General features: G+C 43.9%; 48 protein-coding genes (2 of these 48 only partly in view). 22 read left to right on the plus strand and 26 right to left on the minus strand.

Annotation, left to right across the window (positions count from 1 at the left end; translation table 11 throughout):
* Window positions 1-1415, plus strand: partial view of a tetratricopeptide repeat-containing sensor histidine kinase gene (locus DN068_RS01380; RefSeq protein ID WP_110997082.1) — the 3' portion only. 688 nt of this gene lie to the left of the window's left edge; 1415 of the gene's 2103 nt are visible here — the last part of the coding sequence; its start codon lies beyond the left edge, outside the window; it ends in the stop codon at window positions 1413-1415.
* A gap of 77 nt (window positions 1416-1492) precedes the next feature.
* On the opposite strand, the gene DN068_RS01385 is transcribed toward DN068_RS01380, so the two are convergent.
* The gene (locus tag DN068_RS01385) at window positions 1493-2131 is read right to left on the minus strand and encodes a response regulator transcription factor (protein WP_110997083.1); all 639 of its coding nucleotides are present in this window, start codon (window positions 2129-2131) and stop codon (window positions 1493-1495) included.
* A gap of 257 nt (window positions 2132-2388) precedes the next feature.
* On the opposite strand from DN068_RS01385, the gene DN068_RS01390 reads away from it, so the two are divergent.
* The 4 genes from DN068_RS01390 (at window position 2389) to DN068_RS01405 (ending at window position 12270) form a co-directional block, all read left to right on the plus strand.
* Window positions 2389-2733, plus strand: a complete 345-nt coding sequence (locus tag DN068_RS01390; protein ID WP_110997084.1) for a hypothetical protein — start codon at window positions 2389-2391, stop codon at window positions 2731-2733.
* Between the two features lie 135 nt (window positions 2734-2868).
* Window positions 2869-10107 (plus strand): immunoglobulin domain-containing protein, encoded by a 7239-nt coding sequence (locus DN068_RS01395; protein ID WP_165836246.1) that lies wholly within the window; start codon window positions 2869-2871, stop codon window positions 10105-10107.
* Between the two features lie 318 nt (window positions 10108-10425).
* Complete coding sequence (locus DN068_RS01400) at window positions 10426-11514, plus strand: mechanosensitive ion channel family protein (protein WP_110997086.1); 1089 nt, start codon at window positions 10426-10428, stop codon at window positions 11512-11514.
* 264 nt (window positions 11515-11778) lie between these two features.
* Entirely contained in the window at window positions 11779-12270 is a 492-nt protein-coding gene (locus DN068_RS01405) for a nuclear transport factor 2 family protein (protein ID WP_110997087.1), read from the plus strand.
* Window positions 12271-12335: 65 nt separating this feature from the next.
* Here the strand turns inward: DN068_RS01405 and tamL are convergent, their stop codons facing one another.
* Complete coding sequence (gene tamL, locus DN068_RS01410; protein ID WP_165836247.1) at window positions 12336-14705, minus strand: translocation and assembly module lipoprotein TamL; 2370 nt, start codon at window positions 14703-14705, stop codon at window positions 12336-12338.
* Window positions 14706-14798: 93 nt separating this feature from the next.
* Between tamL and DN068_RS01415 the strand changes: the two genes are divergently transcribed.
* The 3 genes from DN068_RS01415 (at window position 14799) to DN068_RS01425 (ending at window position 18350) form a co-directional block, all read left to right on the plus strand.
* Window positions 14799-15539, plus strand: a complete 741-nt coding sequence (locus DN068_RS01415; RefSeq protein ID WP_110997089.1) for a TrmH family RNA methyltransferase — start codon at window positions 14799-14801, stop codon at window positions 15537-15539.
* A 304-nt stretch (window positions 15540-15843) separates the two neighbouring features.
* Window positions 15844-16605 carry a DUF4476 domain-containing protein gene (locus DN068_RS01420; protein ID WP_165836249.1) on the plus strand — a complete coding sequence of 254 codons (762 nt, stop codon included), beginning with the start codon at window positions 15844-15846 and terminating at the stop codon, window positions 16603-16605.
* Between the two features lie 197 nt (window positions 16606-16802).
* The gene (locus DN068_RS01425; RefSeq protein ID WP_110997091.1) at window positions 16803-18350 is read left to right on the plus strand and encodes a T9SS type A sorting domain-containing protein; all 1548 of its coding nucleotides are present in this window, start codon (window positions 16803-16805) and stop codon (window positions 18348-18350) included.
* 184 nt (window positions 18351-18534) lie between these two features.
* On the opposite strand, the gene DN068_RS01430 is transcribed toward DN068_RS01425, so the two are convergent.
* The 9 genes from DN068_RS01430 to DN068_RS01465 form a co-directional block, all read right to left on the minus strand.
* Entirely contained in the window at window positions 18535-19449 is a 915-nt protein-coding gene (locus DN068_RS01430; protein ID WP_110997092.1) for a bestrophin family protein, read from the minus strand.
* 299 nt (window positions 19450-19748) lie between these two features.
* Window positions 19749-21329, minus strand: coding sequence for a DHA2 family efflux MFS transporter permease subunit (locus tag DN068_RS01435; RefSeq protein WP_110997093.1), 1581 nt, complete (start codon window positions 21327-21329; stop codon window positions 19749-19751).
* A 162-nt stretch (window positions 21330-21491) separates the two neighbouring features.
* Complete coding sequence (locus DN068_RS01440; RefSeq protein ID WP_243630028.1) at window positions 21492-22637, minus strand: HlyD family secretion protein; 1146 nt, start codon at window positions 22635-22637, stop codon at window positions 21492-21494.
* A gap of 45 nt (window positions 22638-22682) precedes the next feature.
* Window positions 22683-24065: a TolC family protein gene (locus DN068_RS01445; RefSeq protein ID WP_110997094.1), complete on the minus strand. Its 1383-nt coding sequence runs from the start codon at window positions 24063-24065 to the stop codon at window positions 22683-22685.
* Window positions 24055-24690, minus strand: coding sequence for a TetR family transcriptional regulator (locus DN068_RS01450; RefSeq protein ID WP_110997095.1), 636 nt, complete (start codon window positions 24688-24690; stop codon window positions 24055-24057). Before DN068_RS01450 ends, DN068_RS01445 begins: the two co-directional genes overlap by 11 nt.
* 292 nt (window positions 24691-24982) lie before the next feature.
* A complete protein-coding gene (locus tag DN068_RS21920) occupies window positions 24983-25162 on the minus strand; it encodes a hypothetical protein (protein WP_123985194.1) in 180 nt (59 codons plus the stop codon).
* Between the two features lie 174 nt (window positions 25163-25336).
* Window positions 25337-27436 carry an ATP-dependent DNA helicase RecG gene (gene recG / locus DN068_RS01455; RefSeq protein ID WP_110997176.1) on the minus strand — a complete coding sequence of 700 codons (2100 nt, stop codon included), beginning with the start codon at window positions 27434-27436 and terminating at the stop codon, window positions 25337-25339.
* Between the two features lie 163 nt (window positions 27437-27599).
* Entirely contained in the window at window positions 27600-28004 is a 405-nt protein-coding gene (locus DN068_RS01460) for an ExbD/TolR family protein (protein ID WP_110997096.1), read from the minus strand.
* Between the two features lie 179 nt (window positions 28005-28183).
* Window positions 28184-28879: a MotA/TolQ/ExbB proton channel family protein gene (locus tag DN068_RS01465; RefSeq protein WP_110997097.1), complete on the minus strand. Its 696-nt coding sequence runs from the start codon at window positions 28877-28879 to the stop codon at window positions 28184-28186.
* 191 nt (window positions 28880-29070) lie between these two features.
* On the opposite strand from DN068_RS01465, the gene DN068_RS01470 reads away from it, so the two are divergent.
* Entirely contained in the window at window positions 29071-29487 is a 417-nt protein-coding gene (locus DN068_RS01470) for a nucleoside-diphosphate kinase (RefSeq protein ID WP_110997098.1), read from the plus strand.
* An 82-nt stretch (window positions 29488-29569) separates the two neighbouring features.
* Here the strand turns inward: DN068_RS01470 and DN068_RS01475 are convergent, their stop codons facing one another.
* From DN068_RS01475 to DN068_RS01485, 3 genes are all read right to left on the minus strand, one after another.
* Complete coding sequence (locus DN068_RS01475) at window positions 29570-30067, minus strand: general stress protein (RefSeq protein ID WP_110997099.1); 498 nt, start codon at window positions 30065-30067, stop codon at window positions 29570-29572.
* A gap of 183 nt (window positions 30068-30250) precedes the next feature.
* Window positions 30251-31936, minus strand: a complete 1686-nt coding sequence (locus DN068_RS01480; protein WP_110997100.1) for a glycosyltransferase family 39 protein — start codon at window positions 31934-31936, stop codon at window positions 30251-30253.
* A gap of 352 nt (window positions 31937-32288) precedes the next feature.
* The gene (locus DN068_RS01485) at window positions 32289-32912 is read right to left on the minus strand and encodes a hypothetical protein (protein WP_123985195.1); all 624 of its coding nucleotides are present in this window, start codon (window positions 32910-32912) and stop codon (window positions 32289-32291) included.
* Between the two features lie 408 nt (window positions 32913-33320).
* Between DN068_RS01485 and DN068_RS01490 the strand changes: the two genes are divergently transcribed.
* The 3 genes from DN068_RS01490 (at window position 33321) to DN068_RS01500 (ending at window position 37912) form a co-directional block, all read left to right on the plus strand.
* A complete protein-coding gene (locus DN068_RS01490) occupies window positions 33321-33797 on the plus strand; it encodes an RNA polymerase sigma factor (protein ID WP_262508823.1) in 477 nt (158 codons plus the stop codon).
* A 13-nt stretch (window positions 33798-33810) separates the two neighbouring features.
* Complete coding sequence (locus DN068_RS01495; RefSeq protein ID WP_110997103.1) at window positions 33811-35943, plus strand: porin family protein; 2133 nt, start codon at window positions 33811-33813, stop codon at window positions 35941-35943.
* A gap of 667 nt (window positions 35944-36610) precedes the next feature.
* Entirely contained in the window at window positions 36611-37912 is a 1302-nt protein-coding gene (locus DN068_RS01500) for an MATE family efflux transporter (RefSeq protein ID WP_243630036.1), read from the plus strand.
* Between the two features lie 204 nt (window positions 37913-38116).
* Here DN068_RS01500 and DN068_RS01505 read toward each other — a convergent pair whose 3' ends face one another.
* The 3 genes from DN068_RS01505 to DN068_RS01515 all read right to left on the minus strand — a co-directional run bounded on the left by DN068_RS01505 (window position 38117) and on the right by DN068_RS01515 (window position 40572).
* A complete protein-coding gene (locus DN068_RS01505; RefSeq protein WP_110997105.1) occupies window positions 38117-38647 on the minus strand; it encodes a TetR/AcrR family transcriptional regulator in 531 nt (176 codons plus the stop codon).
* A 21-nt stretch (window positions 38648-38668) separates the two neighbouring features.
* Window positions 38669-40090: a pyruvate kinase gene (gene pyk / locus DN068_RS01510; RefSeq protein ID WP_110997106.1), complete on the minus strand. Its 1422-nt coding sequence runs from the start codon at window positions 40088-40090 to the stop codon at window positions 38669-38671.
* Between the two features lie 137 nt (window positions 40091-40227).
* The gene (locus DN068_RS01515) at window positions 40228-40572 is read right to left on the minus strand and encodes a TfoX/Sxy family protein (protein ID WP_110997107.1); all 345 of its coding nucleotides are present in this window, start codon (window positions 40570-40572) and stop codon (window positions 40228-40230) included.
* A gap of 123 nt (window positions 40573-40695) precedes the next feature.
* Between DN068_RS01515 and DN068_RS01520 the strand changes: the two genes are divergently transcribed.
* A complete protein-coding gene (locus DN068_RS01520; RefSeq protein WP_110997108.1) occupies window positions 40696-41574 on the plus strand; it encodes a hypothetical protein in 879 nt (292 codons plus the stop codon).
* 48 nt (window positions 41575-41622) lie between these two features.
* On the opposite strand, the gene DN068_RS01525 is transcribed toward DN068_RS01520, so the two are convergent.
* The 3 genes from DN068_RS01525 to DN068_RS01535 all read right to left on the minus strand — a co-directional run bounded on the left by DN068_RS01525 (window position 41623) and on the right by DN068_RS01535 (window position 44934).
* Entirely contained in the window at window positions 41623-43053 is a 1431-nt protein-coding gene (locus DN068_RS01525) for an anion permease (protein WP_110997109.1), read from the minus strand.
* Window positions 43054-43065: 12 nt separating this feature from the next.
* Window positions 43066-44229, minus strand: coding sequence for a porin (locus DN068_RS01530; protein ID WP_110997110.1), 1164 nt, complete (start codon window positions 44227-44229; stop codon window positions 43066-43068).
* A 306-nt stretch (window positions 44230-44535) separates the two neighbouring features.
* Window positions 44536-44934, minus strand: coding sequence for a DoxX family protein (locus tag DN068_RS01535; RefSeq protein WP_110997111.1), 399 nt, complete (start codon window positions 44932-44934; stop codon window positions 44536-44538).
* 109 nt (window positions 44935-45043) lie between these two features.
* Between DN068_RS01535 and DN068_RS01540 the strand changes: the two genes are divergently transcribed.
* Window positions 45044-45397 carry a winged helix-turn-helix transcriptional regulator gene (locus DN068_RS01540; RefSeq protein WP_110997112.1) on the plus strand — a complete coding sequence of 118 codons (354 nt, stop codon included), beginning with the start codon at window positions 45044-45046 and terminating at the stop codon, window positions 45395-45397.
* Between the two features lie 80 nt (window positions 45398-45477).
* On the opposite strand, the gene DN068_RS01545 is transcribed toward DN068_RS01540, so the two are convergent.
* Both DN068_RS01545 and DN068_RS01550 read right to left on the minus strand, forming a co-directional pair.
* Window positions 45478-45930, minus strand: coding sequence for an SRPBCC family protein (locus DN068_RS01545; RefSeq protein WP_110997113.1), 453 nt, complete (start codon window positions 45928-45930; stop codon window positions 45478-45480).
* A gap of 219 nt (window positions 45931-46149) precedes the next feature.
* Entirely contained in the window at window positions 46150-46938 is a 789-nt protein-coding gene (locus DN068_RS01550) for a DUF4382 domain-containing protein (protein WP_110997114.1), read from the minus strand.
* Between the two features lie 254 nt (window positions 46939-47192).
* On the opposite strand from DN068_RS01550, the gene DN068_RS01555 reads away from it, so the two are divergent.
* The 4 genes from DN068_RS01555 (at window position 47193) to DN068_RS01570 (ending at window position 50674) form a co-directional block, all read left to right on the plus strand.
* Window positions 47193-48098, plus strand: a complete 906-nt coding sequence (locus DN068_RS01555; protein ID WP_110997115.1) for an ABC transporter ATP-binding protein — start codon at window positions 47193-47195, stop codon at window positions 48096-48098.
* Window positions 48099-48101: 3 nt separating this feature from the next.
* Window positions 48102-48866: an ABC transporter permease gene (locus DN068_RS01560; protein WP_110997116.1), complete on the plus strand. Its 765-nt coding sequence runs from the start codon at window positions 48102-48104 to the stop codon at window positions 48864-48866.
* A gap of 73 nt (window positions 48867-48939) precedes the next feature.
* A complete protein-coding gene (locus DN068_RS01565; RefSeq protein ID WP_110997117.1) occupies window positions 48940-49989 on the plus strand; it encodes a sensor histidine kinase in 1050 nt (349 codons plus the stop codon).
* Window positions 49979-50674, plus strand: a complete 696-nt coding sequence (locus DN068_RS01570; RefSeq protein WP_110997118.1) for a LytR/AlgR family response regulator transcription factor — start codon at window positions 49979-49981, stop codon at window positions 50672-50674. Before DN068_RS01565 ends, DN068_RS01570 begins: the two co-directional genes overlap by 11 nt.
* Window positions 50675-50715: 41 nt before the next feature.
* On the opposite strand, the gene DN068_RS01575 is transcribed toward DN068_RS01570, so the two are convergent.
* Together DN068_RS01575 and DN068_RS01580 are read right to left on the minus strand one after the other, a co-directional pair.
* Window positions 50716-51849 (minus strand): hypothetical protein, encoded by a 1134-nt coding sequence (locus tag DN068_RS01575; protein ID WP_110997119.1) that lies wholly within the window; start codon window positions 51847-51849, stop codon window positions 50716-50718.
* Window positions 51850-51944: 95 nt separating this feature from the next.
* Window positions 51945-52763, minus strand: coding sequence for a helix-turn-helix domain-containing protein (locus tag DN068_RS01580; protein ID WP_110997120.1), 819 nt, complete (start codon window positions 52761-52763; stop codon window positions 51945-51947).
* A 368-nt stretch (window positions 52764-53131) separates the two neighbouring features.
* Here DN068_RS01580 and DN068_RS01585 point away from each other — a divergent pair, with 368 nt between their 5' ends.
* The 3 genes from DN068_RS01585 (at window position 53132) to DN068_RS01595 (ending at window position 55461) form a co-directional block, all read left to right on the plus strand.
* Window positions 53132-54025, plus strand: coding sequence for a helix-turn-helix domain-containing protein (locus DN068_RS01585; RefSeq protein ID WP_110997121.1), 894 nt, complete (start codon window positions 53132-53134; stop codon window positions 54023-54025).
* Window positions 54026-54035: 10 nt separating this feature from the next.
* Window positions 54036-54473, plus strand: coding sequence for a DUF983 domain-containing protein (locus DN068_RS01590; protein WP_110997122.1), 438 nt, complete (start codon window positions 54036-54038; stop codon window positions 54471-54473).
* A 91-nt stretch (window positions 54474-54564) separates the two neighbouring features.
* Entirely contained in the window at window positions 54565-55461 is an 897-nt protein-coding gene (locus DN068_RS01595; protein ID WP_110997123.1) for a pirin family protein, read from the plus strand.
* Between the two features lie 186 nt (window positions 55462-55647).
* Here the strand turns inward: DN068_RS01595 and DN068_RS01600 are convergent, their stop codons facing one another.
* Window positions 55648-56502, minus strand: a complete 855-nt coding sequence (locus tag DN068_RS01600) for a hypothetical protein (RefSeq protein ID WP_123985197.1) — start codon at window positions 56500-56502, stop codon at window positions 55648-55650.
* Between the two features lie 173 nt (window positions 56503-56675).
* Between DN068_RS01600 and DN068_RS01605 the strand changes: the two genes are divergently transcribed.
* On the plus strand, window positions 56676-57425 hold the full coding sequence (locus DN068_RS01605; protein ID WP_110997125.1) for an SDR family NAD(P)-dependent oxidoreductase: 750 nt from the start codon (window positions 56676-56678) through the stop codon (window positions 57423-57425).
* 240 nt (window positions 57426-57665) lie between these two features.
* Here the strand turns inward: DN068_RS01605 and DN068_RS01610 are convergent, their stop codons facing one another.
* Window positions 57666-57671 carry the end of a LamG-like jellyroll fold domain-containing protein gene (locus tag DN068_RS01610; protein ID WP_110997126.1) on the minus strand. Its footprint extends 2580 nt past the window's final position, so 6 of the gene's 2586 nt are visible here — the last part of the coding sequence; the start codon falls outside the window, past its right edge; it ends in the stop codon at window positions 57666-57668.

Raw genomic sequence — 57671 nt, forward strand, 5'->3', positions numbered from 1 at the left:
CTTATACCAAAGCCGGGCAGACAGACAGCGCTTTAAAATATTTTGATGAGGTACTTGCTTTCATTGACGTGCATCAGAAAGAATTTGATTATATGCCCAAGGCGAAGGAAGGTTCGCTGGGCGTGATTTACGGGAATATGGCACAAGCCTGGCGTCAGGTTGGTGATACGGCAAAAGCAATTGCGCTTTTCCGCGAAAGCATTGCCATCAACAGCCGGCCGGGCTATGAAAACAATGATGCTAATATTACGCGGTTGCATCTTGCAAATGTTTACATGGATCTGAAACACTATGATTCCGCGTTGATATTATTGCGTACGGCTGATACATTTCTTATCGCAAGTGGCACGCCTGAAATAAAACTTTACTGGTTACAATTAAAGAGTCGCTATGCAGAATTGACCGGACAGAAAAATGCCGTTGATTATTTACAGCATTATTATCAGCTAAAGGATTCTCTGCAGACATATCGTCAGCAGATGAATATTACCGATATCGAATCTGCGCTGGATAAGGCCGCGCAATTATACAAAACTGATCTGCTGGAGAAGAATAATTACATCCAGAAGTTGTATCTCGTTATTGCTGTTGCTGCTGCAGTTTTGCTGGTGGTACTTATTGTGGCAGTCCTTTTGACTTTACGTCGTTCGCGGAAAATGGTCGGGAAAATGACCAGACTGAACGCAGCTCTTTTTGAACGGGAGAAGCAACTGGAACTGGCTATCACAGAGCTCGATAATAGTAAAGAACAGAAGCGGAAAGAAGATTTGTTGTTGCAAAAACTGAGGCTGGAAACAGAGCATCAGGATAATATAGCAGCGCAGCGAAGACAAATATCAGACGATATGCACGATGATCTGAGCAGCTCGCTGGTAGCTTTACAATACTTTATGGGCGATGTGAAAGAACGCGCAGAAACAGATGCAGACCGTGGTCTTTTGTCGAAAGTAGAAATGGAGATAGCTACAATCTACAGGAATGTAAGAGCATACATGCATAATCTGAATTCCGGAAGTCGCGCGCAGCATGACCTGATTCAGTTCCTGTCAGACATCAGTCATAATATTCTTGAGGAAACTTCCTTAAAAATCAAAACCGATATTGATCGGGAAGGATTTGCTCAGCTATTGAGCACACAGCAAAGAGAGCAACTGTATCATATCATCAACGAATGTCTCACCAATGTAATCAAGCATTCGCAGGCGACTGAAGTCGTTATTCGTATTCAGTTTAGTGGTGGAAAATGTTATTTCACCGTGCATGATAATGGAAAGGGAATGGGTGATGTTGGTCACTCCGGATCAGGTATGGGATTGCGTAATATCCAGAAAAGAGTAGCAGCCATCAACGGCGAAATACAGATGAGAAGCGGTGATACCGGCGCGTTTATCAATGGGAATTTTCCGCTGGGATAAATTGATCGCAGATTTTAAAATCTATTTTTAGGTACCACACAGAAAATCCGGCATCAGCGGTCGGCAAATAAACGTCATCAGGTCCTTGACGGCACGTAGCCATTTTGCACGGCAAGTAATATCAGATCGACAGTCCTGTTTACCTTGAATTTCTTCATGATATTACGATAGTAGGTTTGTACAGTATTAATGCTCAGCTTCATTTCGAAAGCAATTTCCTTCACTGTTTTGCCGGAACAGACCAGTCGCAGCACTTCTTTTTGTTGTGGTGAAAGGTCATAAGTCATCTGCTCCTCTGCAAATGAACTTTTAATGAGGATATCTTTCAGCTCGCTTCCTATGTATTGTTCGCCATAGTAAACGGCTTGTATGGCTTTTGATAATTCGGTAAGCGGCGCTCCTTTGCTTACATAACCGCCAACACCTCTGCGTAAAACATTTTTGATAGTTGGGGCGTCCGTTATGGATGAAAGAAGGATCAGTTTTTGTTGCAGCCCTTTTTGCTCAAGCGCAGAAAACAGGTCTAGCCCGCTCATGCCGGGCATTGCAATATCCGTTACAATAATATCTGTGTTGGTGAGATCCTGATTTTGCAGAAAATCTTTCGCAGAAGCATACACTTTTATGGATGCTATAAATTCATGCTGCCCGAGCACGTGGGACAACGTGTCGGTAAACATCTTATGATCGTCGATCAGGGCAATACTCAGCTGCATAACTAACGCACTGTAAATCTCCGATATTTATTACACACTTCACTACACTAAAATTAATGTAGTCCCCATCTGAAATTTGGGGTAAATCGGGATATGTTGTTTGCGCGATCTTTGGGACCACCGGAAAAATCCTTTGTATCAGGCTTTTGGCCGCTTACAAGTACAGTTTCGCACCAGATTTATAAAGCTTCAAGATTGACCAGTCATAGCTATCAGCACTGCCGTAATTGTTACCCTAAAATTTTCGGTATCCATTTATGAAAAAAGGTTTGTTCTTTTTCAGCCTGCTCTTTAGTCTGCTGCTGATGGCGCCTGTAATACTGTCATCCCGCATGTTTTATGGGCATGAAACGCCGGTAGAACGAAAGCTGGAGGCGCATTTGCTGGTTAATAACCGGGCGTATAAATGTTGGGCTCCATTATCTGGCACAGGTCTACAGCAGGCATTGGTAATGGCTTCTCATCGTCAGCTTAATAATCGTTCTGTTCCGGAAGCGTTACCTGCTACGGATTTCAATCATAAAAAGACATTGCTGCACAATGATTTAAATGGAATATCGCCGCACAAAGTGATGCCTGCACCAATTACGTTGCCGCAGTAGTCAATAATTGATCAGACGTTTTTACTGACCTCCTCTGTTACTTGTTCTGGATTTGCTTTGACCGTTTTGTAAGCCTGCTTTGCCTGATGTACTGAACCTATGTTTTTATTTTTTGCTATACACCTAAAACGAGCGATGTTTAAAAAAATTACACTTTTAAGTTGCCTGCTGTTTCTATGCATAGCGGCGAATGCCGGATATATTCCGGTAGCCCTCACCGGCTTTAATGCAGATATTGTCGCAGACGGTATTGGCTCGGCGTCTGGTTCTACCACTGCCGATGTGGATGGCGCCGGTTACGCGTTTACTGCCCAGGATTTTCAGGCAACTGCTACGACGGCGTTGCCAACTTATTATTTACCCAGCTCATTGTCTGTCACCAGCTTGCTTAGTCCTGGTCTCAACTTTCAGCTGATGCCTTATAGCGGTAATAACTCACTGCGGCTGGCGTCTGGTGGCTCGGGTACGCTGACAGTAACCACACCGGTTGCAGGCGCTGAAATCTGTTTGCTTGGAACCGCCGGGAGTACAGGTGGAACTACCACTCAGTCTACCGCAAATATCACCATTACCTTTACGGATGCCACCACACAGGTATTCTCCAATGTTGGTTATTACGATTGGTATGAACAAGATGCAACGGCAAGTGTTGCGGGAGTTGGTCGTGTTTTAATATCGACCAATGTACTTAGCGGTTCTACAACAGATCCACATCTTTTTGAATTGAAACTGGCGTTGAATAGCAGCAATTATTCCAAACAGATCGCAAGTATTTCCGTTGTGAGATCTTCTACCAACGGCGTGATGCATGTGATGGCTATGGCTGTGAAAACACTCTGTACGGCACCTACAGCGCAGCCTTCGGGTTTGAATCTGACAGCTTCCGCCAGTAGCATTAACTTGTCTTATACGGCCGCTTCACCGGCACCGGATAAATATCTGATTGTTCGTACAAGTGGTGCGCCGCTCAATACAACTCCGGTTGACGGAACTACTTATGCTGCGGGAAATACACTGGGTAACGGAACTGTTGTTTACATCGGTAGTAATACCTCTTTTCTTAATACAGGTCTGACCGGAAGTACTTCCTATACGTACACTGTTTATTCGGTTAATGATGTTTGCGGCGGCGGTCCGCTGTATCTTGCTACAACTCCGTTAACGGGCACAGCGACTACTTTAGCGCCATCGGTTTATACCTGGAACGGTAGTGTCAGTACAGACTATCAGGTAGCCGGCAACTGGACGCCCAACCGGGTATTGCCAGATGTAACGGACATTCTTCAGTTCAATAATGGTGTTATAGACACCGTAAAAAATATTCCGGCGCAAACTATTCGCGGATTATTGTTCACGAATAATACAACCGCTGTGTTTCAGGCACCGGCAGCAGCTACATTGACTTTAGCTTCTGATAATGATGCCACAACTAATGAGTTAAATATCGCAGCAGGATCATCGTTAATCAACAACAGTACTACTGCAGCATTGACCATCGCTTTTAGTGGTACCGGTGCTACTGGTAAAATCGCCGGTACGCTGGAAATTGCAAACACTGCTTCTATTGGCAACGTGATGAACTTTACCAATGCAATAGATACCGTTACAGCTACCGGTACTTTTGCCGCAGGTGGTATTGCCGCGGGAACTATTACCAGTACAACGGCCAATCTGATAATTTTGGGTACTTATCTCCATAAATATTCTTCCGTTGCAGGAATGATTCCGGTAGCAACCTGGGGCGTTGGTTCTACGGTTAAGATTGCCGGACTCACCACCGCAACTACAGCGCCAACGAATACAGCACAGACTTTTTACAATTTTACATATGCCAGTCCCCTACAAACCAACAACACAGTCTGGGCGACCGTTCCCACAGCGATTAATGGTACACTGACGGTAGATACCACAGGTACTGCTGAATGGCAATGGTCGTCCACAGCGAGCCCAACGATTAATAATTTCGTTCAGACCAAAGGTAAATTCAGCATCGGTACCAGCACTGTTGCAAAAACTGTAACGATTCTCGGTAATGTGAATCAGACAAAAGGTATTTTACGCGTAAGCGGTACCGGTGCGGTGACGCTGAATTTTAATGGAACTGGTGGTACACAGAATGCAAGTTTTGTGGACTCAGCAATCAATGGTCCGGTTATTTATCAGGTGTCTAACGGCGGAGGTATCAACCTTACCGGAACGGGTTTGCTGACTACCACACCTAATTTTAAAATCAACAGCAGTGGTGGTGTTCGCATTTCAAATACGAATGCCAATCCGATCAACACTACGCTGGCATTGACTTATGCAGCTACTGGTACTACCTTGACTTATGACACTGCCGGCTCTATAACAGCAACAGCTGCTGTATGGCCAGCTACAAATGGTCCGTTTAACGTAGTACTTAACCTCGGAAATAATTTCCGAAAACTGACCATTCCAACGGCATTTGCCAGTCGTACCATTGGTGGTACGCTGACGATGACTGCCGGCGATATTGACCTCAGCAGCAACACACTTACACTGGGAACCTCAGCAACAGCAGCCGGCGCTTTATCTTATGCAGGAGGAACGATCCGCATTACAACAGGTTCGCTGGTTCGCTGGTATGGCACAACCGGCTTGCCGACAACTGCGGTTGTGACTGGTACTGCAGCTGGTTTTTATCCGATTTCCTACCAGGGTGTCAATCGTTTTGCTTCTATTTATTTTAGCGCTTCAACTGCTCTTTCAACGGGCGGAAGTATTGCTGTAGGGCACAATTCATTGAGTGGTCTCACAACAATTACACCTGTTCTGGATGGTACTTATTCTATCGATAAAAGAACAAATGCATTCTGGACAGTTACTACGCCAAGTGTGCCAGTAGCTACCGGAACGATTAGCATGAGCCTTACAGGTACAGGCTTGTTTAACGCGATCACGCCTGCAAATTTGCGCCTGATGCAAAGCAGTTCTATTGCAGGGAATTATGTTGCGGGTTCCGGCATGACTGTGGTGCGCACTGGTCTTTCTGTGGCGCAGCTTACTAATAGCCATTATATTGGTGCCAACGCTGCTGATATTGAAGGCGTATACATTGCTGTAAATACAGGCAACTGGAGTGCAGGTACTACATGGGATATCGGCATAGCACCAACAAATGCCAATATCGCTTACATCAATCCTGGTGTTACAGTTACAGTGGACGCGGCAACGAATGCTGCAAAATCATTGACTATTCTTAGTGGCGGTACGCTGCAGGCAAATGCAAATACACTGACTATCGATAGTGCAATCACTAATAGCGGCACGTTGAGCCTTGGTGGTACAGGTACTGTAAATCTTGGTCCTGCCGGTGGCAGTAATAAACCATTTACAAGCACCGGTACGCTGAATGTAAACGGTGGTACGCTGAATATAAACGGTAATATGGTGCTCGCCGCGGGATCTGTATTTAATCAGACTGCGGGAAATGTGAATGTAGATGGCAACGCAGGTGGCAATCCTGCAACCAGTGTGCCTTCCGGAACTGTAATAGCGAGCTGGCAAACAAACCAGTTGAATCTCACTGGTGGTACATTTACAGTCGTGGATCCGCATGTTGGCACTGCTGCTACTTTGACGCGAGCGTTTGAATACAACACAACACTTGGTTACACGAATCTTGCTCCTACACATACTTTTGCTTTTGGTAACGGTGTCTCTACAGATACGAGTGCCAATGTTGCCGGCTTCCGTTTTAATCTGGCTCAGGCTTCGACAACCAGTCGCCTGGCGCTCGGTAATCTGGTCATCAATACGGGAAGTGCGAACAATCGCGTTGTCAGCGTCGGCAACGCGATCAGTATGCTTGGCAATATGATCATTACCAGCGGGGAATTCCGCAGTATGTCCACGCCGGCAATCACTTATCTGAATGGTAATCTCACCGTAGCTGCAAATGGTATTTTCACCTGCGATCAGCCATTGTATTTTGCAAGTTATCAGAATGCGACTATCAGTGATGCAACGGGCGGCCAGACTGTAAGTGGTGCGGGTACATTCCGCAACGGGGCAACAAGTCCGACTGCTTTCTTCTCTAGTTTAACGCTGCGCAATGGCACAGGTGTTACGTTCAACATCGGCAATGCTATTACATTCTCCGGTACTACAACTTTTGTGGCCGCAACAGCAATTAATGCGGGTCCTTCCCGGATTTTTATGCCGGCAAATGCGTCGCTGGTGATGATATCTGGTGGCGTAATTACGGGCTATAGTCAGGCGAATGGCTGGGTAGCAGGTCGTTTTCAACGCATCGTTCCTACGGGTACGTTTGCAAGTCTCTTCCCGATCGGTGACTCCAGTTATTATGCACCGGTACAATTTAATTCCGGTACAGTAACAACTGCCGGTGATATGTGGGCGAGTACAACTAAATTGGATCATCCGAATATTAATACTTCTGGTATCAATCCAACGAAGAGCGTGAACCGTTATTATACCGTACAGCCGATTAACGGTACTACTTTCAACGCTACCGGCGCAGCTATGACGCTCAACTGGAATGCTGCGGACGTGGACGCGATTGCCACGCCAGCAAATTTTGTGGCAGGTAATTACCAGCCTTCCACATGGACTTATCCAACGGTTGCTTCACCGGCTGCTACCAGTATTAAAGTTTCAGGCCTCACATTTGCTACTGGCAATGATTTTGCTGTGGGTGAACAATGTGCGCCGATCAATATTACTACGCAACCTTTAACACATACGGCTTGCATTGGTAGCCCGGATACGTTCCGTGTGATCCTTACAGATTCTTCAAGTGCTAATTATCAATGGAAAAAAGCAGGAGTAAATATTCCGGGTGCGACAAATGGAACTTATGTGATTCCTGTTGTTGCTGCGGGTGATGCAGGAGTATACAGTGTGAGCGTGGGCAGCAACTGTCCGACAGTAACGGGCGTTACATCAGCGAATGCAACATTGTCACTCAATCTGCCGGCGACTATTACAACGCAGCCTGTATCTCAGACACTTTGTGAAAATAGTCCTGTAACGTTTTCTGTTGCAGCAACGGGTACAGGTCCGCTGACTTATCAATGGCAGAAGAATGGGGCGAATATCTCGGGTGCCACTGCTACATCTTATACAATGGCGGCTATTTCTGCTGCCGATGCAGGAAACTATACCGTAATCGTAGGTGGCGTGAGCCCTTGCGGTACTACTGTTTCAAATACCGCGACACTTACTGTTCAATCATTACCGCTGAATATTGTCGCTACATCCTCTACAAGTTTTTGCGCTGGGGGCAGCGTATTACTCAAAGCGAGCTCGGTGCCGGGCCTTACTTATGTATGGAAAAACAATGGTACAGCTATGGTACCTCCGGCAACTGACTCTGCTTATACTGCTTCTACTTCAGGAAGCTACACAGTAACAATTACCAATACAGCAAACGGCTGTTCGGGAACATCCAATGCTATTGTAGTAAATGCAAGTGGTGCGCCTACATCTACAATTAATCCAGCCGGCGCTGTCGCGATCTGCTCGGGTAGTGGTGTTGTATTGCATGGACTGAATACTGCGGGTCTTACTTACGAGTGGAGTCTCGGTGGCAATGTTATTACGGGTGCCACAGATTCTGTCTATACCGCCACAACAGCAGGTAATTACACACTTAAAATTTCAATTGGTGCAGGATGTTCTAATACTTCTGTTGCTACAACGGTTAGTATGAATCCATTGCCAAATGCAACAGTTACTCCTGGCGGCGCCACTACATTCTGTCAGGGAGGAAACGTTTCACTTTGTGTTCCGTCAACAGCTGGTTATACTTATCAGTGGAAATTAAACACAAACAATATTGCAGGTGCAACGAATGCTTGTTATACCGCAAATGCTTCTGGCAATTATACGGCGGTCGTTACAAATACGGCTACAGGCTGTGTGGCAACTTCGTCTGGTACCACCACTACCGTAAATCCATTGCCGGTGGTGACCATTATTTCTGGTAGCGCAAATACTTTCTGCGCAGGTGGTAGCGTAGTGCTGAAAGCTAATCCAGCAAGCGGTCTTAGCTATATATGGAAATTAAACGGAACAGCTATTGTTCCTGCAGCTACCGATACGGTTTATACAGCAACTGCAAGTGGTGCTTACACGGTGACTGCAACGAATAGTAATGGTTGTGCCGGAACTTCTGCTGCTACAAATGTGACAGCAAATCCGCTGCCGAATGTTACTATCACTCCATCCAACAGTACTACCATTTGCCAGGGGCAAACAACTAATCTCTGTGTGCCATCAGGTGTTAGTCAGACTTATGTGTGGAAACAAAATGGTACTAACATTGCCGGCGCAACTACCACTTGTTATACAGCATCAGCCGCCGGAATTTATACGGTGACTGTAACCAACACCGCAACCACTTGTACCGCAACATCTGCACAGACGACAATTGTTGTCAATCCGCTGCCGACAGCTACCGCAACATTGTTGAGTGCCACAGCAGGTGGTTGTACCGGCGATACAGTCTGGATGACTGGTAACACGGACCCAACGATTGTGTCTCGCTTATGGAGCAAAAACGGTACCGCAATTAATCCACCGGCAACAGCCGTTGCTTTGGGTGCGACTTCCAGCGGATTGTATACCGTGACAAATACAAATAATCTCGGTTGTAGTGCCGTATCTGCTCCAATAAATGTTTCGATTAATCCGAAACCGGATGCAATGATCTCCTACACAACGCCGGTTACTTTTTGTGAAGGTGGGGCAGTAGTGCTGAATGCGGTAACAGCAACGGGTACTAGCTACCAATGGCAAAATAACGCAACACCTGTTGCCGGTGCTACAGATAATTATTTTGTAGCGGACCACAATGGTAGTTATTCGGTTACAGTGACCAACAGTTTTGGTTGCTCTGAAACCTCTAATCCGCCGGTACTCGTTGTCGTAAATCCGCTGCCGGTGCCTGTTATTACGGTCAGTGGCAATACGCTTACAACGGGCAGTTATGCAAGTTATCAATGGTATCTCAACAGTACACCGATCAACGGCGCGACATCGCAGAGCTACACATTTACGCAGAATGGCGGTTATCTGGTTCGCGTAACTGATGTGTTGAATTGTACCAATTATTCTTTGCTGAGTTTTGTCAATAACGTGGGTGTGAAAAACATTCTTGTTCATGCTTCAGATATTAGTGTATATCCAAATCCTGCACAAAATGTGGTAAATATCGACGCACCTGTCAAAGTCAATATTGTGTTACGTGATTTGCTGGGACAAACATTGCTGTCGCAAAAAGCGGTTACTAGAATATACCTCAGCGATATTCCTGCAGGTTTGTATTTAATGCAGATATCGGATGAAAACGGAATAATTGTGAAGACCGAGAAAATAACGAAACAGTAGTGGTTTCAGCCTCTGAGTAGCAAGCCGGATACATTAGTATCCGGCTTTTTTTATTTTAAATCATTTCCAGTTTCGTCTCCTTTCTCATTTCGGAATTTCAACGCTGGCATAGTTTTCATGCAGGAATAAAAGTTAATTCGCCGACGACTATTTGAAGAACCGGAAGAGATTACACCGGCCTGTGTATTTCTTGCATCGCAGCAATGATCTGGTTATATCATGGGTGAAGTGTTGCCTGTTGTTGATGATTATTCGGGGAATTAAATTCAAAAGCCAAAATCAAAAGGGGACAACTGTCAATTGTCAACTGCGGAAAAAATGTTTAAGCTATACGAGGAAATATTTAAGGAGGGGCGGTATCCCGTGCTGGTACAGAATCTGGCGCTTTTTGTTGTGCCCCTGATAGCAGGCATACTGTTGCGTTATTTGTTGTCATGGCTGGCAAAAAGAAGAGCAAAGAAAACAGCAGCATACTCGTTCTTCAGGTCGATGATCACGTATCTGGCCCGTCCTGTGACGATTTGGCTGCCGTTGCTATTTATTAAAATCTCTTTACCGGAAATGGTTCTGTCACCGAAATGGATGACTAGCCTCGATAAAACCCTGGACATTGCACTCACGGTTACATTTGCGTGGGTGTTGATTAATATCGTTAATGTCGGCGGAACTTATTTATTCAATCGTTATGATCTTTCTAAAAAAGATAATATCCGTGAGCGGAAAGTCAGAACCCAATTGCTCGTTATACAACGAATCGTTTCAGGCGCCATTATTTTTATAACCATTGCGTTTGTGTTGTTGAGTTTTGATGGGGTGAAAAAAATCGGTGCCGGTCTGCTTACCGGGGTTGGTATTGGCGGTATTATTGTTGGTTTTGCAGCGCAGCGTTCTTTGGGGAATCTCTTTGCAGGATTACATATTGCATTCACACAACCTATCCGTATCGACGATGTTTTAATTGTTGAAGGGCAGTATGGCAACGTGGAAGAAATAACATTGAGTTATGTTGTACTGCGTATCTGGGATAGTCGGAGACTCATTCTGCCTATTACTTATTTTCTTGAAAAACCTTTTGAAAACTGGACAAGGACAGGATCTGAATTATTGACCACAGTGTTCATCTTTATGGATTATACCGTGCCGGTAACCGCGGTTCGCGATGAACTTACCAGATTACTAAACGCCAATCAGACCTGGAATAAAAAAGTAAACACGTTGGTCGTTTCTGATGCGCGTGAACATGCCATTCAACTCCGCGCACTGATCAGCGCAGATAATTCGGGAAACGCCGCCGAACTTCAATTCTATGTTCGCGAAGGGCTGATCTCATTTGTTCAAAAGAACTATCCCGATGCATTGCCCAAGACGAGGGTGGTAATGGAAAAAGTTGATACGTCGAGTGGTTAGTTAATTGGTTGGTTGGTTAAATGGGTAATGTGGGAATGTAATAAATATCATGGGAATGTGTAGCGCTCGTTTGAAGAAATGCCAGCTGGTCTAAAAGAAAACAGCCCGCTGGATTTGAGAGCAGCGAGCCATTTGTTGTAGAATTGAGCCGCGAATATATTGCACCGTAAAGCCCGTTTTTATCCCAGTTTTTTGGGAAATTTCTGAGATCAGCTTCTGTCAGATCATCCTTTCAACGCCCGGCACTAATTATCTTTACACATCATGAAACGTTTCTCTACCGCCATCACCGTATTGCTAATGGTTATAGCCGCCAGCTGTAGCTCTTCAAAAAAGCAGGCTTATGACTATACCAGAAATTACAAGCCGGCTGACAAACAACTCTACGATACCATCGTACAGCAGGATAGCATCTTCTTCGACGCCTACAATACCTGCGGCACCAATCTGGACAAGTACGCCAGTTTCTATTCGGAAAACATAGAATTTTATCACGATCAGGGTGGCTTGATGACCTCCAAACAGGATATTGTTGAAGCGACAAAAAGAAATATCTGTGGCAAAGTAACCCGTGAATTAGTCGCCGGCAGCATTGAAGTATATCCTATCAAAGATTACGGTGCAGTAGAGGTAGGACTGCATAAATTTCACAATAATCAGGAGCCGGATGCACCCTCCAAACCGGGCCGTTTTATGATTATGTGGAAACATGAAAACAGTGTCTGGCTAATCACAAGAGTAGTGAGTTTACACTAGTCGGTTTGCGGTGCGATGACAAAAGTTAGGTATAAACGGCCGCTTCCGGATGAGTCCGTGGTGGCTTAAAACGGATAGCCGATCGCGATATTCAGAATCAGATTCTGATCACGCCAGTCGCTGTCATACGGGGAAATTTGTTTTATCACCCAGCCGCCGTTTTCGGCAACATATGGTTTCTTGAGCGGGAAAGCGAGATCAAAACGGATCACAAAGAAGCCGCCGATATCTACACGGGCGCCGGCTCCGGTACTCATCGCAATATCATGACCAAAGGTTTTCCATTCCAGATTGCCATTTGGATATTCACTTGATTTTTGCGCCAGCCAGATGTTACCTGCGTCCGCAAAGAATGCGCCGTTCAACTTCATAGCGCCGGAAAACAGCTGCACAATCGGGAAGCGGTATTCCGCGTTCATCTCCAGTTTTATATCACCCGTACGGTCAATATAGTTGGTCGTAGAATCGGGTGGTGTCGCGCCCGGACCAAGACTGCGCACGCGCCAGCCACGGATACTGTACGCGCCGCCCACAAAGTACTGTTTGATATACGGCAGTGTGCTCGATTTATCATACGGTAAACCGATACCGCCATAAAAACGCACTGCAGCAACCGATTTGCGAACATTGATAAAACGACGAAGGTCAAAATCAAATTTTACGTATTGCGCATACTGATTAATGCTGTATAAATTATTGAGCGCCTGTCCCAGGCCATGCACCGCACTTAAAACCGTACCCGCTTCTTCAAGGCCCAGATTTACGTACGAATAGCCGAATTTCGCGGCACGTGTATTCGGATTGGTGAACGTAAAAGAAACATTCTCACCCTCAATAAAGTTTTCCTTATAACTGTTGCGCAAGAAGTCGTTTTCATCCATTCGTTTCTGGAACGAATCAGCAACGCGCGGTAGCCGCTGTATATTGATAAACGCCGGAGAAATATTCCAGGTTTTGGTTGGCGTTTCCCGCCACGCGTATGAAAGGCTGGCAGCTGTATTGGTTAGTGTAAAATAATCGACACGGTCCAGCAGGTTAAAGCCTGCACCAAAGATCGTACGAGGCAGATTCGCATTGTCGTTTCGTGTCGGGCGGAACGGCACAAGGAATTTTGGCATGTCGAGGCTGGTATTAAAACCAACATTCTTTGACAGCAAATAAAAATGTTCGAAGATATTATCTCCACGGCTTGGGTAGTAGGCACTTTCAATACCGCCATTTATACTCGTGGAAAGCAGGTTGGCTCCGTGAGCCAGGTTATGATCCCGGAAAGACACGATCAGCGCCCCACCCAGTGAATAGGTAGACCCATTGGATACCTCGAAATTCGTCGTGAAATCATGTTTTTTGGACGGCGTCATTACAATCACAACGCGAAGTGCGTGCTGGTCGTGTACCGCGGTGTCATCTCTACGGTAAATCCTTACTGTTTGGAAAACACCGAGTTCATTGAGCTTCGTGATAGTCTGGCTGTAATTGCTCTGCGAATAAACTTCTCCTTTATTGAGATAAATATGCCGGGCCACTACCTCGTCATGTACATAGTGACGGTGATAGCGAAACTTGATTCCGTTGTACTCCGATTCCTCCAAAGTCGAATCCCTGAAATCGTCAGAGCTCAGATTGTCCGGGTACACCATCACGTTACTGATGACATATTTAAAATAGGCCGAGGAATCATCATCTGCACGCACGACAATTTTTACATCCAGCGTCGGACGTTTTTGCTGTTTTTGCAATGCCAGAAAATTGATCGCTGTTTCAAACGGATTTTCTGCATTCCTGAAATAGTTTTTATTCATTGTGTCCAATACAAACGAGATATTGGACTGTGAAAATTTATAGTAGCCGAGATCCTGCAGATTGTTTGTAATACGGCTCATTTCTTCATCCAGCAGCCCCATTGAGAAATCGGTTCCTTTTTTCAGATAGGTTTCATCACCCATTTTTTCTATATCCCTCCGGATGACCGAATCGTCTACATCGTATTTAATCGCATTGATCAGGTAGTTCGTGCCGGTTTCAATATTATAAGTGACGTAGGCCTTTTTATTCTTCTTCACCACTGTGTCGCGCACTTTCGCGTAAAAGAAACCCTGGTTAAACAGAAAGCTTTTCAGGTTTTGTTCTGTACGGCGCTGCAGTACACTATCGTAAACGACCGGTTTTTCTACTGTTTTTGATTTGATCTGGTAATTGGCCGTATCGCGCTGATATTTATCGTAACGGCTGTTGTAAAGCCATAATTTGAATGGAAACACGCCAAATGAATAGCTGTTTGGCTTTTGAACCACCAGAGAATTGAGCTGGTCATTAAATTCGCCGCGTTTAGTTACCGGCACATCCGACTTGACTTTCAGTGTGTTTTTACGCAGCAGATATTGCCCTTCGCCAATGTGTTTGGTGCTGTCACAGGCGCTGAACAACACTGCCATCAGCAACAAATACAAAGTCTGTCGAAAAAATATACGTGACGTTCTGCTACAATTCATGAATCGGTTATCGGCAATTAGTATAGTTTTGTTCTGATGTTATCCAAATCGCAAGTCAAATATATTCGTTCTTTGGGACAGCAAAAATACCGCAAAGAACATAATGTGTACCTGGCCGAAGGCGAAAAGCTGGCGGAAGAGTGGTTGCAAAGTAATGCGGTCATAAAAATGATTGTTGCAGAAGAGCCCTGGATAGACGCCAATCAGGCGCTGATCCGCCGTCATCCTGACGCAGAACTGCTGATCGCGAAGTCTTCTGATCTGGAATCAATATCGTTGTTGCAAACGCCTAATAAGGTTTTGCTGGTGGTAGAAACGCCAAAAGAAAAAGCAAAATTGCCGCAAAGTGGTTGGTGTATTGCATTAGATACTATCCAGGACCCGGGAAATATGGGTACAATTATCCGTATCGCCGACTGGTTTGGCATTACCGACATTGTTTGTTCGCACGATTGTGTAGAGGCTTTTAACCCCAAAGTAGTACAGTCTGGTATGGGTGGACACTTGCGGGTAAATATTCATAAGACTGATCTGGACGGGTATCTGAGCCAGACAAAAATGCCCGTTTTTGCCGCCATTCTCGAAGGAACAGATGTATATGATATGCCGCGTAATGAAAATGGCATTCTTTTGATCGGCAATGAATCAAAAGGTATACATCCACAATTAATTGCCAAAGCAAGTCATAAAGTGACAATTCCAAGAAAGGGCGGAGCAGAATCGCTGAATGCCGGCGTATCTGCAGGTATATTGTGCGCGTTGTTGTTGCCGAGGTAAATTAAAAAGTCAAAAGTCAAAAGCTCAAAGTTGGAGGGGGGTATCTCGCTGCGGCACGACGTTTTTATCTGCGTTACCCGCGTTTGTCATGTTGACGAAGGATACATCCCACGAAATAGGAGTGTTAAGACTTAGCGTCTTGGCTTCTTGTGCATCTTTGCGGGAAATCCACTCGCGTTTATCATTTATCCGTGGAAGCCCGTGCGTTAACAAAAGTCTAAAATCCCGTCATTTTGCGGTCGGAAAGCCATATTTATTTTACCTTTTACGAAATACCAAGTCAAAGGCTAAGAATTACAAGTATATGAAACGCATCCTTTTTACAGCGCTTTTTTCACTGTCTGCACTGCCCGAAATATGGGCACAGTCGGACCACAGTGCGCTGAAAGTTGTGCTCAACGACGGATCTCCTTTAGTCGTTACACTTGACGACCGACGTTACAATAAACATGGAGTTTCACTCACCATTGGTGATTTGCCGCCCGGCAAACACTATGTAAAAGTTTACGCATACACGCCATATAAAAGCAAGCAGGGAGGAAACGCAGAATTAGTTTTTTCGGGAAAGATCAAGATCAAAGCAGGTACAATGGCCTATGCAGTCGTTGACCCTTCAAAGCAGACGCTCAGTCTCAGCGAAAGCCCGTTAACCGCACAGAATTATAATCCGCCGCCTGCACAGCCATCTCATAATACCTTTACCGAAGGTGATCGCTCAGCGGTAACCAGCAGCGCAGCGCCCGCGGAAAATGTCAATCGTGCGCCTGTTCCGCATTACGATCTTTCGTCTATGGATTTTGCCAACGTGAAGAAAGCAGCCGGCGAGCAGGAAACAGACTCCAAGAAACTGACAACAATGCAAACCGCATTGGGCGAGCATACTTATTCAACTGATCAGGTCAAAGAAATGATGGGTTGGTTCAGTTTTGATGATACGCGCGTCGCCTTTGCCAAATGGTGTTATCCACATGTGGTCGATAAAGCTAATTACGGAGAATTGTCCTCCGTTTTCAGTTTCGACAATACCCGTAATGATTTTGATAATTTTATGAAGAGCCAGAAGTAACGGGCTTGATACAATAATTGAAAGGGCAGGTGCAATCGCATTTGCCCTTTTTTGCTATTTTACAGTTGTAATAGAATTTATATTTTACAACTGTAATAAATAAAATACGCACACACTTTTTTAATTGTGCGAGTCACCGAACCCGCAAAGAACACTTTTGAAATTTAGCGCACCCAATTAACTCTAAAACCTTATTTATGAAGTACAGAATCGTTTGTACACTTGCCATTTTATTGGCGGCGCAGTTTGGCTTTGCGCAATCTTCCGTATTAGACAGCAGCTTTGGCCAAAACGGAATGATATTTACCCACATGGCGCATTTTCACGTAAACAGTACTGATATGGTCCGTGATACCAACGGAAGGTTGATAATGACCGGCTATCGGGTTGATTCTACTATTGTAAATCCGCATAAGCATGCATTCATCAGAGGGTATACAACTGCTGGGTTATTAGATTCTTCGTTTGGCGCTTACGGTATAGTTGAAGACATTAATACAAGTGCCGGAGATTATTATAATACGGTCGCCATTCAGGCCGATCAGAAAATTATTGCCGGGGGAGCATTCATAGATGTAAATCAGCCTTTAAAAAAGTGGCTGCTTTGCAGATACAACACTTCGGGCATGCGAGATTCTTCGTTCGGCATAAATGGGTTAGTTACAACGAACGTTGCGGCAATTTCTGAGGTACGCCACATCCTTATTCAGCAAGACGGAAAAATAATTGCGATTGGTGGAGACGAGGCTAGTTACACGCTGGTGCGTTATAATATCGATGGTGGCATCGACAGCAGTTTTGGTAATAACGGATGGGCTTTCCCCATTTATGTAAATGGGGAAAGCGCCCTGTTGCAGCCCGATGGCAAAATATTACTAGGTGGTTATATTACTGACCAGAATAATCACTATGGTTTAGCAATAGAAAGATTTTTGTCCAACGGCAGTGTAGATAGCGCTTTTGGTGTTAATGGCCAGCTCAGCGTTTTTAACGGTTATTCGCTTTGGGCTCAGAAGCTGGCATTAGATTCATCCGGTAGAATTGTGGCGATAGGTACAGCGACCGTTACAGGCGCAAGTCATATGACCGTTTCTGTATTGAGGTTTAATAGTGACGGATCGTCTGATAATAGTTTTCATACACCGTCAATTGTTACAGACGCTAGTTCTGAAGAGTCGGGCGCAGATATATTGATTCAGCCCGATGGGAAAATGATTGCGGCATGCAATAGTGGTTTTTTGCCTCACTATCTGTATCAAAATGTAAATCTGGTTCGTCTGAAAGCAAACGGAGACATCGACAGTGCGGTCGGGCAGAACGGCGTTATCAAAACATATGTGCCACAAAGTCTTTTAATCGCATCCATGCTTCGTCAACCGGATGGTAAGATCGTTTTGACCGGCACAAATTATAGTGAAGATTTCGGTCTTAAGAATGCAGTAATGCTTCGCTACAATCTTGTTGAGTCCGCAATATCTGTCATTTCACCCATTACAGGTATTATTTCGCATGTGAAAATTTACCCGAACCCCGCAAACAATCAGTTTTTCGTAGATCTTAGCAATGTGCAGACTTCATCCGGCTATTGTTTCGAATTGATGGACATAATCGGAAGAATGGTAGCAACAGGCAATTTAAAAACGGGTGTAAACACTATAAATACATCATCATTATCCAACGGACTTTATTTATTGCAGATCACAAATGGCTCAGGAAAAGAGGTGCATAAGATTGTGAAGCAATAAACGTTTTAGCTGAATAAGAAAGCCCGCATCTGATAAGGAGCGGGCTTTTTGATAGTAAAATAATGCGAAGTATAAACGCGAACTCAGATTCACTCTTCTCCAAGTCTCGTCATCGTTTGCTTTGGCCGATTGTTTTGTGATCCTGTGTGAACTACTTTGAGATTTTGACTTTTAACTTTTGACTTTATAAAATGTATTCCCCGTTTCTTTCCGCTTTTACAGGTTCAGGGATAGCACCGTCACCCAGCATTTGCAGCAGATTGATTTCAATTGTACGTGTAATACTGTTTAGCGAAATGCCGGCAGGTTGCAGCTCAAACGGATTCATGATACTCATGCCGTTGATGTGCGTTGTGTGAAATACAAACCCGATGATCCATCCGAAGAAGATAGACGGCCAGCCGATGTGTTCGGAAATCGCCATCGTTACCAGAATTACCAGAATCCATATAAATAGCCGCGTAAAATAAACATAAGTAGTTGGGAACACCGTGTTATTGATTCGTTCCGATTTGCCCATGCTGTCGCAGAAATTAGTGATCATCCCGTTCATCTGCATAAAACGAAATCCGTCCACAACACCTTTCTCTGAAAGCAATTGCAGGTCGGCAGCTTGCAGGTCCAGAATAGCGCTGGGGATATTTGCGTAGCCCGTTACTTTCTTTGCATCTTCATCTGTCAGATATTTTGCAAATTCATCACTCGGTATTTTACGCAATGCAGCTTTCAGCGCATATAGAAAGCCAATATGGCGAAATACCATTTTTCGTTGCAGCTTTTTCAGCTCGGTATCATCAAAAGAAGTGTCCGTATTGCAGTAGGTCAGTATATTTCTTGCCCAGGAGCGTGAATCATTCACCAGCGCACCCCAGATAGTGCGGGCTTCCCACCAGCGACTGTAAGCCTGATTATTATTAAACGCAATGAAAAATGCAATGGCCGTTCCGATCAACGTTGGTAATGTTGCGGGAACCACCATTTTCGGAAGTAGATAAGTGTCGGTAAAATACGCAGCGGTACATAAACCGATCATCAGCAAATCGAGCTTCCAGGTAATCTTAAAAAAACGGTACGTTGTAAGTCCTTGTCTGAGCAGCATTCGTGGAAGGTTTTTGCTTTTTTAAAATTAGCAAAAAACATGCCAAAAATAGTTATGAGTTATGATTGATGAGTTCCCAAACTGAAATCACACAAAAATCAGCGATCAGAAAATGAGCCATCAGCCATCAAAAAAGAAGAGGCCGGCTGAACAGCCGGCCATCCTTTTCTATCAATCAAAAAAACAAAACGTATTAAAAAGTCAAAAGTCAAAAGTATGAGATGTATACACTTCGACTCCGCTCAGTATGACAAAATGTGAGTAACTGTCAATTGTCAACTGTCCATTGTCAATTGGAACTAGTGCATCGCTTCCGACAAATCCACTTTACCACCTTTCTTATTCTGTTTCACCATCAGTACAAACGGAATACAAACCAGGAACAGCACACCAAGATACAGGAACACATCCATGTAAGACTGTACCACTGCCTGTTTGCCTACACTGTAATCCAGCATTTGGTAAGCGCTTTTTAGCGCAACATCCGGTGACATACCTTTGGCAATAAAACTATTCTGCATTGCGTGAACGCGGTTCTGCACATCCGGGTTATTTACCGACAGGTTGCTTACCAGATCAGAGCGGTGTGATACTGTTTTGCGGGCGATAAATGTTGTGATCATCGCCACACCAAACGAACCACCGAGCTGACGCATCATACCGGTAAACGACGCACCCTGACCAATCTGCTGACCTTTCAGTGTAGAGAGCGAAAGCGTTGTAATCGGAATGAAGAGTAGACCAAGACCGACACCACGTACCATCAGCATCCAGAAGAAGGCATCTTTACCTGTGTCTGGCGTAATGATTTTAAAGCCCCAGTAGCTGTAGACGAAGAATATCGCCATACCGATAGCTACCAGGTATTGTTGTGGTACGCCTCGCTGTAGCAGTTGCCCGATGATCGGCATCATAAACGCCGTCATCAGCGAGGCCGGAATCATAAGCATCCCTGCCTGTGTCGCCGTCCAGCCCAGCGTTGATTGTGTGTATAACGGAATGATAAACGTAGAACCGTACAAACCGAAACCGAGAATGAACGATAAGATCGTACCGACTCGCAGGTTATTATTCTTCAATACCCTTAGTTCTACAATTGGATTCTTGTAAGTAAGCTCGCGCCAGATAAAGAAGAAGAAACCAAGTACGGCTACTACAGTTAAGACCACAATTGCCGTGCTGTCAAACCAGTCGTCTTCCTGTCCGCGTTCCAGTACATATTGTAGCGAACCCACAGCTGCCGCCAGCAAACCAATGCCCAGCCAGTCAACCTCATTGATTGCTTTTTTGACACCATATTTAGGACTGCGTACAAACTGAAGCGTCAGCAGGGTAGCGATTACACCAATCGGAATATTAATGTAGAAGATAAACGGCCATGAGAAATTATCTACGATATAACCACCTAATGGCGGGCCGAGTGTTGGGCCTACGATTACCCCGAGACCGTAGATGGCCTGCGCCATACCACGTTTTTCCTGCGGATAACTTTCGGTAATGATTGTCTGAGAAGTTACAAGAAGCGCACCGCCGCCCATACCTTGTATCAGGCGGAAAAATACCAGCTCCCAGATACCATGCGCGTTACCACAAAGGAACGAACAGACGGTAAAAAGCATGATAGAGGCAGCAAAGTAGTTGCGTCGACCAAACTGCTGTGACAGCCAGCTGGTCATTGGTACCACAATTACGTTACCGATGGCGTAGGCCGTAATTACCCAGCCCACTTCGTTCAATGTAGCTCCCAGGTTGCCTTTCATATCGTTGAGCGCCACGTTTACAATCGTGGTATCAACGATTTCCAAAAGCGCACAGAAGATAGCCGTGATCGTAATGATCACCCTCCGTCCGCCATATTCAACCAAAGATTCTTGTTGCATAAATTATTGTTTGGGTGTCAGCGTCTGGCTCCAGATTAAGCTGTTGCGGCGTTGGCACCATTCATCGTATATTTTTCTATTGAGCTTTTTGTTTTTCTGTGATTGCGTCCATTTGTTTTAACTCAGAGGCAGACGAACACAACCACAGAATAACACTCAATCTTAGTCGAGGTGAACATCCACATCCGCGTTCATACCCGGACGAAGGTCTTTGATGCGTGGATCAGAAGTATTCACGAATTCAATCTTAACCGGTACGCGTTGTACTACTTTTACGAAGTTACCGCTTGCGTTATCCGGAGGCAGCAGCGCAAAACGAGCGCCAGTTGCAGGAGCGAAAGAAGTAAGTGTTGCTTCAAATTCATGACCGCCCAGTGCATCAATGCTTACAGTTACTTTCTGACCGATTTTCATTTTGTTGAGCTGTGTTTCTTTAAAGTTTGCTACAACCCATACCGCATCGTTCAGTACAATGCTAAACATTGTCTGACCAGCTTGCATAAACTGACCCGGTTGTACACCCACTTTTGAGATTTTACCATCAGCTGGTGCAATGATCACAGTGTAAGACAGATTCAGCTTAGCTGTTTCCAGTTCAGCCAGACGTTGTTTGATGCCTGCATTCGCAACGCTGATTTGTTCGCCGGTAGCATTACTTTGAGATACTACAGCATTAGCCTGGCGGGACGCTGCGTTTTTTTGTTCTACCAATACCTGAAGCTGACGTTCTGCTCTTTGTTTTGCAGCCAGCGCTTCATCATATTGTTGTTGTGTGATCGAGTGATCTTTAATCAGGTTAGCATAACGCGTATAGTCCTGATTAGCGCGCCATACGTTTACTTTAGCTGCTTCAATCTGAGCTTCAGCTGTAGTGACGTTTGCCTGTGCCGAGTAGATTCCTACTTTAGCAGCGCTGGTTGTAGCCTGTGCTACGCTCAGGTTGCTGTTTGCAGCAGCTACAGCGGCGTCAGCCTGGTCTACTTTAATCTGATAATCTCTGTTGTCCAGAACGATTAGTGTGTCGCCTTTCTTTACATACTGGTTGTCTTTTACACGTACTTCTGAAATATAACCGGCTACACGTGGTATTACCGGGCTGATGTTCGCATCGATCTGCGCATCATCAGTTTCTTCATGGTGCTGTGCGTGAAGGTATTTAGTGATACCAAATCCGCCGCCCACTATTACGAGCGCAGCCAATACGATTACAAATCCTTTGCTGCGTTTTTTCGGTTCTGCTGTTTCTATCCCTGCCATAGATGGAGTATGATTATTTGTAGTTGTTTTATTACTTGCTTGGGTTTCCATACAATAAATATTTTATCGGATGAATGAACGTTTTGTTGTTAAAAATTATTTAGCTTCTGTCTGCTGTTGTTGCGTGGTTGATTGAAAATCCAGGATACCCGCGGTTTGCAGCAATTTTTTATAAGCCACAACTGCGTCTGCTTTTGCGTAAGCAAAGTTCAGTTTAGACTGCAGCTGTGCTACGTCCGCATCCAACAGATCTGTTGTAGTGGCAAGACTGTTTTCGTGTTTGTTCTTAACGATCTTGTAGTTTTCGTTTGCCTGTTCTACTGCTTTAGAATACACATCGATCTTTTTCAGACTCAGTAGATAATTCTGGTAAGCCTGGTTGATCTGAATGCGGATATTGTCGGCGAGCATGCTCTGGTTGATCTCTACCTGGTTGAGGCGTGATTTTGCCTGTGCTACTTTAGCGCCGTTTTTCCAGATAGAAGAAGCCGAATAGCTCAGCGTTACACCACCATTCATTGCTGAAGAAACAGAGAGGAAGTTTTGGATATCAGCCGCTACATAACCACCACCGAGTGCAATGCTCGGAAAGTAAGCACCTTTCTGCGCTTTGATAGACGCTGTTGCAGCCTGTGCACGATAGTTGAGCGCCTGTGCATCTTTACGATTTGCGAACGCTGTATTTTCCCATTCTGTGATGCCTTTGTCTTGCATGTCCGAACGGAGGCTCGCGGAGTCTGCAATCAGTTCGGTAGTTTCCGGCAGACCGAGCATCAGATTCATATTGATGTTGGTGATCTTGTAGTTGTTTTCTGCATCGAGCAAAGACAACTGAACGTTAGATGCCTGCAACTGTGCCTTTAACAGGTCATTGCGCGCCATCAGACCGTTTTTCTCCAGGTTAGAGAAATCGTTCACGCGTTGATCTGCCTGACGAAGATCCTCTTTTACCAGATCCACTGATTCTTTTGCTTTGTACAGATTACTGTACGCAGCAATCGTGTTTTGGATAATTTCTTCCTTGTCTTTATCTGCGTCCAGCTTTGCTGCCAGTTCCAGATATTTTGCAGACTGAACGCCTGAAGAAATCTGAAGACCATTAAACAAAGGAATCGAAAGGTTGATCATACCATAAGTGATCTGGTTTACTGTTGGCATAGACGAAGACTCGCTGCCACCGGTTCCGCCACCGCTGCCGCCACTATTAGATTTGTATTTAAGATCGAGCTGTGGATTGTTTAATCGGTAAAACGCACCAGAAGCGCCAAGGTCGGGAAGGCGGCGGTTGCGTTGTTCACGCAAAGCGGCAGTAGCTTCCTCAATTTTAGCCGAGCTTAGTTTCAGTTGTTTACTGTTGTTTAAGCTCATGTCGACAGCCTCGTTGAGCGTAATCACTCTGGTGTCCTGCGCTTCTGCAGCAAACACCATCATGCCCAGCGCAAACGTGCTTAATCCTTTTATTATTCTACTATGCCTCATATGTCAGTATTGCTTTAAATAAAGTTTTTAAATGGTGGCTCAATTTCTTTTTGATATGTTTCTGAAATTCATCATCAGGAACATCTTGCATGTTGTTGATGTCGCGGTAGTAATGCTGCGTCGTAATCAACTGGTTGGCGGTTCCGAACATAGTCATCAGCATCAGCGGAATGTCAATACGTTTTTTGAAAATTCCTTTTTTCTGACCTTCCTGTATCAGCTGACCGATTAATTCCTGATTCTTCTTTTTAGCCTGGGTGATCATGACCGAAATGACGCTCTCGCCAAAGTGGCGCGACATTTGCTCGCGAGCCATGATGCGGTGAAAATATTGTTGGGTAAAGATCTTCTCGATGTACGCGTCGATCAGCACGTTTATTTTTTGCAGCGGAGAAAGCTCATCGTTTTTAATCACGTTCTCCATTGTAAACTTTATATAGCCGCCTCTGCAGTCAAACAGGGCTTCCATTAATTTCTCTTTTGAGCCGAAGTAGTAGGAGATCATCGCAAGGTTTACTCCTGCTTCCTGGGCTATATCGCGAACCGAAGTGCCTTCGTAGCCGTTAGTGGCAAAAAGCCGTTCAGCAGCCTCTATTATTTGTAGTTGTTTTTCTGAATATTCCATAGTCTATCCTCAATTCACTCCGCAAAGTTAAACACTCGTTTAAATTTAAACAAACGTTTGATTAAGGGAACGGATCAATTCTTCTTATGTATTAATTCGATTCATCTATGTTTGTGGTGTTAATCATTTAGGTACAGTAGTTTACACTTGATGATAACCTTCACTTATGACTGATAGATATTATTTTCCTTATTGCGATATGGTGGGAAAAAATAAAATGGAAAATTTTTCGAAAAAGGAGCAATTGCCCGGCGTAGATGAAATAGTCAGATACCTTGCGTTAGACGCTGAATTACAATCTGCTGCGTTGCATTCTCAATAGCGCCAGAACTTCTAAACCAATGCCAATACCTACAATAAAGCCCCGTTGAGCGTCAGTGACGGACAAATGCGTTCTGAGCAGCAAAGGCAATACTAATAATAAAAGGCCTGAGGCCATCAAAATACGATTGGTAAATGTTTTGTTTTTCATAGCGTGATAATTCTGCGACAAAGGTAAATAGTTAAAAGGTTAAAAAGTTAATGTGTTTATAGGAGCTCGTAAATTATTGCAAAGCGAGATTAGTGTCTATATATGACTAGGCTTTGGCTAGTTTCGCATTTGTGGGATAACAGCGTTCTACTTGATACTTACTACCGCCAAAGGCTAAGAGATCTTACTCCACTCGGATTGATGTGCCTGTTTCAGCAAGGTATATTTCAGTAGTTGATGTTGCGGCAGCGTAAGTCCCGGATCTTCAGCAATCAGCTGTTGTGCTGCAACGCGGGTTTGCTCCAGAATCGTCGAATCCTGTACAATATCGGCCAGCTTAAATTTTATGACACCACTTTGGCGGGTACCATATATATCTCCCGGACCACGCATCTCCAGGTCTTTTTCAGCAATGACAAAACCGTTTGCGGTAGCTTCCATAATAGACATACGCTGTTTGCTGTCTTCTGAAAGTTTATTACCGGCAAGTAAAATACAGTATGATTGCTCCGAACCGCGACCTACGCGTCCGCGCAGCTGGTGCAACTGCGAGAGGCCAAAACGTTCTGCGCTTTCAATCACCATCACAGAAGCATTGGGCACATTTACGCCCACTTCAATTACTGTTGTTGCAACAAGTACATTTGCATCACCGCCAATGAAGCGCGCCATATTGCGCTGCCGTTCTTCCGGATCCTGCCGGCCGTGCACCATTGCGATACGATATTTTCCTTCGGGAAACCAGATTTTTACCTGATCATAACCTGCGATGAGACTTTCGTAATCCATCTTCTCCGATTCTTCAATCAACGGATAAACGATATAAACCTGACGGCCTTTGTCCACTTCGCTGCGCACAAATTCCATCACCTTCGCACGATAAATATCAGTACGGTAAATGGTCTTAATTTCCTGACGGCCCGGCGGCAATTCATCGATTACAGAAACATCCAGATCGCCATACATCGTCATTGCCAGTGTACGTGGAATAGGCGTTGCTGTCATCACAAGAATATGCGGCGGGTGTGCGTTTTTCTCCCACAGACGTGCGCGCTGACCCACGCCAAAACGGTGTTGCTCATCAATCACAGCCATACCGAGATTATGAAACTGCACTTTGTCTTCAATTAAAGCATGTGTTCCGACTGCAACCGGGATCGAACCGTCAGCGAGTCCTTTCAGAATCTCTTTGCGTTCTTTTCCTTTTACGCTGCCGGTGAGCAGCGCTACTGCGATACCCATCGGTTCCAGTAAAGATTTGATGCCTTGAAAATGTTGCTGCGCCAGAATTTCGGTCGGCGCCATCATACAGGCCTGGAAGCCGTTGTCCATCGCTAGCAGCATAGCCATCACAGCTACGATTGTTTTACCGCTGCCCACATCGCCTTGTACCAGCCGGTTCATTTGTTTGCCGGTAGCAGTATCGATGCGTATTTCTTTCAACACGCGCTTTTGTGCATTGGTCAGTTGAAAGGGCAGATGATTGTTGTAAAAGCCATTGAAATATTCGCCTACTTTTTCAAATTTCCAGCCTTGCTGAATGGTGTGTTGCAAGCGGATTCTCGCAATCATCATTTGCGATGCGAAAAGTTCTTCCCATTTTAAACGATAACGGGCAGCCTGCATATGTTCGTCGGTATCCGGAAAATGAATCCAGCGGATGGCCTGGTAGCGACTGCATAAACGATATTGTGTGAGAATATTTGACGGCAGTATTTCCGGGATGTCGTGTTGTTTTACTTTTTCAAAAAGACTTTGTGTGACCTTCGCAAATGAACGATTGCTCAATCCTTTCTGACGTAATTTTTCAGTGGTTGGATAAACCGGCTGCATGCCCGCTATATTGGTTTCTGCATTCAGCAGCTCCAACTCGGGATGTGCAATGTTAGGAACTCCGTTAAAATAGGAAACACGCCCGAAGACAATGTAGGTGGTTTGTTCCATTAAGGTTTTGCGCACCCATTGCGCCCCCTGAAACCAAACCAGTTCGATAGAACCGCTGCCATCAAACAGGGTAGCGACTAGTCTTTTCTTTCTGCCTTCGCCTTCTTCATTAATATTGACGAGTTTGCCAATCATTTGCACAAATTCGGAAGAAGGTACGATCTGCGCTATTTTGGTTACTTGCGTCCGGTCGAAATATCGATAGGGATAATGATACAACAGGTCCTCAAAGGTGCTTATTTCCAGTTCTTTCTTTAATAATTCACCTCGCTGAGGACCCACTCCTTTCAGGAATTCTACGGGAGTATCTAGTATGTTGTTAGAATTCAAAAGTTCAATTGTCAATTGTGAATGGTCAATGTTTGTGAAACGTCAAAGTCAAACGTCAATTGTGAATCTTACACACGTTTGTCATGCAGAGCGTAGTCGAAGCATTGATTGCACGGCCCATTTCGCGTTGAGCGTTCTCTTCCTTCGGAGGAGTCAGAGGAGGCTAACGATGATTATCGTCCACCGCCATTACCGTACGCAAATGTAAGGCACGAGCGGCAACCATTACCTTAACAATACTTTCTGCCTCGGCTTTTTTATCGGCATTGATGACTACGGTCGGTTCCGCATCCTGCGATTTTGCCACAATTGCATTGATAGCCGGTTGCAGTGAGTCCACTAAAACTGGTTTGGTACCCACAAAGAAACGCTGCATAGAATCTATCGAAACCATGACTGTTTGTTTCGCTTTTGTATCGCTCTGCGCTTTTGGAACGGAGAGTTTGATCACATTAGGATTCGCCAATGTAGATATGATCAGGAAAAACAGAAGCAGTATGAACAAGATATCGTTCAATGCTGAAGTATGCGGCTCCGAGTTTTCCCGTAAATTTTTTCTAAGATTCACACGCGTTGGTTTTTGGTCAATTGTGAATGGTCAAATGGTCAATCTTGTGAAACGTCAAACGTCAAACGTCAATTCAGTTGATTCCGTCCCTTCTTTGTCATGCTGAGCGGAGTCGAAGCACGACTCACAACCTGCTCGTATTTGACGTTCTCCTCCTTTGGAGGAGTTAGAGGAGGTTCTTATTTAGCTGGTTCCTGCAAAATATCCAAAAACTCTACAGACGCCGCTTCCATTTTATTTACATTCTTATTGATCTGAGCATTCAGGTAATTGTATGCAACGTATGACAGCAAACCAATAATCAGACCTACCGCGGAAGTCACCATTTTAGTATAAATACCGCCGGCAATGTGCTCCAGTGAAAAACCCTGATGTTGAATGTTGAAAAACAAAATGATCATACCTGCAATCGTTCCCAGAAACCCGAACATAGGTGCAATACCAGCGAGGGTAGAGAGGATCGACAGATTTTTCTCCAGTTTATAAACTTCGAGCTTGCCGGTGCTTTCCATTGACTTTTCAATCTGATCTACCGGACGACCAATACGGCTTACACCTTTTTCAATCATACGCGCTACAGGTCCGCTGGTGCTGCGGGCCAGTGATTTTGCGGCAGGAATATTACCACCGGTGATCTGTTCGCGAATGCGAGACATAAAAGTCGGATCCATTTCAGAGGCCTTGCGAATTGCCATCCAGCGTTCTGCAAATACGTATACCAGGATGATAGAACAGATAAACAACGGAATCATCAAAACACCACCTTCCTTCAGAAGATAGAAAAGGGAAATACTTTCCTGTGAATCTTTCGCGGCATCGGTAACTGCCTTTACCGCAGTATCGGCCTGCAGCATTAATGTTAGGAATAAAGACATGAGTTAGTATTGCAAGTGACAAATGTAAGTAAACTGGTTAAAAGCCGCCTGTGTCAAACCGTTAAAAGCGTTTAACAATTAACGTGATACGTGGCGTAATATTTTTCACAACATAATAAAAAAACAAAAGGTCGAAAAGCGAAAATAAACGCTATTTTTGCGCCGTCAATTTTAAAAATATACTTTTCAATATGTCTAATCGTTCTTTTACAATGATCAAACCGGATGCGGTTCGCAACGGTAACATTGGCAACATCCTGCAAATGATCAACGCTGCTGGTTTCCGCATCGTTGCTATGAAATACACTCAGCTGAGCCTGGCTCAGGCTGGTCAGTTCTATGAAGTTCACAAAGAACGTCCTTTTTACGGCGAACTGACTGAATTCATGAGCAGCGGTCCAATCGTAGCAGCTATCCTGGAAAAAGATAACGCTGTTGCTGATTTCCGTACGCTGATCGGTGCTACTAATCCTGCTCAGGCAGAAGAAGGTACTATCCGTAAAAAATACGCTACTTCTATTGGCGAAAACGCTGTACACGGTTCTGACAGTGACGAAAACGCTAAGATCGAAGGTGATTTTTTCTTCAGCGGCCTGGAACGATTCTAATGATCCGTCACAGGACTTATCGCAGATAAAATAATAAAGCCCCGTATTCCGGGGCTTTATTATTTTCCGGAGTTTTTATGTTTTAGAGGTGAATATCGAGTTCGATATGACCACCGTGTGCTTCAAGGATTTCCTTGGCTTTTGTGATTTCATCCATGGTGCCATGTACAATCACAATGAATTTTCCTTCCTTAAGATGTTGATCATACAAAGATGCTGCGTCACTTTTGAGACCGAGCATTGTCAATGCCGAAACAATACCGCCACCGATAATACCAAAGTCAAAACCGGCAATAGCACCAACGAGCGCGCCTGCACCAAACAGAAATCCCAAACCCGGAATTGCGAAAATGCCTGCACCTGCAAGTGCACCGATCACCGGACCAACAACTGCGCCGATACCTACTTCGGTAACAGCTACTTTGCCAGGATTTACGGTTTTGATTTGCATATGCTCATCCTTTATTTCCGCCTGACCCAATAATGTTATATGCTTTTGAGAATACCCGGCTTTCTGAAGTTCGTGTACAGCTTCGATGGCTTTGTCGTGCGTATCATATACGCCAATAGTTGATTTCATATTATGCGGATTTGCTCACTCAATATACTAAATCTCGTAAGGAATTCAAAAGTCAAAATTCAAAACCGTGAGTGGTGAGTTGTCAGTTGTGAGTAGGTGAAACGTGAATTTGGCTGACAGTGGACGGTTGTTTATGTTTATCACATGAGCACTCACAACTGACAACTCACTACTCACTCCTTCTTAGTTCATCTGTCCGATTCTCGTTGTTATTTCCGCCGGCACGGCCATGCCCATTTCGGTCATGTGTTTCACCTGCGCGTCTGCTTTAGCTTTTTGACGTGTATCCAGATAAAGTAAAAGCAGGTTGTTGTTAGCTTGCGGATTGTTAGGATCGCGGACGATATAGTGCTCCAGATAACTGATGGCACCAGGCATATCTTTCTTTTCCATGGCTACGCGTGCCAGATAAAAATCACATTCGTAGTAATTTGAAATTTTCTTTTCCGCGAGCAAATACGGTTCCGATTGCAATACGGAATCTTCTTTCTGCAGCATGACACCATAATAGTAGTTGAGGTATTTTTCCTTCGGATTAAGCGTGTAGGCTTTACGGAACATTTTTGCACCTTCTGCCGGGTCCTCCATACGTGCGCCGTACATCATTGTTGCATAGGCAGAGTGCGGGGAGCTGCGCTGGGCTTCTTTCCAGAAAGTAAGCGGATCGGAGAAGAACTGCTGCTGGCGATAGTTTAGTGCACAGAAAACGACGGCTACGGCCAGGAATCCATAAAAGACTTTCTTTTCGTTCCAATTATTTTTCATCAGAATCGTCTGCGGAATAATCATCAGTATGCCAATGACGGGCAGATAAAGGCGATGTTCAAACGTTTGTTCATTGAGGCTTTTGGGAACAATGAGTACTGGCAGTAACATCAATGCAAATACCGTAAGACCTGCAGCGATTTTACGGGCATCTTTATTTTTTGTCAGGAAAATTATCAGTGCCAGTAAAACAATTGCGGCAATACCATAATAATAAACAGTGTCTTCGATCACCGGAAAAACGCTGAGATTAAATGGCAGGAATATTTTACCAATGTATTGAACAATCAAAGGCAGGCGGCCGAAGAAATCATGCGCGATCTGTGAAACCGCGAGCGGCGAAGACTTCAGCGTAGCGGCTGAACGGACACCCAGCCAGATCAGAAATACAGTGATCCAGCTTCCGTATTGAATCAATAATTTTTTATCGAGCCAGTTTTTACGTTGCCACATCACTAATAATACAAACGCAACGGGTGCACCAAAAACAGCGGTTTCTTTTGTGAAGAATGCCAAAAGCAAAGCAAGAATGCTCAGCGCCAGCCATTTTATTTTTCCTGTTTCGGTGTAGTTAAGCGCGGTGATCCAGAAGGAGAGCAGGAAAATGGCCAACATTGTGTCGTTTCGTCCAGGGATCCAGGCTACAGCTTGTGCTAGTACAGGATGCACCGCAAACAAAAGTGTAAGCGCAAATGCCTGCCACTGTTTAATAGATAAACGGCGGAAGAGTTGATACAGCAGTGTTACAGAAAGTAAGTGAAACAATAAGTTGACCACATGATAGCCGATCGGTGATTGTTCGCTCAGCTGATAATTGAGCAGCATGGAATCAAGAAACAGCGGGCGGTAATAGGTGTCATTCGCTGCGTCGAAAACACCGCGGTGGAACGACGTAGCGAGGTTCGAAATATTTTCGTTGTACTGCTGGAAATCGCGGATAAAGATGGAGTCATCGAGTTCCGTAAATCCAAAGTTGGTCACACCGGCATATAATAATATTACAGCCAGTGCCAGCCACAAAACCGGGTAGGAGATAGTGAATTTTTTTTCTGATGTCGGGATGGCTGCTTCGGGTGTTTTTACAGTTTTACTTTGTTTGGCCACGGTATTATCTCAATTTTTCGGGCAAAAAGATACAATTTATTTGAAATTGGAAATCCGGGATTGTGCCGTTCGGTGGACGCTGGTTTGTAGTGTGCTGCTCGTTTTAAAGATGCTCCCTAAAACTTGGGATAGGGTGCATCGGTATGAAACGATAAATTTATAAGAGTAAAAGAATTTTGGGACAAGGCTAGTCGTGGCCATGCCTTTTTATTTCGTATTATTTAGGTTGCCGGACTACTCTTAGCCCGGCTTTTTTGCGCTTGCCGGCGCAGGTGTTTCGATGGGACACCTGCGCCGGCCTGATTCGATTCAGGTTGTATCCGGATTTACAACAATTGTGTCTTAAGGTTAATTAATTATTCGTAGAATCTGATTTTGCCGCCGGTATATGCTGGCGCCAGTTAGTATCCATTGGTACCATTTCTACAGCACCCTGAACTTGCGGCTCAATGTCGTTTGCCTCAAACGTTTGCCGTGTTTTAGGTTGTTTATGCTTTTTATAAGTGCTGTTTTTTGGGGTCTGATGAGGGGCTAGAGTGTCGGAATTGAATGGTTTTATTGAGCAGTTTCCATCAAAATGAGTTTTTTCCGAATCAGCCACTGCGGGCGTGTTTTGTGTTGTCGGTTGTTTGGGCTTGCCCGTTGTGTCTTTTGTTCCGCAAGAACTAACTGTCACGGCAAAGAATAGTACAATCACGGCTGCAATTTTCCGATGGAGTGGAATGTTCGTCTGCCAAACTTTATTCGCTAATATTTCTGGTGTTTCAAAAGGAGTATTTAACTGGCTGGCGCGAAAATGGCCGCAAACATTTCCTTTCCCATTTTGTTGCAGATATTGTGCAATATCCTCCAAAGGCCAGTTGGTGAAATCCACCACTGTTTTGCAACAGCTGTCACAGTGCCGCCCATTTTCATTTGGCGTCATGTTATTCCAGTTCTCGTTACAAGGTGCTGCGATATGAATGGTGTATTGCATGGGCGGCATTTAAAATGAAGATGCTGTAAACCTGTCAATTCCACAAGCAGAGATATATTTTTGGACAAATATTTTAAAATATGGTTAGAAGAGTGAGATGGTTTCCTATTGCTAATCTATAATCGGCAATGAGTTTGAAACCAGTTGTTTATAGTTTTTCTAGATTTTTTCAGTCTTTCAAAACAAGCCATAGCAGGCTTGCTTCGTGAGAATTTATTGTTAATTTACACAGGAAGTATTGAGTGTTGCCCAACCATTTACATTCAATAAGAGTCTATTAAGTCAACAATTTGTTTTAAAACCCATTACTTGTCTTTGTCCTTGGCATATACAGTTCCTGGTCATACGAGTGAGCTCGAAGAGCTTATACGCGGCTGCGCGCGCAACGAGCGAAGCGCTCAGGAGCGATTGTACCATCTTTTCTATCCCCGTATGATGGGTGTGGTAAGACGGTATATCGACGAGGAGATGCAAGCGGAAGAAGTACTGAACAACGGATTTTTAAGAGCTTTTCAAAAAATCGGACAGTATACATTCCAGGGGTCTTTTGAAGGTTGGCTGCGAAAAATTGTTTTTCACGCCGTTTCAGATTTCGTCAAACAAAATATCCGTTACAAGGAAAAAATAATGCTGGTTGAAAAAGATCAGCTTATTCATAAGGACCATGCGGAGGGATTGTATTATAATCAGCTTTTAAGCCTGGTACAATCTTTGCCAGATGCTACTAGAGCAGTGTTTAACTTATACATTATGGAAGGATTCTCCCATAAGGAAATAGGAAAAATGCTGGGGATCAGTGAAGGAACATCGAAATGGCATTTGTCTGAGGGCAGGCGGATGCTAAAAGACAAGATTGAGAAACTCGAATTGCACTTAAAAAAATAAAAATTTTATCCGTATGGATAAAAACATGATAAATATTGATGACCTGGTTCGCCAACGCTTAAGTGGAGGTGAGGAGAAAGAACGTGTGGGCGCGTGGACGAATATGAAAGCACTCCTGGATCAGGAGATGCCTCCAGAGCCTATAGCCGTCGGTTGGAACTGGCGACGAATAGGAGGTTATTTTACGGGTTTGCTTTTACTGGCTGCGTTGAGCGTAGGCGGTTACAAAGGCTATGAAATCGTAAAGGAAAATAATCTCAATAAGAATTCGTCGAACGATGCTTCCGAACATACAAACGGCAACCCTGTCGCAAGCCGCGAACATGCTGGCAATGATACGCATGTGTCTGTAAACGACATTGAACAGGCTGTAAATAATAATACGAAGGACAACACAGTCGCGGGCGCTACCATGACAGACAGCCGTGCGAAGACAGTTGCGGAAAACGGTGCTGCAACAACGGTTGCCCATCACAATACAAAGAATCATCAGATGGGAGGCAGTCATGCTTCGGCTGATGGTCAAAACAACCATTCATCTAACAATAATAATAACAACGAAACGCCTGCAAACAGTGTAGCTGCTACAACAAACCATAACAGCCACAGTGCATCTGCTAACACAAGCCGTACCACAACTGCAGCAAACAATAACTCGACTTCTACTAATAATAACGGTACTGCAGCAACCGCCAATAATAATGCTGCAACGAATGCAAACGGTAGCGAAGGAAACGATGCAGCACAAAAGCTGGCTTCGAATCAACATAAGACTGTAACGATTGCCAGTGGTAATGCTGCAACAAATAACAGTGGTAATATCAAACATGCACCGGAAGCGCCGGTAGCAAAAAATACAGCTAACAATCAGCCAGTAAATAGCCAGACAAATGCTAACAACGCTGGTACGATAATTCCGCAGGCTGCTGTAACTACAGTTGCAGGCAACAGTGGTAATAATGGAATCAATCCTGCGGGAACAGCAGCAGTGATCACGAACAACAATACAAACATGTTGCGTGACACGCTGAAGAAAATTAAAATACTGCAACGTTTTGTACGCGACAATGCTACTCATGCTTTGAGTATGCGTATAGACACCATTGCTGTAGGGCAACAGATAGTGCTTACACAGCGAATGACTGCGCAACAACAACCTGCAAACAACAACACAGTAGCTCCGACGCCTCAAATGCCTAAAGTGACAACACCTACGGCAAATAATGCGATTGCGAAGAATACGGCACGTAAGTCAAGCGCGCCAGCAGCTGCACCGGCAACAACGCCGGCCGCAGCAGCGCCAACGCCAGCCCCTGCTGCAGCTACTGCTGCTGATGACAACTCTATGCTGGTGCCGCTGGCTAATTACAAAGTGTCTTCGCACAAGAGCTATGCCTGGGATCCAGAACGCTTCCAGGACATGGTGCGCCGTGCTAAATTCAGCATGTCGCAGATCAAATTCTATCCCGGTGTCACAGGTGGGTTGAATGCTTCATTCGGCTCTTACTCTCTGATGGGATTCCAGTTTGGTCTTTCCGGTGTAGTAGCGATCAATGACCATTGGAGTATCCTTACGGAACTGAAGTACATCAACCGTTCCAACAAGGGTTTGTCAATCAACGACAATTACGTAAACACCACCGGTGTTGACTCTATCGGTCGCTACCACGGTAACCAGTTTTACAAAGTGTACACCCGTACAGATGATTCTGTGCAGCATTATTTCAACTTCTCTATCCTGCATAGTGTAGAATTGCCGATCTCTGTACGTTATGCTATTGGCCGTCTGTATGTAATGGGCGGTATCAATCTGGTGTATAATTTCGGTGTAAACACGGAAGAAATTGATCAGCATTATACAGTGAAGAAAACGCTGGATTCTACTATCTACTCTAATTTCCTGCCAATATCAACTGTAAATGGCAAAGCGAAAATCACTACGAATGATTTTGCAAGCCGCTTCGGTTTGGGTTACCTGGTTGGTCTGGGTTATCAGATTACGCCGGCTGTACAATTGGATGTTCGCATGACCCGTACTTTCTGGGATAATGCAAGTTCGCAAGGGGCAAAAGATGTATCCAATCAACTGTACAAAATGCCATCGTTCCAATTATCGGTGGGCTACCGGTTCAGTCAGAAGAAATAAGGCTTGATATAGTTTTTGTTTTTAAATGCCGGATCGAAGTTGATCTGGCATTTTTATTTGCCCTTATCTGAAAATGAGTCTTATACCAATTGGACTTCAAAAACGGGATTAAAAATTTTCCGCTAAATCAATTTTAAAGGAGTGTTTTCTGTCACTTTTGCCTTGAAGCAAAAGTAACCAAAAGTTCAAGGCTGAAGGAAACTACGGCTAAAATGAAAAGGCATTTCGCTGCAATTATTAAAGCTTACTATGCTGCTTTATATCCCTTCCCGGCCAATCTATAATTGGTCTGTGTTGCTCCGTTCACCATCATAATTGCGGACGCTGTATGCATTTCATTTTTTAACGCCTACGTTTCCTTAGGCCGGGGGTGTTCCGTAAATCCATCTTTACACAATTAACCCTGCCATTTTTTGATGGTCAATTGGTATTAGAGTGAGTTTTGCGTGCCTAATAGTAGCAGCGCCGATGAACGTACTGCGACGCAACGAAGCTTAACCGGAGCGATAGACTTTGGTATCAAAAAAACAATATGGTTCTCATAGCAACGACCCGAATTGGTATTTGACCAATTAACCATTTAACTTATTGACCATTCTCCATTGACCATTATCTTACCTTTGCACCGTTTATGTCCGTTAGATCAGAAGCAGTTAAAACATGGAAATTGTCAGGACCTATAATTTTAGGTGAACTGACGCAAATGGCACTTGGTATTATTGACAGTGCGATGGTCGGATCAATCAGCTATCGTCATCTGGCAGCTTCGGCACTGGTAAACAGCGTGATGAATATACCGTTCGTTTTGGGTATTGGCATGACGATGTCGGTATCGCAGAGCGTTTCGATGGCGCACGGACGATACGATAGCCAGAAGGTTTCTCATTATTTCTATAACGGTTTATGGGTTTGCAGCATCGCAGCAATCTTTATTGCACTGCTCCTGAATCTCGGTACGGGTATTTTATTTCATTTGGGACAAGATCCTGAAGTGGCAATTTTGGCGAAACCGTATTTGCAGGTAATGGCACTTTCTACCATTCCGATGCTGATGTTTATGTCCATCAAACAATTTACCGACGGACTGGAACGCACGCGTACAGCAATGGTCCTTTCATTTGCGGCTTTGCCGATCAATATATTTTTGAACTGGCTGCTGATTTACGGTAATTGGGGTTTTCCGAGAATGGAATTGCTGGGCGCGGGTTTTGGCACTCTGATTACACGCATTATTATTTTAATTGCATTGGCAACGGTTGTTTCCGTACACCCGCTGTTTAGCAGGTATATGGCGGTGCGTAAAAATCAATGGAAGCTGAAAATGGCTACAGTAAAAGAATTACTGCATATCGGCGTGCCAAGTAGTTTGCAGGCTGGTATGGAATCCGGGGCATTTGCGGTATCAGGAATTATCATCGGTACACTAGGCGCTGTGCAGCAGGCAGCACATCAGATAGCGTTGAGCTGTGCGGCGTTTACATTTATGGTGTCGATGGGACTAGCGCAGGGAGGCTCCATTCGCGTAAGCAATGCCTGGGGCAGAAATAACTGGAGCGGTATTGCGCTGATCGGAAAGAGTACGCTGCTGAGTGGTCTGTGCTATGGTATTTTCTGTGCAATCTTCTTTGTGACCGCCCGGCATTATTTGCCTACGATATTTAATGACGATACAGAAGTTGTGAGTCTTGCTGCTGTGCTCATGTTTTATGCTGCTGTGTTTCAGATTTCAGATGCGACGCAGGCTATAGGCGTGGGTTTGCTGCGTGGCATCAAAGACGTGCATATTCCTACCATTTATGTGGCAATTGCATATTGGGTGGTTGGTATTCCAACAGGTTGTCTGATGGCTTTCACTTTTAAAATGGGCGCAGCTGGTATGTGGATCGGTTTTCTTGCAGGATTAACGTTTGCGTCGATATTTACAAATGTCCGTTTTTCCAGAATAATAGGAAGGAAGTTGAATGGTTAAAATGCTAAAGGGTTAATTGGTCGGTTATGTTTAATACCCGTGTTTGTCATCCAGATGAAAGAGGGATCCCGCGATATGTGTGTCCTGTATTTCGTGAGATATCTTCTTTCGTCGACATATTTTCTGCAAACTTATTAAGAGTTAAATAAGTCGTGTCAGATAACTGTTCTATTTAACCAATTGCCCCGTTAATCCTTTAACCAATTAACCGGTTGCCCGATATTTCTCTTTAATAAACGCCAGCATTTCCGGAATACCTTGAGTATTGCTGGTAGCTAGTTTTTTCCAGATGGCATCTACGATGAGTAGCAGAAAAGCTGTTTCTTTTTGCGGGTTTTCATAACGAAGCGAAGAGAACGCTTCAAACAACAGGGTGTTTACCGGCTGAATGAAGCGCTCATATTGCTTTTGCGCAAATGGCATATCTGTAAGCTTTGACTGTAACCGCCAAAACAGCGGTTCGTCGGTCACTAATTTATGAGGCAGATCAATGACTTTGTAGATCAGCGAAAGCGGATCTTTATCGGCCAGCATACCACGGTTGTGTTCTACAATCCGTTTGTATCCACTTTTGATGATATAATCGAGTAGCTGTTCTTTGTTTCCAAAATGTTTAAAGATCAGCGCTTCCGATACTTCGGATTCACGTGCGATGAGTTGCGTAGAAGCGTGTTCATAGCCCCTCTCGGCAAACAAACGTTGTGCAGTCTCCGCGATTTTTTGTTTACGTGTCATTACCGTTTTTCAATTCCTTTATCAAGCCTTCGTGATCTTCAGCATATTGGTCGGCAAGTGTTCCTGTATCGGCATACTGCCTGTGTTGATGACAACATCGCCCGTTTTTATCAGTCCTTTTTGTTTAAGGAGATCAATCTGATCGGCGATAATCGTATCGATACTTTCTTCTTTATCGTAGTAGAACGCCTGCACGCCCCAACTTAAGCTCAGCTGATTTACCAAAGTCTGTGTTTTAGTAAATACAAACAGCGGAGAGCGCGGGCGATAGCTGGAAAGCATGAAGCCTGTGTAGCCAGATTGGGTCATTCCTATAAGCGCATTGGCATTTACTTCATGAGCAATTTCGCAGGCATTGTAACAAAGCGCATCACTCAAAAATGATGGAGAATGCTTTTGCGGAATGAGGTTTTTATTATAAACAGTTTCTTCTTTTTCTACTTCGGTAATAATGCTGGACATTGTACGGATTACCAGTTCCGGATATTTGCCGGTTGCGGTTTCTGCGCTCAGCATCAATGCGTCAGCGCCTTCCAGCACTGCGTTTGCCACGTCGGTGATTTCACTGCGGTTGGGACGTGTGCGGTCCAGCATGCTTTCCATCATTTGCGTGGCAATGATTACAGGCTTGGCACGGTGAATGCACATGCGTACAATTTTCTTTTGTACCATCGGCACCTGCTGTAACGGCAATTCCACACCGAGATCACCACGGGCTACCATCACGGCATCTGAAGCGATGATGATATCGCGGAGGTGTTCCAGTGCTTCGGGCATTTCTATTTTTGCTATAATCTTGGCAGGGCTGTTTCTATCTTTTAAACGCTGGCGGAGATCAATGATATCTTCTGTCTTACGAACAAATGAAAGCGCGATCCAGTCTACATTTTCACCAATGATAAATTCAAGATCGGCAAGATCTTTATCCGTAAGTGAAGGCAGTGAAATTTTAGTGTCAGGAAGATTTACACCTTTGCGTGGGTACAAAACACCTGGTGTGGTCACTTGTACCTTCACTCGGTTATCGGCAGTAATTTCGGTAACGAGTACTTCAATTTTTCCATCATCGAGTAATATTTTTTCTCCGATGCGTACATCTCTATGAAATGCAGGGTAGGAGATATAAATATTGTTGAGTGTGCCCACTACTTTTTCGTTCGTGAAATAAAATTCATCGTCTTGCTTCAGGTCCAGTTCTCCATTTTCAATATCACCTACACGAAGTTTGGGTCCCTGGAGATCGGCAAGAATAGCTATGTTAAAAGGAAAGTCGTCGTTGATGCGGCGAATATGCTGAATGACTTCATGATGCTGGTCGTGTGTGCCATGTGAGAAATTGAGCCGGAATACATTGACGCCTTCATTCACCAAAGCCAATAATTTTTCATAAGTATTACAAGCAGGTCCTACCGTTGCAACAATTTTCGTCTTCTTAAGCAGCATATATTGGAGTGTTTTTGATTGAATTTGTGGGTGCTAAGTTACACTAAATGGCTGATGGCTGATTTCTTGATGGCTAATGGTCAATTATGAATGGCCTATGACTGTTTACAGCACATCCAAATCAGGAAATCAGCCATCTATCTCCGTTTCTTAGAAGGCTTTGCAAATTGGTTGTATTCCAGTCCGCGTTTTACCCAATGCATCAACTGTTTTTGAGTATGCAGTACTTCTTCGTCTACCCATACATAACCTTTCATTTCGCGATCGCCTAATATCATTGGTCTGCATCCGTTTTCCTCAATAGCAATGTCATAAATAGCGGGATCAAGACGCACCATCAGATGGTCTTTGCCGACTGCTACGCACATCTTATCATTTACCATGAAACAAATGCCGCCAAACATTTTCTTCTCGGTGATGTCGTCGGTATGATCGGCCAGCATTTCGCGTACGCGGTTGGCCAGTTGTTCGTTCGCTGCCATGATTGTTAGTTATGAGTTGTAAGTTATGAGTTATTAGTTATCAATTAAAGGTGGTTGACCATTCACGATTCATCACTCACAGTTTTGTGCTACATTTATTCAACAGAGGAAGACTATCTACATATGGAAAACAAAAATCGCGATTATAGCACCATTAGTCCGTCGGCTAAAGCATTGATTTTAATGAAAGGCCTGACGAATATTCCCTATGCAAAAGAAACAGCAACACTTATTTCTTTACCTGAAAAATATGTGCAGGATTATAGCAGTCGGGAAATGTTTTATTGGGCACGAGTATTACATTTTGAATACCGTTACTGGAGCATAGATCAGTTGCTGGCTGATATTCCACATAAGAATATACTCGAACTTTCTTCCGGATTTTCATTTCGTGGCTTAGCCGTCATTCAAAAAGAAGAGGTTCATTACATTGATACGGATTTGCCGAATATCATTGAAGCAAAAGAACATTTTACGGAGACCTTGAAGGGAAACAATTTTCAGGCAAAAGGAACACTGGAAATTTTACCATTGAATGCACTTGATGAAGAAGGTGTTCGGGATACTACGAACCATTTTCCGCCGGGCGAAATTGTAATCGTAAATGAAGGTTTGCTGATGTATCTCGGGATGCCGGAGAAAGAAAAGCTTTGCAGCATTATCCGTAAAATATTGCAGGAGCGCGGCGGGTATTGGATTACAGCAGATATCTACATTAAGAACGAATATAGTAATGATCGCACAGGTATGACAGATGAGCTCAACCAGTTTTTTCAGCAGCATAACATTGCAGAGAATATGTTTGATAGTTTCGAAGCTGCCGAATCTTTCTTTAATCAAAATGGTTTTACGCTGGATAAGGAAGCAGAAATGAATTATCAGGATATGACTGTGATGCCATACCTCTTGCAATCAGCCACTCCCGAGCGTATGGAAATGGCGAAGAAACAGGGTCGGATACATGCCACATGGCGGCTGAAATTAGCGACACCTAACCCCTAAAAAGGGAATCGCATTCGCGCAGTGACACCCCTTCAGTGGAGGTGGGTATTACCAGAGATTGAGGACTTTCCACCATAAACCACCGATGCCAAACCAGATAATCAGGAATAGTACACTGATAAAGAATCCGTGTTTCCACCAGTCCTTCATATCAACATAAGTGCTGCCAAAAAATATTGGCGCGGGGCCGTGACCATAGTGTGTAATCATACCCATCAAAGTAGGACAGGCGCCGAGGAAAATCGCCAGCATGGCACCGGGCACACCAACAGAAATGCCTACAGATAGAAACACCGAGTACATTGCGGCGGCCTGTGCGGTGGCGCTGGCAAACATGTAGTGGCTGTAGGAATACACCAGAATGATCAATGGAAACGCCCAGTGCCAGTCGAGCTGTTTGAGTTGTGCGCCGACGAGATTGCCGAACCAGCCGACAAAGCCAAGCGAATTGAGATAAGAGCCCATCATTACCAGTGCTGAAAACCATACAATCGTATCCCAGGCACTTTTTTCAGATTTTACATCTTCCCAGTTGAGTACGCCGCTGAGCAATAAAATACACAAACCAATAAGCGCACCAGTTGTAGCATCTACCTGAAACAAGTTTCCGAAAATCCAAAGCACCAGTAGTACAATAAACGTGAAGATCATCAGCCATTCCTGCAAAGTAACGGGACCCATTTCCTTCAATTTTTCTGCGGCCATTGCCGGTGCTTCTTTTGTTTTTTTCAGTTCCGGCGGAAAGAATTTATAAAGGAACAAAGGCATCAGAATAAAGCAAGCTAAACCCGGAGCCAGCGCAGCTATGGCCCAGCTTCCCCAGGTGATGGTAATGCCCAGGTCTTTCGCAAATTTCTGTGCCATCGGGTTGCTTGCGGTTGCGGTGAGAAACATTACAGAGGTAATCATATTGGCATTGTAGCTGCTTAGTGTCAGGAAAGAACCAACTTTACGATGCGTCTCTGCTTTTTCCGGAACAGAACCCATATTGACCGCAATTGATTTCATGATTGGAAAGATGACGCCACCGGCCCTGGCTGTATTGCTTGGGATTGCGGGAGCCAAAAGCAAATCGGCGGTATTAAGTCCGTAAGCTAGTCCCAGTGAGCTTTTGCCAAAGAGACGGATAAAGTAATAGGCGAGCCGTGTGCCTAAACCTGTTTTGATAAAACCGCGGGCAATAAAGAATGCAAGGCCGATCAGCCAGATCGTCGAGTTGCCGAATCCGCTTAGTGCATTAGCGATTGATTTAACAGGATCTCCCGGCGCGAGTACTTCTGTGACCGCACACATTGTAATACCCAGCATCGCCATTGTGCCCATCGAAGCAGCTTTCATTATAATACCCACGATCGTTGCCAGAAAGATTGCCAGCAAATGCCAGGCATTGGGTTGTACGCCTTCAGGTACGGGAATGAACCAGATGATCAATCCGAAAATTACCGTGGCGACGAGCTGTTTGTATTGGATCTCTTTCATAAAACGATGTGTTTAAATTCTGATCTGCAATTGCAGATAGCCGAGGTTATGATTGTATGTAGAGGTAAGTGGAATCTGGTTTTTGAATAGGTCGATCGACACGCCCATTTGCAATGCAGCATAAAAATTGTCGGCAAAAATCAAAGACAGATTAGGGATGAATGTCTGTTGCGGATTGCTGTTGTTGATGTAATCCTGATCAAAATATTCGTAGCGGCAGGAAAGTTCTAATGCCCGGACGCGCGGATGTTTGTATTCATAGCGCAGCGTCGGGAAAAAATAGAAACCCTGCATCCGGTAGTTATGAAGTTCTGGGTTCAACGCAGGTGTTACACTGTTGTAGGTGACGAAATTGGTTCCGTTTTTATATTCACCCATTAGAAGCAGAAAGAATCCTTTTGAGAGGGGAATACGTGCGGTAAAATCTCCGCCTAGAGCAGAACCGGTACCGCTATTAGCGAGACTTCCGGTGCTGCCATTGACTGCTATTGTGAAATCCCTGGCAGCATTGACTTCCAGACGGCCGTAAAAATTCTTGGTGTTGTCGTTATCCGTCGCTGCATTTTTGTTGTTGCCATTATACACACCGCCGAAATAGCGAACGCGTCCTTTCTGATCGATCGTGCCAAATATGGAAAGACCGATCTGAAAACTCTGCCAGCCGTTTTTTGCGAAAGCATAATATTGATTGGAAAAATCGAGCGTACGAATGATATCTACTGCGATGGCATCTTCAATGCCGAAGAACGGACGGAATTGACCGGCCTGAACGTTGAAATGCTTGTTGAGCGAATATTTGATATAGGCATTTTCCAAAACCTTGTTGGACGGATCTCCATTAAAGTCTGCAAGGTTTACTAAAACATTAGCCGAGAAGTGATCGTTGACATTCGCCTTGAGCATGACACGGGCGCGTTTTACAAGGAATGTATTGGTAATGCCATTGGTTGAGGTATCGAAATTCTTTCCGTTTACATCTACGTTTTTAGTGAACGACGCTACATATCGTGTTTGCAAAACGCCGGCGAGACTAAGAGATCGCTGAAAGGCAGAATAGTTGGAAATGGTAGTGTCTGAATTTTCGGTAAGAGAGGTTTCATCTGTTTGCTGCGCCACAGATTGCTGGGAATACAAAAACATAACTATGGCTGGTATCAGCTTCAGGCAGTTTTTCATAGGCCTTTATTGGAGGCTATTTAGAATAGTGGTGTAATAAATATATGATAAAAATTCAAAATTCAAAAGTCAAAAACGAAAAGTGTGAGTGGCGCCCCTCGCGTTCGTTCAGGGGACGGTCTGTAGTGAGTTTGCTGACATCGTGTGTCGAACTTCAAAACCTTAGCGTGAGTTGTCAGTTGCGAGTGTTCGTGTTGTGGATTCCGTCGGCAATCCATTTAAAACAGATAAAACACAAAAAAACGCATCCCTTTTGGAGATGCGCCTGGCTTTTAAATTTTCAATCAACGGCAAGACGTCAGTGATCTATGCTTTCACCAGTTGCTTATTATCGATACTAACCGGACCTGCGCCGAAATAGGATATCATCAAAGCAGCACCAAGCATGGATATGTTTTTCATAAAGGCGGCCATGTCCATTTGTTTCATCATAGGATCCGCAACATTCCAGAATGCATGTAACGTAAATGTAACCGGAATCAGGAAAACGATAAGTAGCAATGCGCCCCATTTTGTTTTATAACCGAGCAGGATGCTGAGTCCGCCGATGATTTCAATTACACCTGAAAGAGGGACGAGAACAGAAGCCATCGGAACACCTTTCGATGCTGCAAATCCTATGGTAGCAGCGGAAAAGTGCCCAGGGCCGGACATTAGAAATATTAATGCGAAAAGTATTCTGCCGATCAATAATGCGTACTTCATAATTGTTTTTGTTTTTTTGATAGCACAAAATTATTTATATTTGCTATACAATGTATAGTACTATACTGTTGTATAGCGCTATACTCGGGTATAGTAAATTGAAACTGAGATGAAGAAACAGGAAAGAGACCACGAACAATGTCAGGGCATGATTGTGCCGGTAAGAGATGCGATTGATGTACTGAGTGGTAAGTGGAAATTGCCGATTATTATCGCTTTGGGCTTTGGGAATAAACGTTTCGGGGAATTAGCAAAGGAGATTCCCGGTATTACTGACCGGATGTTGTCTAAAGAACTGCGTGACCTGGAAATGAATCAGCTGGTGAAGCGCACAGTGTATGATACGATGCCGGTTACGGTGGAATATTCGCTGACGGACTATGGTTCATCTTTGGATAAAGTAGTGGATGAATTACGTAAATGGGGTGTGCAGCACCGCAAGCGGATTATGAAGGGCGTCTGAATTGTAGGTTTTAAGTTGTTTTTTATAACGTCGAGGTGCTCGCGACGGGAGTTCTCCGGCTTCGGGGGAGTTAGAGGGGGCTACCACTTTCGTTCCTCAAGTACTTTTCTTCTAAAATCAAAGATTTTTTTAAGCTGCGGTTTGACCAGCAGGTCGTGAAAGAGGTTGCCCAGCCAGCCCATCGGTAGTTTATAGTGTACGATATCTGTCATTTCTACACCACCATCCACTTCTTTAAAATGGTGTTCGTGATGCCACATACTATATGGACCTTTTCTTTGCTCGTCTACGAAATAGATCTGATCCTGCACATGCATGATTTCTGTGACCCATTCAAATGGTATGATTTTAAACAAGGTCAGTTTATAAACGATCATTAAACCCGGGTATATTTTCTCAGGTAATGTCGTGCGGACTTTGAAATGTAGGTCGGGCGGTGTAATGTCATTCAGATTTTCTGGTCGGCTAAAGAAATTCCAGGCAGTCTGCAGATCTACCGGCAGCAGCTGAACTTGTTTGTGGACGTGGATCATACTTCAAAAGTCAAAAGTCAAAAGTCAAAAGTCAAAAGTCAAAAGTCAAAAGTCAAAAGTCAAAAGTCAAAAGTCAAAAGTCAAAAGTCAAAAGTCAAAAGTCAAAAGTCAAAAGTCAAAAGTCAAAAGTCAAAATAGAATAAAGCCTCAAAGTTAATGACTTTGAGGCTTAGCGTTTATCGGGTGTTTGACTTTAGAAAACGATGGTTTGGGCTTTTATTAGTGAACGAGTGTCACCGTTCCTACATCAGTGATGGTGCCGAAAGTCACTTGTACATTTGGCATCACTACACTTTGATAAGTGGTGTCGGCTGGATTAAACATCAATTCGTATGTTCCCTGAGAGAGACCATTGAATCCAAAATATCCATCCACATTTGGAATGGCGGAAAGTGTATCTGTTCCGTTGATCGCATAAACCGTGATGCCGGCGGCGGGCGGAAGTGCATAGCCTTTAATGCGGCCATCAGTAAGCTCACTATAGGCGCGCATCACCGGTTTCAGCATATACTTGCCATTTCCTGTTTGGTGAATAGAACGGGCTGCATCAAAGTCGATCCAGAAATCGTAAGAGTTACCCGCAACAAGCGTCTGGTTTATGTTCAGCTTTAAACCACTTTCCTGAGCGGATGGTGTGGTAAGCGGATAATCGACACCATTTACTACGACATAGTTGCCATCGCCCAGTATCAGGCGCATTTGAGAAATTGTTCCGGCGGGAATTTCTACCCAGCCCAGCATTGTATCAAGGCCGTTCCGGAAATTCAGAATATTGTATAATCCCGGTCTTACCGGTGTCATAGAAATCCAGGATCCGTTAGAAACATTTACCTGCACTTCCTGCACATTAAGATATACAGCATCATAGGTCGCTGGTCCGTCTGTCAGGTGCATTGTCACTTTCGCATTAGTTGATGAGGAGTAGCCTCCGCCGCTGCTGCTACTGTCTTTTTTACATGCAAAAAGCCCCATAATCAGTAGCGGAATGACCAATAATAACTTTTTCATTTTTTCCTGTTTAATCTGCTTATTGCGATAAAAAGATCGTGCCACACGGCATTGCTGATTTTTTGACTTCTGATTTTTATCACAATGCTAATGGCGTTATTGGAAAATCAGCTATCAGCGGGCTGTGATCTTGTGGTTCAAATCGCCCATTTTGCAGAAGCAACTATGCAACTGGCATAACACGGTTGGGAAGGGTTTGGGTTCATCATAATATTGAATCGACAATTAGTGATAATTCAATAAAACAGTCGTTCATGTATTGTATAGAAACGAAACAGTTGAGTTTCAAATACTCCGGTGGCGCACCGGTGTTGCAGGGTATCGACCTGCAGGTGCCAGAGGGTTGCATTTACGGATTTCTTGGCCCAAACGGGGCGGGTAAGACAACCACGTTGCGTCTGTTGCTCGGGTTGCTGAAAAAGCAGGAAGGCGCCATGCTGCTTTTCGGAAAAGAATTTGAACGAAACCGTATCGAAATACTTCAGAAAACGGGTTCGCTGATCGAAGCGCCTTCGCTTTACAGTCATCTCACTGCCCGCGAAAACTTAGACATCATGCGCTATCTGTATGATTTTCCGCCTAAAAGAATAGACGCTGTGCTGGACCTCGCCGGATTGGGAAATGTGGGCAGCAAAACAGTTGGTAAGTTTTCGCTGGGAATGAAACAGCGACTGAGTATTGCAATAGCATTATTACACCAGCCAGAACTCTTAATTCTTGACGAGCCGACCAATGGCCTTGACCCAAATGGTATCATTGAAATGCGGGAGCTGTTGAAGGCGCTCAACAAAGAGTACAAAACAACGATCCTCATCTCAAGCCATCTGCTGTCCGAAATCGAAAAGCTAGTGACGCATATTGGGATCATCAACAAAGGCCAGCTGTTATTTCAAGGCACATTAGAAGATTTGCAGCGCAAACAAAAACAGGGGGCGAGTACCATTTTTCATACAGGTGATGCCGGAAGTACAATGCGCATTTTACAGGAGAATGGTCTGCAGCCGGTGCTCGCAGATGGTATGGTTTTAATTCCGCTGGTAGACAGATCGGTTATTGCGGGCATTAACCAACAGCTGGTGGCGGAAGGCGTAGTTGTATTTGAAATATCGAGCGGACGCAATGATCTGGAATCCATTTTTATTGATCTTGTAAATAATTAAATCATGCAGTTTATAAACAGTTTACGTGGCGAATGGCTGAAAACTCGTCGCAGTGCAGCTTCCTGGCTTTGTCTGATTGGTGGCTTTTTATTGCCGCTTCTGTATTTTATTGGTGCGCTTAAGGATCATAATACGTTAAACAGTCTACCTGTTAATTCGGAAATATGGAAGGTATATTTTTTCCAGATCTGGCGGTTTATGGCGGTGGTAATGTTGCCAATGGGATTGATTCTTTCGAGTAGTCTGATGACGCAGCTGGAATTTCGTAACAACACCTGGAAACAAGTATTGACTACACCGCAGTCTATCGGAACCATTTATCTGGCGAAGCTCTCCGCTATACTACTGATGACGCTGAAGTTTTTTATTTTCTTCAATATCGGAATGTTGGCAGCGGCTATTATCCCGTCGCTGATTTTTGACCATCAGCTGCCGCGAGATTCTTTTCCTTATTCGTTTTATCTAGTCAACAATCTGAAAATCCTGCTCACCTGTATGCCTGTGATTGCCATTCAATATCTGATCAGTCTTCGTTTCAAAAACTTTTTAGTGCCGATTGGTGCGGGTCTGATGTTTTGGTTGGTTTCCGTAATCCTTGTCAACACATGGAAATACGCTTATGTCAGCCCCTATAGCTATACTCCTATGATCGGTCTGAATACAAAATTACCCGCAGGGATAAATATTCTTATCTTGTCGGGAGTGTATTCGGCAGTATTTTTTGCAGCAGGATTTTTTGTTTTTCGCGCTAAACGTGAAGTCAGCTGAATGTGCATAAATTAACCGTTTCACTGTTTACGTTTGATTGACCATTGACCATCACCACTGACCATTCACCGTTATGAAAAAATCAGTCATCATATTACTGCACATTGGGTACTGGCTGTTGTTTTTACTGCTGCTTGCTTTTATTACCCTTATACTTGCCCGGTCATCACCACGCACAGTAAATATTAATTTTCGTGGTTTTTTCCTGAGTCAGTGGATGCCGGTTATCGCCGGTATGGCAGTGGTGCCGGGTTTGATTTCATTCTACAGTTTTTATACGGTACTATTCGACCGGCTTTTTATACGGCGTAGAATATTACTGCTGATCATTTCCTTTATCGTAGTGCCGTTGCTGGCTGCTTTTATTGGTGAAATAATGCTTGGATTTGCCGGGTTGCCATTCTCGATACCGTCTGCGATAGAAGAAATTATATTTATCGGTTACGGGGCGCTGATGAATGGCGTGATAGGTCTTGTGTTGCGTGGTTTTGTTACTTCTTATGCAGATATCAAAGTAAAAGAAGAGCTAGGCAACAAAAATCATGAAATGGAAATGGCGTTGATCAAAGCGCAATTGAATCCTCATTTTTTATTCAACACGATCAACAATATCGACGTATTGATTAGTATGGATCCGCCCAAAGCATCGCTTTATCTCAATAAGCTTTCCGACATCATGCGGTTTATGCTGTACGAAGCAAAGACAGAACTGGTGCCGCTGTCGCAGGAATTGTCTTACCTTGAAAAGTATATCGATCTGCAGCGGATCCGTAGTGTAAATCCTGATTACGTGCATTATTCGGTTTCCGGAAATCCGGAACATCTGATGATTGCACCGATGTTGTTACTTCCTTTTGTTGAGAATGCATTTAAGCATTCGGAAAACAGGAAAATGGATCAGGGCATTAAAGTGCAGATTTCAATAACTGACACAACGATTAGTTTTGTATGTGAAAATCATTATTCAGATCATGCGTATCATGAACCGGAATACGGCGGTCTGGGCAATCAACTTATCGGAAGGAGAATTGCGTTGCTTTACCCGGATAAGCATGCACTTGAGATCACAAAGACAGATCATTTTTATACGGTAAAACTAGTATTGGAGGCAGATGAGAATTAATTGCATTATTGTAGAAGACGAGCCGCTGGCGATGGAACGTACAAAATCGTATGTTCAGAAAGTACCATTCCTGAATCTGCTGGCATGCTTTGATAATGGCATGGATGCTTTGGCCTATCTGCGGAGTAATGATGTGCAACTCATCTTTCTGGACATTAATCTGGGCGAAATTTCAGGGATTCAAATGGCAGAAGCGGGTACCTTTAAAGCCAGCATTATTTTCACCACAGCTTACCACGAGTATGCGCTCAAAAGTTATGAGCTCAATGCCACAGACTATTTGCTGAAGCCTTTTACGTTCGAACGCTTTTTGCAGGCGGTAAACAAAGTAAATGTTGACAAGCCGTCGTCAGAGCCTGTTTTTGATAAAAAATTCATTTTCGTAAAAACAGAATACCGGCTGGAAAAAGTTTTTCTGGATGATATCTACTATATAGAAGGTATGCGAGACTACCGGAAAATTCATACCGGTAGTAAAGCGATCATGACTTTGCAAACATTTACCGATCTGGAACTGGAAATTCCCTCACAGATCATTTGTCGCGTACATAAATCGTTTATGGTTTCGCTTTCTAAAATAGAAGCAATAGAGCGCGACCGTATCCGTATCAAAGACCAATCTATTCCTATATCGGAGACTTATCGCAAACGTTTCTTTGAGTTAATCAATCACCCGATTAAATGATTGGACATGGCTGCTGTGCTGCGTACGACTAAACAAAGCTGCTACCAAAACCATTTCTTTGGTTGTATTCTGTTTTGCTTTTGATAGACAAGATCCAATGTATCGTTCTGTTGAATGCCTTTGATGAGCAAATCATTTCCGGCGAGTTTGTAAGTACCTTTTAACGCTGTGCTTGAATCAATAATATCCGGACCGTCACCAATGCCACCTTTGTTGAGGAAAACACTTATGGAATCATTTCGGGTATTCAGTTTTAGCACGAATGCTTCTGTTTCGTTATTGAATTTTCTCAGGATATTCCACCGGTCTTGTTTTTCTATGTACAAATCTTTGTAGCAAAGGCTATCCCTGCCCGGGGTATATGTGGTGCTGTTTTTCTTTATCTCTTTTAATGTATAAACGCCCACTAGTTCCTGATATTTTTTCTGATAAGATGACTTGAAAAATGCGGGCCGAACTTTTGCGAAAACGATCAGGCAGGTAAATGCAATGCCGATGCCTTTAAGTATTTTAATAGCAGTTTTTGTTTTGCCTGTAAGCGTTGGAAAGCTAAAATTCAGTGACCTGAAAAACAATAATATTTTTTCCTTCTCGCTATAGATGAGATACAAATTGCACGCCAGCAATACGATAGAAATCGGAAAGGTGATACCGCCGATCTTGAAGAAGAGATTCAGCAGAAAAACCTGCCCGGTAACTGGCAACAAAATGAGCGAGGCGATGTAGTAAGTTCTTCTACGAAAGAGAAATAATGCCGGAACGAATTCCATGATGCCGGTAAACAATTCCTGCCAATGGTTTTTACCGTAGAAAAACCAGGCCAGTTCAAATTCCGACACATCCATCAGCTTTGTATCCATTGCGAACAGCTGGTAATCGAAAAAATTTCCCAGCAGCTTATCGATTCCATACATGATCATCAGAATCGCCAGAATATAACGCTGTGTACCTATGTTCAAATAATCGATCATCTGCGGATTATTTTGCTTCCGGTATTTTCGGAGCAGCAGCAGGCAGGTGATGATGGAAACAAAAAAGGAAATGCCAATCGCGGAAAGTATGGTTGTTTCGTCGCTGAAACCGAATAGAGCAAAGGATATATAAATGAGGAGCAGTGTAATTGCGAAGGCACTGATGATAGCGCCCAGGTTCTGGTCTTTTTTGTTTAATATCATGGTTCGGACAAATGAATTTGCGGGGTAGCAAAGTGGTTAATGCCTCAAAACTAGCCTGCAGACAGCAATTAAACTTGTACTTTTTGGACAGGCAGTTAATCTATTTTGAAAATGAGCTTATCATTGCCGAAGGAAGTGATGTCTTTAAAAAAGCGCGTCGGCTTTTCTCCAGTGAGCTCTTTAAACTGTCTGCTAAAATAGGGCTGATCGGTATAGTCCTGTTCGTAGCAGATGTCCGTTAAACGTGCATTGTCTCCTTTTTGAATTTTCGATACAACGGAGGTCCGGAATTTCGTCAGTTTGCGATAATGTGCAGGGCTGCAACCAATGAGCTCGGTAAAGGCTCGGTATAGTTGTTTGTAATGTACACCCACCAGATTTGCTATTTCCTCTATTTTGTAGTCTTTGGAAGTGTCGCTCAGCAGTTGAATCGCTTTCAGCAAAACCGATTCTTCATTCACAGGACGATATTGCGTCAGTAGAAAATGCTCGATGTATTCAAGTTGCTGTTGGGAGTCCGCTGTAGCAAATACAGATTCAAATAGCGCCGGGAGCATTTCATTCCAGTTGTCGAAATAATACAACAGATCGTTTTGTGGTTTGAATTGTGTGAAACTAACGAACCCCAGCGGTTTAAAGTTGATGGCGATCTCATCCACAACCTGTGTATACCGCACATGCATGCTGCCCTGGAATTTCCCACAAACCATTGCTACATAGTTTTGAACCGTAGCATTTTCAATGAAGACTGTCTGATTTTCGGTAGAGACTTTTGCATTGCGAAGCAGCCCAACTGGCGTGTTTACACTTGGGTAAGCGGTTAAATCAAGCGTGCCTTTGTCTTTTTTCAAAACATAAATACTGTCAACAAATAGTTTTAGTAAATCAGACTGTGGTTCAAAAACGTTTATCATGGGACTACTTCGTCGGGTAAATAATAAAGACTTAACAAGATAAGACCTGCAACGTATAACTCATAGCCTTCAGTCTGAAATGGAGTAAGTCTGATTTTGATTTTTCAATATAAATCAGTTACTTAGCCGCGCAATAAACCCAACTACCGATAGACCCAATTGTGTTTGTGATGTTACTATTGACCTCAATCAAAAAATCTCTCTTGAAATTCAATTTCAAATTTCCCTCAGTATTGTTAGATCGTTTATACCCAGACTGCAGCCCAAAGGCTGCATTTTTTATTTTAAGGGTTAATCAGTAAAAAATACCATTAAAAGGCCGGATTATACAAGTGCAGGATGAATGCCCGGTGTAACTTTGTTGGGTAATGAAAAAGGTAAAAAATACAATTCCGGTGTACGATATCTGTTCTTTAAATGGCCAGAATCATGTGTACGAAGGTATTATGGTGCAGCCTTTTTCCGATTATCTGAAGGTGCATGAGCACTTGTTCGCACCGCACCGGCATGCATTTTACCATCTGGTATTTTTTACGCAGGGGGCCGGATTTCATACGGTAGACTTTCAAAGGTTTGATGTAGCAGTTGGACAGGTATATTTTATGATCCCGGGGCAAGTACATAGCTGGAATTTTGAGGGCGAAATGGAAGGGTATATTGTTAATTTTTCTGAGGACCTGTTTCATCCTTTTCTGAGCGATGGCAAGTATCTGGAGCAGTTCCATTTTTTCAGAGGGGTGGTTGCAGACAGTGTAATACAACTGGATGATAGTGCACAGCAAAAACTAACTGGTCTGTTTGAGGATGTGCTTAAAGAAGTGAAAAAGGCCGATACGTTTACGCTGGATATAGTGCGATGCAAAATGCTGGAATTATTTGTAACGGTTGCAAGAAATGCAGCGCAGCGAGTGGTGAAAAAAGTGCCGCAGCAAAATCAGCTCATCTTATTTCAGTTCAGAAAACTGGTAGATAGCTATTATGCTGAGAAACGTCTTCCGAAGGACTATGCCGCAATGCTTTATATTACCCCCAACCATTTGAATGCTTTAGTTAGCGATCTTCTGGATAAATCTGCCGGTGAAGTGATTCGCGACCGGATATTGCTGGAAGCGAAACGTCTGCTGATTAATGCCGATCTCAGTATTTCTGAAATAGCTTATCAGCTTAGCTTTACCGACAATTCTCATTTCACAAAGTTTTTCAAAAAATACACCGGTGCCACTCCTGAAGAGTTCCGGAAATCTTCCATCAGCAATAGCTAAAAATTAATTTATGTGTGCGAGTAAAATCAATCGGGAGCGGACGCTCCTTGGCAGTGTATTGACCAATAGATGCCCTCATTGCCGCCAGGGAAAGTTGTTTGCCAATCCCAATCCTTACCAGTTTAAAACCACGATGCGCATGCCGGAGCATTGCCCGGTTTGTGGCCAGCGGTACGAATTGCAGACTGGTTTTTATTTTGGTACCGGCTATGTAAGTTATGGTTTATCTGTGGCGTTGCTTGCGGTAATCTTCGTAGGCTGGGCTGTTTTAGCTGGCCTTTCTTTCCGCGACAACAGTATATTCTGGTGTTTAGGTACGGGTATCGCTATGTTGATTGCGTTGCAGCCGGTATTACAACGTCTTGCGCGTTCTATCTGGATCGCATTTTTTGTTCGGTATGATAAAGACTGGGCTACGAGCGGACAGAACACTGAGATTTTTGTTTAGTGGTACGGCCGATTTGCCGATCGCTGATGTCTCATTTACAAATCGACGATCAGGGAATCAGACATCAGTGATAAAGACGTAATTTAGTACCATGTCAAACATAGGTTTAATCATCGAGGAAAGACCGGCAGATATTGGTCATTTTATGGTGGGAAGATTGCTGCCATTTCGTGGTAAGCGCATGGTAGGCCCGTATATTTTTATTGACCACATGGGCCCGGCTGTATTGAGTGATCATGAGAATTTTGATGTGCCGCCGCATCCACATATCGGTCTCTCAACGCTGACCTATCTTTTAGATGGTGCTATTACGCATCGCGACAGTCTGGGTACGGTGATGGAAATAAATCCAGGTGCCGTAAACTGGATGACAGCAGGAAAAGGCATTGTGCATTCAGAAAGAACACCCGAGTATTTGCGTACGTCTGATAAGCATTTGCACGGATTGCAGATTTGGGTGGCATTACCTAAAGACATGGAAGATATGGAGCCTACCTTTCATCATGTAGAGGCAAAAGATATTCCATCCTGGAAAGAAGGCGATGTCTCTTTTCGTTTGATTGCAGGTGAAGCCTTCGGCAGAAAATCTCCGGTGCCTACTTACAGCAAACAATATTTTATTGAGATACACAGTACCTCAAAACAAACACTGAGCATCGGTCATGAGATTTTCGGCGAGTCTGGCATGTATATTCTTGATGGTTCGATAGAAGAGGGAGGGGAAGTCTATGAACCGCGCCACGTGCTGGTTGCAAAAGATGCAAGTCTCTGCAGTTTTACCATTAATCCAAACACAACTATTTATATTTTCGGTGGCGATCCGTTTCCCGAAGAACGTTTTATCTATTGGAATTTTGTAGCCTCAAGTGCGGAACGAATTGAAGCAGCTAAAGAGCGTTGGCTGAAACAAGAATTTGTTCCGGTTCCCGGTGAAACAGAGTTTGTACCGCTGCCGGAATCAAAAGGAAGACCAGCGTCTACTTCTTAATGCGATAATGAATGGGTGAATGTGGGTAATGTGATCAATGTGTCGCTCATGTCACTGGAGGGAACGAAGCAGCATAATTAGCAAAGCAAAATATTTTAGATTAGAAACAGAATGACTCGTAGTATTACTACGAGTCATTTTAGCTTAATGCTGAGCCGTTTTAAGCTTTTCGCGTTGAGCTTTCGCTTATCTATTTTTCGCATCTTTGGCTATTTTCTCGAAGGCGTCTTTGGTTATAACGAGCAATTGATCCGTTTTGCAGCTCCAAATGGAAACATAATCCTTAGAAATTACAATGCAAGATCCCCATCCGGCAAGCTTTTCATAGAGCATCGTCGTGCAGATATCTGTTGGCGTCATGATATCGCTGTACTCCGGAAGATGCGTATGTATTGGTCCCGTTACAGATACTTTTCCGTCATTGTTATTGCTTTCTTCCCCATATCCGAACCGCAGAATGCTTTTGTGCAGTCTTTCTTTTTGGGTTAGTTCATTATGCTTGTTGAATGTAAGCAGGTAGTCGTTGCCATAATACGCTGCATTGTCCTTTGCTCCCATTATGATGTATACCAGTTTACTGTCGCCGTCAATTTTCGGAATGATATTGTAGTTGACATTTGCGTAATACCGGAAGAAAGAAGTATCCGATACCACTTCTTGTTTTACTTTGTAGCTGATGGTATAATAATCTTTTTCCAGCGGTGTAAATTCCCGTTCCATCAAATCCAGGAAACCATGATCGGCATCAATAGTCTCGTTAAAGGAGATCGTACCAATAACACGCGGGTGCTCTTCTCTGGAGTAGAAAATGCATTTCGATTGATTGCCGTCAGGGTAGGAAAAATAACCGCCGATCTTACTGGTGTTGCTGTAGTTGGCCATAAAGATATCAGTACCATACCAGGAGGTGCTTTCAGAACGAAACAGCCATTTCCCTTCTGCGACGGCAGCATCTTTTTTCTTGTCCAGTTTTGAACCTGCCATTGTCTTCAGTGCGAAGGTGGCCATACATAGCGCTAATAGGAGTTTCAGGTATTTCATCTCGTGTGTTTGCGCTAAAAGTAAAAGAACCATGTGGCAAAATCAAGGGTTTGTCTGTTTGAATTAAAATAATTTCATATTCGTTTTGGATGTCCGTAAATTTATTAGCCACCTGTTGTGGTGATTGTTCCTTGTCTGTTGCGCACATTTTTTACCATCACAAATAATAAACTATGAAAAGACTCGAAAACAAAATTGTGTTTATTACCGGCGCTAATTCCGGAATTGGAAAAGCGAGTGCTATTGCTGCGGCCAACGAAGGCGCTACCGTTGTAGTAGCTGATCTGGCAAAATCTAATCATGATGCAACAATGAGCGAAGTGCAGGCCATTTCACCCAAATCTATTTTTGTCCCGATCGATGTTTCTGATGTAAATAGTGTTAAAGATGCAGTAGACGCTACTGTAAAGGCTTTTGGCCGTCTTGATGTAGCGTTGAATAATGCGGGCATTGGTGCGCCATACTCTGGTATTCATGATATGCCCGATGAAGAATGGCACAAGGTGATTAATATTAATCTTACCGGTCAGTTTTATTGTGTGAAATATGAACTGCAGCAATTCTTAAAACAGGGTGGTGGCGTGATCGTTAATCTTGCGTCGCTGGCAGGTTTGGTAGCAGAGCCGGGATTAGTGCCTTATACGGCTGCAAAGCATGGAGTGCTGGGGCTCACTAAAAATATAGCGGTGCAATACGGCGGTCAGAATATCCGCGCCAATGCGATTTGTCCCTATTACATTGATACGCCATTGTTGGATGAGCTGAATGCGGATGTGCGTCAGAAGTGGATTGACCGCACACCGATGAAGCGTTTGGGCAAAGCTGAAGAAGTTGCGAAAGCATTTGTCTATTTCGCGTCAGATGATTCCAGCTATTGCAATGGCAGTATTCTGGCGATCGACGGCGGTGTGCTTGCGGGATAGCTTTCTTTATGCGGCAATACGGGAATATGGAGCATCTGATTAATGTGATGAATGCGCTACTTGTATTGTTGCGGCATTATTGTCGACCGAAAATCAATACAGTTTTCTTAAGACAATGTCGGTTCTGATATGGTTATATTCAAAGGCTGTTAAGCTTGGCAGTACGGCCAATAAACAAAGGCCCGGACATTACATCCGGGCCTTTGCGCTTCATCAAATCATCTATGAGGTAAAGGGAACTTAATC

The sequence above is a fragment of the Taibaiella soli genome (genome assembly GCF_003236175.1).
GTDB lineage: Bacteria > Bacteroidota > Bacteroidia > Chitinophagales > Chitinophagaceae > QKTW01.

What these genes read in the sequence shown, in the direction of transcription:
- DN068_RS01385 (WP_110997083.1), bottom strand. Translation starts at nt 2,131, where the DNA reads ATGCAGCTGAGTATTGCCCTGATCGACGATCATAAGATGTTTACCGAC.
- DN068_RS01390 (WP_110997084.1), top strand. Translation starts at nt 2,389, where the DNA reads ATGAAAAAAGGTTTGTTCTTTTTCAGCCTGCTCTTTAGTCTGCTGCTG.
- DN068_RS01395 (WP_165836246.1), top strand. Translation starts at nt 2,869, where the DNA reads ATGTTTAAAAAAATTACACTTTTAAGTTGCCTGCTGTTTCTATGCATA.
- DN068_RS01400 (WP_110997086.1), top strand. Translation starts at nt 10,426, where the DNA reads ATGTTTAAGCTATACGAGGAAATATTTAAGGAGGGGCGGTATCCCGTG.
- DN068_RS01405 (WP_110997087.1), top strand. Translation starts at nt 11,779, where the DNA reads ATGAAACGTTTCTCTACCGCCATCACCGTATTGCTAATGGTTATAGCC.
- tamL (WP_165836247.1), bottom strand. Translation starts at nt 14,705, where the DNA reads ATGGCAGTGTTGTTCAGCGCCTGTGACAGCACCAAACACATTGGCGAA.
- DN068_RS01415 (WP_110997089.1), top strand. Translation starts at nt 14,799, where the DNA reads ATGTTATCCAAATCGCAAGTCAAATATATTCGTTCTTTGGGACAGCAA.
- DN068_RS01420 (WP_165836249.1), top strand. Translation starts at nt 15,844, where the DNA reads ATGAAACGCATCCTTTTTACAGCGCTTTTTTCACTGTCTGCACTGCCC.
- DN068_RS01425 (WP_110997091.1), top strand. Translation starts at nt 16,803, where the DNA reads ATGAAGTACAGAATCGTTTGTACACTTGCCATTTTATTGGCGGCGCAG.
- DN068_RS01430 (WP_110997092.1), bottom strand. Translation starts at nt 19,449, where the DNA reads ATGCTGCTCAGACAAGGACTTACAACGTACCGTTTTTTTAAGATTACC.
- DN068_RS01435 (WP_110997093.1), bottom strand. Translation starts at nt 21,329, where the DNA reads ATGCAACAAGAATCTTTGGTTGAATATGGCGGACGGAGGGTGATCATT.
- DN068_RS01440 (WP_243630028.1), bottom strand. Translation starts at nt 22,637, where the DNA reads ATGGAAACCCAAGCAAGTAATAAAACAACTACAAATAATCATACTCCA.
- DN068_RS01445 (WP_110997094.1), bottom strand. Translation starts at nt 24,065, where the DNA reads ATGAGGCATAGTAGAATAATAAAAGGATTAAGCACGTTTGCGCTGGGC.
- DN068_RS01450 (WP_110997095.1), bottom strand. Translation starts at nt 24,690, where the DNA reads ATGGAATATTCAGAAAAACAACTACAAATAATAGAGGCTGCTGAACGG.
- DN068_RS21920 (WP_123985194.1), bottom strand. Translation starts at nt 25,162, where the DNA reads ATGAAAAACAAAACATTTACCAATCGTATTTTGATGGCCTCAGGCCTT.
- DN068_RS01465 (WP_110997097.1), bottom strand. Translation starts at nt 28,879, where the DNA reads ATGTCTTTATTCCTAACATTAATGCTGCAGGCCGATACTGCGGTAAAG.
- DN068_RS01470 (WP_110997098.1), top strand. Translation starts at nt 29,071, where the DNA reads ATGTCTAATCGTTCTTTTACAATGATCAAACCGGATGCGGTTCGCAAC.
- DN068_RS01475 (WP_110997099.1), bottom strand. Translation starts at nt 30,067, where the DNA reads ATGAAATCAACTATTGGCGTATATGATACGCACGACAAAGCCATCGAA.
- DN068_RS01485 (WP_123985195.1), bottom strand. Translation starts at nt 32,912, where the DNA reads ATGCAATACACCATTCATATCGCAGCACCTTGTAACGAGAACTGGAAT.
- DN068_RS01495 (WP_110997103.1), top strand. Translation starts at nt 33,811, where the DNA reads ATGGATAAAAACATGATAAATATTGATGACCTGGTTCGCCAACGCTTA.
- DN068_RS01505 (WP_110997105.1), bottom strand. Translation starts at nt 38,647, where the DNA reads ATGACACGTAAACAAAAAATCGCGGAGACTGCACAACGTTTGTTTGCC.
- pyk (WP_110997106.1), bottom strand. Translation starts at nt 40,090, where the DNA reads ATGCTGCTTAAGAAGACGAAAATTGTTGCAACGGTAGGACCTGCTTGT.
- DN068_RS01515 (WP_110997107.1), bottom strand. Translation starts at nt 40,572, where the DNA reads ATGGCAGCGAACGAACAACTGGCCAACCGCGTACGCGAAATGCTGGCC.
- DN068_RS01520 (WP_110997108.1), top strand. Translation starts at nt 40,696, where the DNA reads ATGGAAAACAAAAATCGCGATTATAGCACCATTAGTCCGTCGGCTAAA.
- DN068_RS01525 (WP_110997109.1), bottom strand. Translation starts at nt 43,053, where the DNA reads ATGAAAGAGATCCAATACAAACAGCTCGTCGCCACGGTAATTTTCGGA.
- DN068_RS01530 (WP_110997110.1), bottom strand. Translation starts at nt 44,229, where the DNA reads ATGAAAAACTGCCTGAAGCTGATACCAGCCATAGTTATGTTTTTGTAT.
- DN068_RS01535 (WP_110997111.1), bottom strand. Translation starts at nt 44,934, where the DNA reads ATGAAGTACGCATTATTGATCGGCAGAATACTTTTCGCATTAATATTT.
- DN068_RS01540 (WP_110997112.1), top strand. Translation starts at nt 45,044, where the DNA reads ATGAAGAAACAGGAAAGAGACCACGAACAATGTCAGGGCATGATTGTG.
- DN068_RS01545 (WP_110997113.1), bottom strand. Translation starts at nt 45,930, where the DNA reads ATGATCCACGTCCACAAACAAGTTCAGCTGCTGCCGGTAGATCTGCAG.
- DN068_RS01550 (WP_110997114.1), bottom strand. Translation starts at nt 46,938, where the DNA reads ATGAAAAAGTTATTATTGGTCATTCCGCTACTGATTATGGGGCTTTTT.
- DN068_RS01555 (WP_110997115.1), top strand. Translation starts at nt 47,193, where the DNA reads ATGTATTGTATAGAAACGAAACAGTTGAGTTTCAAATACTCCGGTGGC.
- DN068_RS01560 (WP_110997116.1), top strand. Translation starts at nt 48,102, where the DNA reads ATGCAGTTTATAAACAGTTTACGTGGCGAATGGCTGAAAACTCGTCGC.
- DN068_RS01565 (WP_110997117.1), top strand. Translation starts at nt 48,940, where the DNA reads ATGAAAAAATCAGTCATCATATTACTGCACATTGGGTACTGGCTGTTG.
- DN068_RS01570 (WP_110997118.1), top strand. Translation starts at nt 49,979, where the DNA reads ATGAGAATTAATTGCATTATTGTAGAAGACGAGCCGCTGGCGATGGAA.
- DN068_RS01575 (WP_110997119.1), bottom strand. Translation starts at nt 51,849, where the DNA reads ATGATATTAAACAAAAAAGACCAGAACCTGGGCGCTATCATCAGTGCC.
- DN068_RS01580 (WP_110997120.1), bottom strand. Translation starts at nt 52,763, where the DNA reads ATGATAAACGTTTTTGAACCACAGTCTGATTTACTAAAACTATTTGTT.
- DN068_RS01585 (WP_110997121.1), top strand. Translation starts at nt 53,132, where the DNA reads ATGAAAAAGGTAAAAAATACAATTCCGGTGTACGATATCTGTTCTTTA.
- DN068_RS01590 (WP_110997122.1), top strand. Translation starts at nt 54,036, where the DNA reads ATGTGTGCGAGTAAAATCAATCGGGAGCGGACGCTCCTTGGCAGTGTA.
- DN068_RS01595 (WP_110997123.1), top strand. Translation starts at nt 54,565, where the DNA reads ATGTCAAACATAGGTTTAATCATCGAGGAAAGACCGGCAGATATTGGT.
- DN068_RS01600 (WP_123985197.1), bottom strand. Translation starts at nt 56,502, where the DNA reads ATGAAATACCTGAAACTCCTATTAGCGCTATGTATGGCCACCTTCGCA.
- DN068_RS01605 (WP_110997125.1), top strand. Translation starts at nt 56,676, where the DNA reads ATGAAAAGACTCGAAAACAAAATTGTGTTTATTACCGGCGCTAATTCC.